56 protein-coding genes and 1 other RNA gene (2 of these 57 running past the window's edge) are annotated in these 57671 nt (G+C 52.2%); 31 read left to right on the top strand and 26 right to left on the bottom strand.

Translation table 11 applies throughout. The annotated features are described in order from the left end of the window. On the top strand, positions 1-213 hold the end of the coding sequence (locus Q8W24_RS01060; protein ID WP_305474109.1) for a DUF2971 domain-containing protein. The gene continues 573 nt to the left of window position 1, outside the view; only the last 213 of its 786 coding nucleotides appear in the window; its start codon lies off the left edge, out of view; its stop codon occupies positions 211-213. 100 nt (positions 214-313) lie between these two features. Here the strand turns inward: Q8W24_RS01060 and Q8W24_RS01055 are convergent, their stop codons facing one another. Both Q8W24_RS01055 and yiaY read right to left on the bottom strand, forming a co-directional pair. Then, positions 314-1780, bottom strand: a complete 1467-nt coding sequence (locus Q8W24_RS01055; RefSeq protein WP_305415003.1) for an anion permease — start codon at positions 1778-1780, stop codon at positions 314-316. A 254-nt stretch (positions 1781-2034) separates the two neighbouring features. After that, positions 2035-3186 carry an L-threonine dehydrogenase gene (gene yiaY / locus Q8W24_RS01050; RefSeq protein ID WP_305474107.1) on the bottom strand — a complete coding sequence of 384 codons (1152 nt, stop codon included), beginning with the start codon at positions 3184-3186 and terminating at the stop codon, positions 2035-2037. A 667-nt stretch (positions 3187-3853) separates the two neighbouring features. Between yiaY and Q8W24_RS01045 the strand changes: the two genes are divergently transcribed. The 3 genes from Q8W24_RS01045 to Q8W24_RS01035 all read left to right on the top strand — a co-directional run bounded on the left by Q8W24_RS01045 (position 3854) and on the right by Q8W24_RS01035 (position 7081). Beyond that, complete coding sequence (locus Q8W24_RS01045) at positions 3854-4513, top strand: YoaK family protein (RefSeq protein ID WP_303433003.1); 660 nt, start codon at positions 3854-3856, stop codon at positions 4511-4513. A gap of 53 nt (positions 4514-4566) precedes the next feature. Further along, a complete protein-coding gene (locus Q8W24_RS01040; protein ID WP_305474104.1) occupies positions 4567-5226 on the top strand; it encodes an NADPH-dependent FMN reductase in 660 nt (219 codons plus the stop codon). A gap of 577 nt (positions 5227-5803) precedes the next feature. After that, entirely contained in the window at positions 5804-7081 is a 1278-nt protein-coding gene (locus Q8W24_RS01035) for an NAD(P)/FAD-dependent oxidoreductase (protein WP_305474103.1), read from the top strand. An 87-nt stretch (positions 7082-7168) separates the two neighbouring features. Here Q8W24_RS01035 and Q8W24_RS01030 read toward each other — a convergent pair whose 3' ends face one another. From Q8W24_RS01030 to Q8W24_RS01020, 3 genes are all read right to left on the bottom strand, one after another. Next, a complete protein-coding gene (locus Q8W24_RS01030) occupies positions 7169-7753 on the bottom strand; it encodes a phosphoheptose isomerase (protein ID WP_303432999.1) in 585 nt (194 codons plus the stop codon). 94 nt (positions 7754-7847) lie between these two features. Beyond that, positions 7848-8210, bottom strand: coding sequence for a YraN family protein (locus tag Q8W24_RS01025; RefSeq protein ID WP_303432998.1), 363 nt, complete (start codon positions 8208-8210; stop codon positions 7848-7850). Between the two features lie 12 nt (positions 8211-8222). Beyond that, positions 8223-9989 carry a penicillin-binding protein activator gene (locus Q8W24_RS01020; RefSeq protein WP_305415006.1) on the bottom strand — a complete coding sequence of 589 codons (1767 nt, stop codon included), beginning with the start codon at positions 9987-9989 and terminating at the stop codon, positions 8223-8225. A gap of 31 nt (positions 9990-10020) precedes the next feature. On the opposite strand from Q8W24_RS01020, the gene rsmI reads away from it, so the two are divergent. Together rsmI and rnpB are read left to right on the top strand one after the other, a co-directional pair. Continuing rightward, a complete protein-coding gene (rsmI, locus tag Q8W24_RS01015) occupies positions 10021-10878 on the top strand; it encodes a 16S rRNA (cytidine(1402)-2'-O)-methyltransferase (RefSeq protein ID WP_303432994.1) in 858 nt (285 codons plus the stop codon). Between the two features lie 95 nt (positions 10879-10973). Beyond that, an RNA gene (gene rnpB / locus Q8W24_RS01010) (RNase P RNA component class A) lies at positions 10974-11348 on the top strand. Between the two features lie 39 nt (positions 11349-11387). On the opposite strand, the gene Q8W24_RS01005 is transcribed toward rnpB, so the two are convergent. Further along, positions 11388-12134 carry a proteasome-type protease gene (locus tag Q8W24_RS01005; RefSeq protein ID WP_303432992.1) on the bottom strand — a complete coding sequence of 249 codons (747 nt, stop codon included), beginning with the start codon at positions 12132-12134 and terminating at the stop codon, positions 11388-11390. Between the two features lie 544 nt (positions 12135-12678). Between Q8W24_RS01005 and Q8W24_RS01000 the strand changes: the two genes are divergently transcribed. The 10 genes from Q8W24_RS01000 to Q8W24_RS00960 all read left to right on the top strand — a co-directional run bounded on the left by Q8W24_RS01000 (position 12679) and on the right by Q8W24_RS00960 (position 20315). Then, the gene (locus tag Q8W24_RS01000; RefSeq protein WP_303432989.1) at positions 12679-12903 is read left to right on the top strand and encodes an addiction module protein; all 225 of its coding nucleotides are present in this window, start codon (positions 12679-12681) and stop codon (positions 12901-12903) included. Then, positions 12900-13193, top strand: coding sequence for a hypothetical protein (locus tag Q8W24_RS00995; RefSeq protein ID WP_305474100.1), 294 nt, complete (start codon positions 12900-12902; stop codon positions 13191-13193). Before Q8W24_RS01000 ends, Q8W24_RS00995 begins: the two co-directional genes overlap by 4 nt. Positions 13194-13309: 116 nt before the next feature. Beyond that, on the top strand, positions 13310-13915 hold the full coding sequence (locus Q8W24_RS00990) for a transposase (RefSeq protein WP_305474098.1): 606 nt from the start codon (positions 13310-13312) through the stop codon (positions 13913-13915). A gap of 32 nt (positions 13916-13947) precedes the next feature. After that, positions 13948-14157: a transposase gene (locus Q8W24_RS00985; RefSeq protein ID WP_305474096.1), complete on the top strand. Its 210-nt coding sequence runs from the start codon at positions 13948-13950 to the stop codon at positions 14155-14157. Positions 14158-14354: 197 nt separating this feature from the next. Next, the gene (locus Q8W24_RS16850) at positions 14355-14771 is read left to right on the top strand and encodes a nucleotidyltransferase domain-containing protein (protein WP_370693294.1); all 417 of its coding nucleotides are present in this window, start codon (positions 14355-14357) and stop codon (positions 14769-14771) included. 133 nt (positions 14772-14904) lie between these two features. Beyond that, the gene (locus Q8W24_RS00980; protein ID WP_305474094.1) at positions 14905-16815 is read left to right on the top strand and encodes an ATP-binding protein; all 1911 of its coding nucleotides are present in this window, start codon (positions 14905-14907) and stop codon (positions 16813-16815) included. 252 nt (positions 16816-17067) lie between these two features. Beyond that, positions 17068-17478: a transposase gene (locus Q8W24_RS00975; protein WP_305474092.1), complete on the top strand. Its 411-nt coding sequence runs from the start codon at positions 17068-17070 to the stop codon at positions 17476-17478. Between the two features lie 251 nt (positions 17479-17729). Beyond that, entirely contained in the window at positions 17730-18725 is a 996-nt protein-coding gene (hemH, locus tag Q8W24_RS00970) for a ferrochelatase (RefSeq protein ID WP_305474090.1), read from the top strand. A gap of 318 nt (positions 18726-19043) precedes the next feature. Further along, complete coding sequence (locus tag Q8W24_RS00965) at positions 19044-19325, top strand: RNA-binding protein (RefSeq protein ID WP_303432978.1); 282 nt, start codon at positions 19044-19046, stop codon at positions 19323-19325. A 123-nt stretch (positions 19326-19448) separates the two neighbouring features. Continuing rightward, positions 19449-20315 carry a crotonase/enoyl-CoA hydratase family protein gene (locus Q8W24_RS00960; RefSeq protein ID WP_305474088.1) on the top strand — a complete coding sequence of 289 codons (867 nt, stop codon included), beginning with the start codon at positions 19449-19451 and terminating at the stop codon, positions 20313-20315. Positions 20316-20373: 58 nt separating this feature from the next. Here the strand turns inward: Q8W24_RS00960 and Q8W24_RS00955 are convergent, their stop codons facing one another. Together Q8W24_RS00955 and Q8W24_RS00950 are read right to left on the bottom strand one after the other, a co-directional pair. Then, positions 20374-22218, bottom strand: coding sequence for an ABC transporter ATP-binding protein (locus Q8W24_RS00955; protein WP_303432976.1), 1845 nt, complete (start codon positions 22216-22218; stop codon positions 20374-20376). Between the two features lie 180 nt (positions 22219-22398). Next, positions 22399-23715 (bottom strand): acetyl-CoA hydrolase/transferase family protein, encoded by a 1317-nt coding sequence (locus Q8W24_RS00950; RefSeq protein WP_303432975.1) that lies wholly within the window; start codon positions 23713-23715, stop codon positions 22399-22401. Between the two features lie 258 nt (positions 23716-23973). Here Q8W24_RS00950 and Q8W24_RS00945 point away from each other — a divergent pair, with 258 nt between their 5' ends. Beyond that, positions 23974-25137, top strand: a complete 1164-nt coding sequence (locus tag Q8W24_RS00945; RefSeq protein ID WP_303432974.1) for a type III PLP-dependent enzyme — start codon at positions 23974-23976, stop codon at positions 25135-25137. Between the two features lie 145 nt (positions 25138-25282). Here Q8W24_RS00945 and Q8W24_RS00940 read toward each other — a convergent pair whose 3' ends face one another. From Q8W24_RS00940 to gcvT, 5 genes are all read right to left on the bottom strand, one after another. Next, positions 25283-25582 carry a type II toxin-antitoxin system death-on-curing family toxin gene (locus Q8W24_RS00940; protein WP_370693289.1) on the bottom strand — a complete coding sequence of 100 codons (300 nt, stop codon included), beginning with the start codon at positions 25580-25582 and terminating at the stop codon, positions 25283-25285. 106 nt (positions 25583-25688) lie between these two features. Further along, on the bottom strand, positions 25689-25859 hold the full coding sequence (locus Q8W24_RS00935) for an acetyltransferase (protein ID WP_305413859.1): 171 nt from the start codon (positions 25857-25859) through the stop codon (positions 25689-25691). Between the two features lie 200 nt (positions 25860-26059). Next, entirely contained in the window at positions 26060-29023 is a 2964-nt protein-coding gene (gene gcvP / locus Q8W24_RS00930; protein ID WP_305474086.1) for an aminomethyl-transferring glycine dehydrogenase, read from the bottom strand. A 300-nt stretch (positions 29024-29323) separates the two neighbouring features. Beyond that, positions 29324-29710: a glycine cleavage system protein GcvH gene (gene gcvH / locus Q8W24_RS00925; protein WP_303432970.1), complete on the bottom strand. Its 387-nt coding sequence runs from the start codon at positions 29708-29710 to the stop codon at positions 29324-29326. Positions 29711-29952: 242 nt separating this feature from the next. After that, on the bottom strand, positions 29953-31050 hold the full coding sequence (gene gcvT, locus Q8W24_RS00920) for a glycine cleavage system aminomethyltransferase GcvT (RefSeq protein WP_305413857.1): 1098 nt from the start codon (positions 31048-31050) through the stop codon (positions 29953-29955). A 385-nt stretch (positions 31051-31435) separates the two neighbouring features. On the opposite strand from gcvT, the gene dctP reads away from it, so the two are divergent. The 9 genes from dctP to Q8W24_RS00875 all read left to right on the top strand — a co-directional run bounded on the left by dctP (position 31436) and on the right by Q8W24_RS00875 (position 42455). Beyond that, complete coding sequence (gene dctP / locus Q8W24_RS00915; RefSeq protein WP_303432967.1) at positions 31436-32443, top strand: TRAP transporter substrate-binding protein DctP; 1008 nt, start codon at positions 31436-31438, stop codon at positions 32441-32443. Positions 32444-32512: 69 nt separating this feature from the next. Further along, positions 32513-33166 carry a TRAP transporter small permease subunit gene (locus Q8W24_RS00910; RefSeq protein ID WP_305474085.1) on the top strand — a complete coding sequence of 218 codons (654 nt, stop codon included), beginning with the start codon at positions 32513-32515 and terminating at the stop codon, positions 33164-33166. A 2-nt stretch (positions 33167-33168) separates the two neighbouring features. Beyond that, complete coding sequence (locus Q8W24_RS00905) at positions 33169-34575, top strand: TRAP transporter large permease (RefSeq protein WP_303432964.1); 1407 nt, start codon at positions 33169-33171, stop codon at positions 34573-34575. 66 nt (positions 34576-34641) lie between these two features. Next, positions 34642-36825: an ATP-binding protein gene (locus Q8W24_RS00900; protein WP_305474084.1), complete on the top strand. Its 2184-nt coding sequence runs from the start codon at positions 34642-34644 to the stop codon at positions 36823-36825. 21 nt (positions 36826-36846) lie between these two features. Next, complete coding sequence (locus Q8W24_RS00895; protein ID WP_305474083.1) at positions 36847-38229, top strand: sigma-54 dependent transcriptional regulator; 1383 nt, start codon at positions 36847-36849, stop codon at positions 38227-38229. Between the two features lie 213 nt (positions 38230-38442). After that, positions 38443-39045, top strand: a complete 603-nt coding sequence (locus tag Q8W24_RS00890; protein WP_303432961.1) for a peroxiredoxin — start codon at positions 38443-38445, stop codon at positions 39043-39045. Positions 39046-39532: 487 nt separating this feature from the next. Beyond that, positions 39533-40897, top strand: coding sequence for a sodium:alanine symporter family protein (locus Q8W24_RS00885; RefSeq protein WP_305413856.1), 1365 nt, complete (start codon positions 39533-39535; stop codon positions 40895-40897). Positions 40898-41220: 323 nt separating this feature from the next. Next, the gene (locus tag Q8W24_RS00880) at positions 41221-41598 is read left to right on the top strand and encodes a c-type cytochrome (RefSeq protein WP_303432958.1); all 378 of its coding nucleotides are present in this window, start codon (positions 41221-41223) and stop codon (positions 41596-41598) included. A gap of 266 nt (positions 41599-41864) precedes the next feature. Continuing rightward, complete coding sequence (locus tag Q8W24_RS00875) at positions 41865-42455, top strand: hypothetical protein (RefSeq protein WP_303432957.1); 591 nt, start codon at positions 41865-41867, stop codon at positions 42453-42455. Positions 42456-42569: 114 nt separating this feature from the next. Here the strand turns inward: Q8W24_RS00875 and gloA are convergent, their stop codons facing one another. Both gloA and Q8W24_RS00865 read right to left on the bottom strand, forming a co-directional pair. Then, positions 42570-42974 (bottom strand): lactoylglutathione lyase, encoded by a 405-nt coding sequence (gene gloA, locus Q8W24_RS00870; protein ID WP_303432956.1) that lies wholly within the window; start codon positions 42972-42974, stop codon positions 42570-42572. 171 nt (positions 42975-43145) lie between these two features. Then, the gene (locus tag Q8W24_RS00865) at positions 43146-44033 is read right to left on the bottom strand and encodes a LysR family transcriptional regulator (protein WP_303432955.1); all 888 of its coding nucleotides are present in this window, start codon (positions 44031-44033) and stop codon (positions 43146-43148) included. An 88-nt stretch (positions 44034-44121) separates the two neighbouring features. Here Q8W24_RS00865 and Q8W24_RS00860 point away from each other — a divergent pair, with 88 nt between their 5' ends. Beyond that, positions 44122-45303 (top strand): MFS transporter, encoded by a 1182-nt coding sequence (locus Q8W24_RS00860; protein ID WP_305474081.1) that lies wholly within the window; start codon positions 44122-44124, stop codon positions 45301-45303. A gap of 226 nt (positions 45304-45529) precedes the next feature. On the opposite strand, the gene nth is transcribed toward Q8W24_RS00860, so the two are convergent. Further along, complete coding sequence (gene nth / locus Q8W24_RS00855) at positions 45530-46165, bottom strand: endonuclease III (protein ID WP_305474079.1); 636 nt, start codon at positions 46163-46165, stop codon at positions 45530-45532. Positions 46166-46474: 309 nt separating this feature from the next. Here nth and Q8W24_RS00850 point away from each other — a divergent pair, with 309 nt between their 5' ends. Together Q8W24_RS00850 and Q8W24_RS00845 are read left to right on the top strand one after the other, a co-directional pair. Beyond that, positions 46475-46882, top strand: a complete 408-nt coding sequence (locus Q8W24_RS00850; protein WP_303432952.1) for an ester cyclase — start codon at positions 46475-46477, stop codon at positions 46880-46882. Positions 46883-47264: 382 nt separating this feature from the next. After that, positions 47265-47480: a VF530 family protein gene (locus tag Q8W24_RS00845; protein ID WP_303432951.1), complete on the top strand. Its 216-nt coding sequence runs from the start codon at positions 47265-47267 to the stop codon at positions 47478-47480. A 169-nt stretch (positions 47481-47649) separates the two neighbouring features. Here the strand turns inward: Q8W24_RS00845 and aroQ are convergent, their stop codons facing one another. Further along, positions 47650-48078, bottom strand: a complete 429-nt coding sequence (aroQ, locus tag Q8W24_RS00840) for a type II 3-dehydroquinate dehydratase (protein WP_303432950.1) — start codon at positions 48076-48078, stop codon at positions 47650-47652. Positions 48079-48578: 500 nt separating this feature from the next. On the opposite strand from aroQ, the gene Q8W24_RS00835 reads away from it, so the two are divergent. Continuing rightward, positions 48579-49718 carry an aminomethyltransferase family protein gene (locus tag Q8W24_RS00835; protein ID WP_303432949.1) on the top strand — a complete coding sequence of 380 codons (1140 nt, stop codon included), beginning with the start codon at positions 48579-48581 and terminating at the stop codon, positions 49716-49718. Between the two features lie 124 nt (positions 49719-49842). Here the strand turns inward: Q8W24_RS00835 and Q8W24_RS00830 are convergent, their stop codons facing one another. Beyond that, positions 49843-50787 (bottom strand): AEC family transporter, encoded by a 945-nt coding sequence (locus Q8W24_RS00830; protein ID WP_305474077.1) that lies wholly within the window; start codon positions 50785-50787, stop codon positions 49843-49845. Between the two features lie 261 nt (positions 50788-51048). On the opposite strand from Q8W24_RS00830, the gene Q8W24_RS00825 reads away from it, so the two are divergent. Beyond that, complete coding sequence (locus Q8W24_RS00825; protein WP_305413851.1) at positions 51049-51798, top strand: sulfite exporter TauE/SafE family protein; 750 nt, start codon at positions 51049-51051, stop codon at positions 51796-51798. A gap of 102 nt (positions 51799-51900) precedes the next feature. On the opposite strand, the gene Q8W24_RS00820 is transcribed toward Q8W24_RS00825, so the two are convergent. The 8 genes from Q8W24_RS00820 to sufD form a co-directional block, all read right to left on the bottom strand. Continuing rightward, on the bottom strand, positions 51901-52095 hold the full coding sequence (locus Q8W24_RS00820; protein WP_303432943.1) for a (2Fe-2S)-binding protein: 195 nt from the start codon (positions 52093-52095) through the stop codon (positions 51901-51903). Between the two features lie 204 nt (positions 52096-52299). Continuing rightward, positions 52300-53331, bottom strand: a complete 1032-nt coding sequence (gene dapD, locus Q8W24_RS00815) for a 2,3,4,5-tetrahydropyridine-2,6-dicarboxylate N-succinyltransferase (RefSeq protein ID WP_303432941.1) — start codon at positions 53329-53331, stop codon at positions 52300-52302. A gap of 81 nt (positions 53332-53412) precedes the next feature. Beyond that, complete coding sequence (locus tag Q8W24_RS00810) at positions 53413-53781, bottom strand: ArsC family reductase (protein ID WP_305474076.1); 369 nt, start codon at positions 53779-53781, stop codon at positions 53413-53415. A gap of 97 nt (positions 53782-53878) precedes the next feature. Next, positions 53879-54577: an alpha/beta hydrolase gene (locus tag Q8W24_RS00805; RefSeq protein WP_305474075.1), complete on the bottom strand. Its 699-nt coding sequence runs from the start codon at positions 54575-54577 to the stop codon at positions 53879-53881. 44 nt (positions 54578-54621) lie between these two features. Continuing rightward, positions 54622-55149, bottom strand: a complete 528-nt coding sequence (sufT, locus tag Q8W24_RS00800) for a putative Fe-S cluster assembly protein SufT (RefSeq protein ID WP_303432935.1) — start codon at positions 55147-55149, stop codon at positions 54622-54624. A gap of 123 nt (positions 55150-55272) precedes the next feature. Next, entirely contained in the window at positions 55273-55632 is a 360-nt protein-coding gene (locus tag Q8W24_RS00795) for an iron-sulfur cluster assembly accessory protein (protein WP_303432933.1), read from the bottom strand. 28 nt (positions 55633-55660) lie between these two features. Then, on the bottom strand, positions 55661-56905 hold the full coding sequence (locus Q8W24_RS00790; protein WP_305413845.1) for an aminotransferase class V-fold PLP-dependent enzyme: 1245 nt from the start codon (positions 56903-56905) through the stop codon (positions 55661-55663). Beyond that, positions 56902-57671, bottom strand: partial view of a Fe-S cluster assembly protein SufD gene (gene sufD, locus Q8W24_RS00785; RefSeq protein WP_305413844.1) — the 3' portion only. Its footprint extends 568 nt past the window's final position; only the last 770 of its 1338 coding nucleotides appear in the window; the start codon falls outside the window, past its right edge — the gene reads right to left on this strand; the stop codon is at positions 56902-56904. Before sufD ends, Q8W24_RS00790 begins: the two co-directional genes overlap by 4 nt.

The raw sequence follows: 57671 nt of genomic DNA, 5'->3' as shown, positions 1-57671 counted from the left end.
ATTTCTGGTAGGCCTCTATATTGTTTCGATATACTAGAAAACTCAATAAAAGAAATATATTTGGGGCACCATATTCGTAAGAATGTAACAAAGAAAAATTTATTGACTGGAGAAGAACTCAAGGGTTTATTAAATTCTTGGAGAGAAAAAGGTATCAAGGTCATGCGATGTAATCCTGATTTGCATTCATGGAATCTGATTGCTAAACCGTAATCCAGCTAAAAAGGGGAGCAACCCCCCCCTGTAATTATTAGGCTTCTAGCCGGGCACCAAATACATTCCGCCAATCTTTTAGTAACCGCTTACTTCGTGATCACCAGTACCCTAATATACTCCACCAAATCGCCCCGACCAACGTCCAGATAATCAGGTTTACCACGCTCATTACCAGGCCCATGATCCACCAGTCCTCCATGGAGACGTAGCCAGAGCCAAAGATAATTGGTGAGGTGCCGGTGGCGTAATGGGTGAGGGACATCATCAGGGAAGAGGCGCCAGCCATCAGCAAGGCAAGGAACATGGGTGGTGCTCCCAGCGCCAGCCCAGCAGCATAAAATGCGGCAAACATGGCGGTAATATGCGCGGTGGTGCTGGCAAAAAAGTAGTGGGCGTAAAAATACACCGCCACCAGAATCAGCACCGATAATTGCCAGTTAAAACCAAAGTCGGCGATATGGCTCTCAACCTGGTGGGAAAACCAGCCAACCAGCCCCAGTTTATTCAGGAAGGTTGCCATCATAACCAGTGCTGAGAACCAGACGACGGTGTCCCAGGCGGATTTTTCTTTCAGTATATCGTCCCACTTCAATACGCCAGACACCAGCAAGACTGATAACCCGAGAAAAGCCACGGCGGTGGTATTAACGGCAAAGGCATCGCCAAACAGGATGGCAGGCAACCCGGCCCACAAAATCAATAACAGGGCAAAAACACCAACCATGATTTTTTCGTCAAAATGCATGGGCCCCATATCATCCAGCTGCTGATGGGCAAAACGGCGGGCGTCGGGTGTTTGGGTAATTTCTGGTGGGTAAATCCAATAGATAATCAGCGGCATCAGCAGAATACATACCAGCCCGGGCAATAATGCGGCCAGCGCCCAGGTTGCCCAGCTGATACTGATCGCCATGCCGGTAGCATCGGCGACGAGTTTGACAACCAGCGGGTTCGGAGCCGTGGCGGTAATAAACATGGCAGAGGTAATAGGGTTGCTGTGGTAGTTCACCAGTGCCAGGTAATGGCCTATTTTCCGTTGTGTTCCTTGCTCCGGGCAAGAGCCAAAACTGCCGGCAATGGATTTCATAATGGGGTGAATAATGCCACCACCACGGGCGGTATTGCTGGGGGTGACGGGGGCCAGCACCAGTTCGGATAACGCCAGGGCATAACCGACTCCGAGGGTTTTACTGCCAAATAAAGCAATAAAATGATAGCCAATCCGATTGCCAAGACCGGTTTTAACCAAGCCTCGGGAAATCATGATGGCGATACCAATCAGCCAGATCAATGAGTTGGAAAAACCACTGAGAGCGTCTGCAATGGCTCCTTTGGGGCTGTCGTTGGTGACGCCGGTGATAGCAACCAGGGTGATGGCCAGCATGGCGATGGCACCAATGGGCATCACCTTACCGATAATGGCAGCAATGGTACCCACAAAAAGCGCCAATAAATGCCAGGCTGAAGGCGAAACGCCTTCAGGCACAGGAATAACAAACCAGATCAGTAAAATAATGATGAGGCTGACCGTGGCCGGAATGATTTTAATGCCTCCAGCTTGCATATTCAGATCCTTATTCAGTGGACAAAGGGGTGTGAGTTAATGCGTTATAAATAATGCTTCTGGATTGATGTTACCTATAATAACAGGCTGTGCTTCGATAATGTTTATAGCAGTTTATGCTTGCCTGCTATTGGTTGGTCTGAGTCATTATGGCTCAATGATGTTGTTATGGTCAGCCCGATTATTCACCCAGGTATCGATGAATAATCAGGCTGGGTAATCAGCCATTATTGAGCTGAATGATTACCTCTGTTTTACATGGCTTCTTTAAAGATTTGCGCCACTTCTTCAAATGTTGGCTGGATCGGGTTGGTGATACCACAGGCATCTTTCATGGCATTTTCAACCAGCGTCGGGATATCTTCTTCCTTGGCTCCCAACTGGGCAACACCCACTGGAATATTGACATCCGCAGACAGGGTGCGAATTGCGGCGATGCAGTCTTGGGCGGCATCTTCAGCGGATTTACCCAGCACATCACAGCCCATTGCGGCGGCTATATCAGCCAGTCGTGGTGACGCGACCTTGGCGTTAAAAGCCTGTACATGTGGCAACAGAATGGCATTACACACGCCATGAGGGAGGTCATAAAAACCGCCCAGTTGGTGAGCCATCGCGTGTACATAACCCAGAGAGGCGTTATTAAAAGCCATGCCTGCCAGAAACTCGGCGTAAGCCATTTGCTCGCGGGCTTCTGCGTTGCTGCCATCGGTGACAGCAGTGCGCAGGTTGTCGCTGATCAGGCGAATGGCCTGAAGGGCGCAGGCGTCGGTAATCGGAGTGGCTGCGGTTGATACATAGGCTTCGACGGCGTGAGTCAGTGCGTCCATACCGGTGGCGGCGGTCAGTGAGGGTGGCATACCCAGCATCAGATCGGAATCATTGACGGAAAGCAGCGGCGTAGTGTGCTTGTCGACGATGGCCATTTTTACATGGCGAGTATCGTCAGTAATGATACAGAAGCGGGTCATTTCACTGGCGGTGCCTGCGGTGGTGTTAATGGCAACCAGTGGCAACTGCGGCTTGGCGGACTGATCCAGACCTTCGTAGTCGGCAATATCACCACCATTGGTGGCTACCAGAGCGATACCTTTGGCGCAGTCATGAGGTGAACCGCCACCCAGGGAAATCACAAAATCACAGTTGTTTTCTTTCAGGATGGCCAAGCCGTGCTCGACATTGGTGACGTTGGGGTTTGGTTTGACTTCGTCGTAAACCACCGAGGTGACATTGTGCGAGGCCAATAACTCAGCAACCTGACCCACAACACCGAGTTTGACCAGCGGTGCATCGGTAACAATCAGTGCTTTTTTCCAGCCGTAGGATTCAATGGCTGTCGCTGCTTCTTTCAGGCAACCGCTGCCCATCAAGTTGACACTAGGAATATAAAAAGTAGTAGCAGGCATAATGCAATCCTCAAAGAATTTTAATGGCAAGTAAACTGTAGACCTCTATTTGTTAGAAGTACTTGATATAACGCAAGTATCGATTGATCCGCAGGGCATGAATATGATTTTCAGAATATTTGAAAACAGAACAGTATGTCGCTGAATTATTCATTATAAATCATTGAAAAAATATATATTATATTGCTGACTGTATAAGTGATAAACATTTTCATGTTGGGCTTGGAATAGCCTGCTGGCGTCGAAGAGAACAGCACGGGGCACGTCACTGAGCACGGCACAGCACAGTCACGGCAAAGTCACGAGAGTATGGCGAGCCCGGTGCTGGCTCGCAGCGGCTGTTTGAGTCATGACCCCATGCTTCGCCCTGGTTCACCGACAGAGCCAAAGGGAAGGCTGGCCGCTGTCATCCTGTCCCGGGTCGTGCTGTTACCCCTGCTGTGGTGTTCTACTATCGTCTGAAAATTGAGCAAATAATCATCAAATGAAAGCCTTACTCTGGCCAGAGATAACAAATCTCGCTAGAGTATGAGGCGTTGAATGAATATTTCTTTGTTTCTGCAAGGCTGGGAAATATCACATGGAATTGGATTTTGGTTTGTTGTTTTTATGACTAGGTATCGTTCACCTTGGTGGTGGACTCTAGCGGTATAGGAGTACCCTGGGATTGATTTCACAATTACCCAAATGGGTTGAAACCGGCGCTTTTGTATTGGCATTGATCGCCGGTGTTGTTAACGCAGTCGGTTTATTAGGATTTGAACATCAGTCAGTTTCTCATTTGTCGGGTATTGCTACATTGCTGGGTACCAGCCTGATTACAGATTCTTTAAGAAATGTTCTTCATATTTCCGGTCTTATGCTGGCCTTTTTGATGGGATCGGCAATATCCGGCTTCATGCTGCATGGTGTTGCCCTGAAACTGGGGCGACATTACGATACCCTGCTGATACTGGAAGCGGTTTTATTGACAATGGCTTTTTTGCTATTATCCAAAGAATTTTTTTATGGGCATTATCTGGCATCTGCTGCCTGTGGTTTACAAAATGCCATGGCTACTACCTATAGTGGAGCAATTATCCGAACAACACATGTTACCGGTATCTTTACCGATCTTGGAATCATGATCGGTGCGTTTCTTCGTGGCGAAGAACTCGATATCAGGAAATTAAAACTGTTTACTCTTATTATTGCCGGGTTTATATCCGGTGGTGTTATCGGTGTTTTACTCTATAGTGAATACTATTTTATGACCCTGCTGTTTCCGGCGGCTGTCTGTATGGTTATGGCGTTGATCTATCGAATTTACACCAGAACCCATAAATAACCGGTATGTGTTTGTTTGGGCAGCTGTATATAGTCAACTGATGGATGCTGTGTATGAAATTACTGATTTTTCTGGGCACTGTGCGCGACAGTACCCCGCCACGACCAGCTCGATTGGGTGAGCGGGTGGCAAAAGCCTGCCTGACATGTCTTGAACAGCGTTATAAAGAGCACGACATTGAATTGATTGATGCTTTGGATTATCCGCTCGAAACGGTTTTCAAACCGCATTTTGCGTATGCTGAAGGCCGGGCACCTGCCGCGCTGAATCGGTTGGCAGAGAAAATTGCCTCCGCCGATGGTTTTATTATGGTCAGCCCGGAATATAACCATTCGATGAGTCCTGCACTGGCCAATTTGCTGAATCATTTTGGCAGTTCACTATTTTCCTACAAGCCCAGCGCTATCGTGACTTATTCGGCAGGTCAGTGGGGTGGTATGCGAGCTGCGGTAGGAATGCGTACGTTTTTGGCGGAATTGGGCTGCTTGTCTGTGTCTGCCATGATTCATGTACCCAAGGCCCAGACTGTGTTTGCTGCTGATGGTTCGATGCAAGCCGGGGAAGAGCAGGGGGCCTGGTTTGGTTATTTTGATCGGGCTTTCAGTCAACTGGTCTGGTGGGCGCAAGCTACCGCTACTCACCGGAGTGAGGTGAATCCACACACCTTGCTGCAAGATTTCAAAACCGACCCGTCTGAGCGTAACGCACCTTAGCCGGTCACTCTCTGATCCAGAATTGATTGGGAAACAGACAACCCTTGCCAGCCGCTGGCAGGGGTTGTTTGGGTGATTTTTGTTGCCTGTCATTTTTGGCAGTCTACTGAAAATAATGGCAGCCAAATGGCCTGTTTCAACAAAATTTCCCGGCCACACTCCGTTGTTATGTTTATCGTGCGCCAGTTGTTGCTTGGGCTGGCTTGCCCAACACTTTGATTTTATTAGTGATTGCTTGTCATAATTTTTAAATATTCCTGTTGAGGAATATTGGCCTCTCTGTTGCTAATGTAATGGGGACATCTATTTAATCCTGCACGGCTCTGCGCGAGTGTTGCCGTTGTTCAGGGCAAGGCGACGAATGCAGCGAAATGACGAGTCCTTTTCAAATTCGTCAACACCGCACTGGACGACGGCAACCCGTGCCCTTCGGGGGCTGCCGGATGATCTCGACTCGGTGTCGCCGACTTTTGACTTGACCCGTCAGGCCTGCAAGTCGGCGGTGGCCCAGAGTGAGCACCGGATTAAATAGGTGTCCCCTAATGGTATCGACACACAAAAAAAAGAGAGGCTGAGCATGGCAAGAGTCATTGTATTGGGTGCAGGCACAGGCGGCATGGCCGGGGCATATGAAATCCGGGAGCTATTGGGCAAAGACCATCAGGTCACGGTAATTAATGAACGGGAAGACTTCCAGTTTGTGCCGTCTAACCCCTGGATTGCAGTACGCTGGCGTGAGCGACCGGAAATCAGCTTCCCGATTCGTCCCTACCTGGAAAAGAAAGGTATCGAATTTATTGCCTCTGCGGTAACGGCAATCGATCCGGACGAGAACTGCCTGACGCTACAAGATGGCTCTCTGCAACAGTACGATTATCTGGTTATTTGTACCGGCCCAAAACTGAATTTTGCCGCGGTGGAAGGAGCAGGCCCGCACGGTGGTTTTACCCAATCGGTGTGTACGCTGGATCATGCTGAAGCTTGCCGTGACGATGTGGATAACCTGATTGATGAGCCAGGGCCAGTGATTGTTGGCGCATTTCCGGGGGCTTCGTGTTTTGGCCCTGGATATGAATACGCCTTTATTCTGGAAACGGAACTGCGCAAGAAAAAAGTCCGGGACCAGGTTCCCATGACCTATATCACCAGCGAACCCTATATTGGCCATTTGGGCCTGGGTGGCGTAGGCGATTCAAAATCGATGATCGAAAGCGAGCTGCGTAACCGTCATATCAAATGGATTACCAATGCCAACGTGACGCGGGTAGAAGCAGGCATGATGTATGTGGACGAGATGAACGACGACGGTTCATTAAAACAGCAGCACGAAGTGCCATTTAGACATTCCATGATGTTGCCAGCCTTTGCCGGGGTCGAACCGGTAGCGGCGGTGGAAGGGCTGGTAAACCCGAAAGGTTTTGTGATTATTGATGAATTCCAGCGTAACCCGACCTGGAAAAATATCTATGCCGCTGGTGTGTGTGTGGCGATTCCGCCGGTAGAAGAGACGCCAGTGCCAACCGGAACACCCAAAACCGGCTATATGATTGAATCCATGATGACTGCCATTGCGCATAATCTGCAGGCCGATCTGGAAGGGGGTGTGGCGGATTCCAAAGGCACCTGGAGTGCGATCTGTTTGGCTGATATGGGAGATACCGGGGCAGCGTTTGTGGCGATTCCACAGATTCCACCGCGTAATGTCACCTGGTTCAAACAAGGCAAATGGGTGCATCTGGCCAAGGTGGGTTTTGAGAAGTACTTTATGCGCAAGATGAAAACCGGTTCCAGTGAACCGATATTTGAAAAGTACACCTTGAAGGCGTTAGGCATTCATCGCCTGAAAGATCATTGAAAGATCATTAAGGCAGCAAGGTAACAGGCAAGGCGAGCCAGTTGCTCGCCTTGCCCTGTCTTATTCCTCTTATTCCTCTTATTCCTCTTATTCCTCGCCGAACAGCGAACAGTCGATATAGTCGCAAAGACAATGGATCACCAGCAGGTGAACCTCTTGAATACGTGCAGTTACCGTCGAAGGCACGCGGATTTCCACATCGTCGGTGGTCAGCAGCGATGCCATGTCACCACCATCCTTACCCGACAGGGCAATCACGGTCATTTCCCGCTCATGGGCAGCCTGAATCGCTTGCACCACGTTGGCAGAGTTACCACTGGTGGAGATCGCCAGCAGAATATCCCCCTTGTTACCCAGTGCCCGAATCTGTTTGGAAAACACTTCATTGTAGCTGTAATCGTTGGCAATCGACGTCATGGTGGATGAGTCGGTGGTCAGGGCAAAAGCAGGCAGTCCTGGACGCTCGCGTTCAAAACGATTGAGCATTTCCGAGGAAAAATGCTGGGCATCGCCAGCCGAGCCACCGTTGCCACAACTGAGAATCTTGTTGCCACTGAGGATGGCGTTCACCATGGTTTGGCCGCCCCGTTCAATAAATGGCGGCAGCTGTTCGGCAGCGAGCGCCTTGGTTTCAATACTGTTGCCAAAATGGCTGATGATGCGATCTTGCACGGCGGTTCTCCGTCAACAGAAGCAGCCAATGGTAATGCATCGACCGGGCAAGACCAACATGCCAGAAGGAATTGCTTATCAAATACAGTAAGAGTCAGAAGGCATTTTGTATCCAGTCAAAGATAACCGGTTTACCACTGCCGGATAACACATCAAAACGGCAGTCTGGCAAGGCGTGAGGATAGCGGTGTTGCAGATAGTGCTCGGCCGCCAGACGCAGCTTTTGTTGTTTCGCGGGGGTGACGGATTCTGCACCAGAACCATGGGCGTTACGCTTGCGATAACGGACTTCGATAAACACCAGCACCGTGTTATGGCGGCAGACCAGATCTATTTCACCCCGACGGGTGTAATAGTTACGGGCTTCAAGTGTGAGTCCCTGAGCCAACAAGAACTGCTCTGCAGCGTCTTCTATCTGTTGGCCCTGGGCACGACGGGATAGCCGTTGCGAGGTCATCGAACCACCCGGTTATTCCTGACTCAGCAGTACCGGACGGCCATCACGGAATATGGCACAAACGCTCTGGCGATGAACGCGGCGTTCGGCATCCAGCTGTATGACACCGGTTTCACCTTCCAGACGGCTGTTCGGGAAAGCCTGCAGCTGTGGCAGACGCGGTAACAGGCGATAGGCATCGACGCCCAGCGCGTACAAGCGCAGGTAAGGGCCCTGGCCATTGTCGCTGTTTTGCTCGACCTGATCATACAGCGGGCCACCTTCCAGCACCCAGGGTAAGTCGCAAAAACGGATACCATCGAGATCACGGTCGTGATCGGTATCGTTATGGCCACTGTATACGTGGGATGTGGCATACACGGGTAAATCAACGGCAAAGTTAAAGGCCAGCGTTGGTTTGATCTGGCGCGCCTGTTGCGGTTGAGCTACCAGGAATACCCAGTCGATATCCTGGCGACGGCGAGGTTCAAACTCAGTGGTCTGGCGTAACAGCTGTCGCATTTTCCGGTTACGGTTGACGCTGTCGTCCACGTTCAACAGGGCTTTGATATCCGGGTTGTAATCGTTCTGCTGCGTATAGAAACGGGTTTCTCCCAGTACGCCGCCCAAGGCTTCCCAGTGATCGCGGAAAGCCGTAAAGATGCGCTCACCCCAAGAACCTTCGGGAATCATCACCAGCGCCCGGCGGTGGCCATCGGCCCAGGCCTGGTTTGCAGCCTGTATGGCATCATCTTCAGGGGCAAGGCCAAATTGGTACAGGTTGGCTGACGTGGTGGCTTCGTTGTCTGCGGCGGGATCACCGTAGTTCAGTGCCAGTGTCGGAATGGCCAAATCCTGGCGTTGCTCCAGCGCGACGACTTCCTGCTTGCTGACCGGCCCAACAACCCACTGGGCACCGCTCATTAATGCTTCCGCGTATCCCTGGCTGATGGAATCCACGCCCTGACTGTCGATCAGAGTGACTTCCGGGGTCGGCTGTTCCGTTGCAATGGCCTGATAATAGGCTGCCAGAAAACCATCCCGAATGGCTTCTCCGGAAGCGGCCAGCGGGCCGGATAACGGTAACATCAGAGCCACTCGCTCTGGCCGTTGGTTGGCCAATTGGGTCAGGTAGGCCAGGCTGCCGGGTAACTGCAGAGCAGCAGGGTGGGTGGGGTTTTGACGACGCCACAGCGCCAGCGAGGCAAGTTGCTCGTCGACACTGAGGCTGGAATGACGGCTTAGCAGAGCCAGCTCAATCCATTGCCCCAGAACCGAGCCGGTATTTTCTGCGCGCTTGTCGGCCAGTTCTTCTTCCGACATGGCCATTAACTGACCCCAGATGGCCTCATGGTTACTGTTGGCCAACGAACCTTGCAGCAGAGGCGCAATAAACACTCGCTCTTGTACCGCGGCATAGTGCTCACCACGTTGGCCGTAAAGTGTGGCGCGTAACAAACTGATACGGGAATCCTGGGACGGAGTAGCCTGGTCTCGAAGGGACTGTAACTGCTGCAGAGACTGTTCGGCATCGTCGGGCTGGCCGGACTTTAACGCCAGCACCGTGGCGACTAACCACTGCTCGATACGCTCGCTGTTCGTCAGGTTCCGTTGCTGCAGTTGTTGCAAATACTGTCTGGCGTTGCCAAACTCGCCCCTTTCAATCGCAGTACCAGCGCGTTGCAGCAGCTCGGCATTACTCACCTGTACAGGCTGAATGGCCTTTACCGGAGTCGTGTCTTGAGGTGTCGTAGTGCATCCAGCAAGACCCAACAGCATAGCCGCTGTTGCGGTCGCCAAGAATTTCCATCCCCCAGGTGTATTTCCCCGCATGAGCTCTCTTCCCGATTCTGTTAGCGCCACGCTGTACGTCGTGGCAACGCCTATTGGCAACCTGGCTGACCTGACTGAGCGGGCCCGCCAAGTGCTGAGTGCCGTGAATATCATTGCCTGCGAGGATACCAGACATACCCAGAGATTGCTCCAGCACCTCGGCCTGCGCAAGCCGATGTTATCGGTACACGATCACAACGAACGTGAGCGTATCCAGCAGGTGAAAGATCACCTGGACCAGGGCCATGATATGGCTCTGGTATCCGACGCTGGCACGCCGCTGATTTCTGATCCTGGTTATCCTCTGGTGCAGGCATTACGCCAGGCTGGCCACAAGGTGGTGCCGATTCCAGGGGCCAGCGCCATTATTACCGCTCTGTCGGCTGCCGGTTTACCCACCGACCGCTTTACCTTTGAAGGTTTTTTGCCCCACAAAAGCAGTGGCCGCAAAGAGCGCTTGCGAGCCGTGTCGCAAGATACCTGTACTCTGGTTTTCTACGAAGCCAAACACCGGATTTTATATACCCTTGCGGATATGGCCGAAGTGCTCGGTGATCAGCGTGAGGCTGTGGTTGCGCGGGAATTAACCAAAACCTTCGAGAGTTTTTATCGCGGTACATTGATGGATATCCATGCCCAGCTATCGAGCCATGAGGATCATCAAAAAGGCGAATTTGTGGTGATGGTCAGCGGTAATCAATCACCATCACCAGCGTCTGAAATCGATACAGAACGGCTGTTCAAACTATTGCTGGCCGAGCTGCCACCCAAAAAGGCAGCGGCGATCATTGCTGAACTGACCGGCGAGAATAAAAAAGAGCTGTATCAAAAAGCATTGGGTTGGAAAGACGCCTGAAAAGACGCCTGATCTGGCTGACAGCCAGCACCAGCACCGGTGCGCTGCGGTTCTGCCGGTGTGCTGTATGACATTTTTATGATAGTCTCCGCGCCGGAGTCGGCCAGACAGTCGTCGCTTGTATGTTTCGGCATGCAGGGGGAGGAAAGTCCGGGCTTCAAAGGGCAGGGTGCCAGGTAACGCCTGGGAGGCGTGAGCCTACGACCAGTGCAGCAGAGAGCAAACCGCCGATGGCCTCTTTTTCTTGTAAAAAGCAGGATCAGGTAAGGGTGAAAGGGTGCGGTAAGAGCGCACCGCGCGTCTGGTAACAGTTCGTGGCACGGTAAACTCCACCCGAAGCAAGACCAAATAGGTTCCCTACAGGCGCGGCCCGCGCTGGGAACGGGTAGGTCGCTTGAGCCAGTGAGCAATTGCTGGCCTAGATGAATGATTGTCCAAGACAGAACCCGGCTTATCGGCCGACTCCGGTTATTTGAAAACCCTCACTGGCTGTGCCAGTGAGGGTTTTTTTATGCCTCGTCTGCTATCGGCTGACAGACGTCACGGGTCAGCAGCGGCAAGCTGTCAAACAGTTCCTTGATGCCTTCCGACCAGGCCAGGCGCACCTGATGGAACATCTCATCGTTTTCCTGCAGCCGGATCAGACCCGGGTTTTTGACACTGCCCGCGTGATAACAGACCAGATCGAGCGGCATACCGACCGACAGATTACTGCGCAGGGTCGAATCCATCGAAATCAGGCTGCACAACATGGCGCGATCCAGCGGGGTGTTGAAGTCGATAATACGGTCCAGTATCGGCTTGCCGTATTTGCTTTCGCCAACCTGAAAGTATGGCGTGTCTTCCCCGGCTTCAATAAAGTTGCCTTGTGAGTACACATGGAACAGGCGGTGGGGTTCGCCCTTGATTTGCCCACTGATCAACATGCTGCAACTGAAATCCACACCTTGTGATTGCCCTTGGTCGCGCTTGATCACTTCGCGGATGGTTTTGCCCACCAGTTCGGCAACGTCAAACATGGTCGGGACATTCAGTACATGGCGCTCAGCGTTACGGATGGTAGTTTGCAGTAGCGTAATCACACTTTGCGTGGTGGCCAGATTACCGGCACTTTGCAGGAAGATAACGCGCTCTCCCGGTACTTCGAGAACATGTAATTTGCGGAAGCTGGCGATATGGTCAACACCGGCATTGGTGCGGGAGTCGGATGTTAAAACCAGTCCGTTCTCGACTTTCAGTGCGACGCAGTAGGTCATGATGCATGCTTCCTGTAAAAAGGCGATCTCTGCTGTACGCATACCCTTTGTGAACAGCGAGCGCCTGGTAAGATTGGCAGCCATTGTAGTCGGCGAATATGTCGGGTCAATCACACAAGTGAACAGATTTACGGAATGCTACTCACCGTCCTGAAACAGGTGAACTTCGACCCGATCCATATGACCTGCATCTGCCCGGCAGGGAACAAGATCAGTCATCGCAGTACACGAGACAACGGCCAAGGCCAGCCCATCGCCTATTTTGAAGGCAGGCTGCTGCAAGGCCGGAACTGCAACAAAAAGCACCGCTGCATGAAGAACCCATCCGCAGCCAATCACCGCAAAGGCCGGAAACATAGAACAAACAAACGATGACTGACAAAAACCGGCAATCGAAAATAAACAACAGAGAGCGAGCTGTTGGCGGGAAAAACGGGTTAGAAACAGGTTTTTCTACAGCCTCGTTAAAGCGTAAAAACGGAGTCGTGGCACCTGTTACCTATCCGTGTCAAAATCAAGCAATACGTGAACGAGAGGTTATTTTATGAATCTCCAGAAAATTGAAGACGAGGCGCTACACCTCCCTCAAGAAGAGCGAGCCCAGTTGATCCAGCGACTGGTGTTAAGCCTGGAGTCTCCGTCAGAAGACGAACTCAAATCCGATTGGTTGCTTGAGGCTCGACGCAGAGGCGAAGAGCTGGACACTGGTACAGTGCAGGCTGTGTCTGGTGAGGATGTTATGAGGAAGGCTAGAACACTGATCAAATGAACTATTCTTTTCACCCGGCAGCGGAAGCCGAGTTCTTGGAGACAGTTGGTTATTACGAATCAAAAGTTCCGGGATTGGGTGGTGCCGTCATAGAGGAATTTGAGGCCCTGGCCGCTTTAGTTGGCGAGTCACCAAAAGCTTGGCAAATTGAATCGCAGCCAGATATTCGTCGAGCGCCTCTTCACAGATTTCCCCTTTCTATCGTTTACCGAGAAAGGCCTGACGGCTTTCAGGTTCTGGCTGTTTCACATGTCCGGCGGCGTCCTCAGTATTGGCTGGGCAGGCTTTAACAATCGGCTGCAAACCGGTGCGTGAGCACGGCGTTCAGGCTGTAGAAAAACCTCCCGAACGATGGTCTGATCGGATTTTGAAACGCAGGAGGCGGTGATGGCTCGATTCAAGCACTATGATTACAACCAAACGTCGATGGTCATTAATTACCTGGATCAGTTACAGCCCGGTACTTTTGAGCACACTCTGCACTATCCCTGTTTTTTATGAGGCTGAAAAGCTGGATCTGTCCGTTTTTCATCAGCCCTACAAAAATGACCAAGAAGGCCGTCCGGCTTATGATCCAACCATTTTGCTAAAAATCATCCTGTTTGCTTATTCCAAAGGCATCACTTCCAGCTGTGAGATTCAGTGGTGCTGCGAAACCAATATCCTCTTTAAAGCCCTGTCCTGCGATACGGTGCCGCACTTCAACACCCTTGCTCATTTTGTTAGCAGCCAGCCCCAAGCCATTGAAGACTTGTTTGAACAGGTGCTGTTGATCTGTGATCAGCAGGGGCTTTTAGGCCATGAGCTCTTTGCCATTGATGGCTGTAAAATGCGCTCCAATGCGGCGAAGGAATGGTCCGGCACCTTTAAAGAGCTGGAACAGAAACGCCAGAAACTCAAACGCCTGATTCGTCATCACCTCAGTGAACATCGGGAAAAAGACAGCGGCATGAAGAACCCATCCGCAGCCAATCACCGCAAAGGTCAGGCCGCCAAGTCAGCTTCCCGTTAAATGACAAACGGCCACCGAGCTACACCGACTGGATGAAACATCGCGTCGACAGCCCCCACGGTAAACAAATCGATAGCCACCGGATGTCCGTTGTCGAACCGGTCTTCGGCAACATCGGCACCAATAAAAGGCTGAACCGCTTCAGCCTGAGAAGCAAAATCAAAGTACAGGGCCAATGGCAACTTTATTGTCTGGTACACAATGTAGAAAAACTGGCAAAATACGGACAGCTCGGCCAGTAAAACAAAGTCAATACAGCCTTAGAGCAGGCACTGAAAGCAGTATGGAATCGAGCTGACAGACGACCAAAGCCTGAAAAGGCCAGAAATACAGAATCAAGCAAGGGTTGCTGAAAAAAACCGGCAATCGAAAAAAACAACAGAAAACGAGCTGTTGGTGGGAAAATCTGGCTGAAAACAGGTTTTTCTACAGGCTCGTTATGCATAGGTCGAATATGGAATTTCCTCTAAAAGTGCAGGCTGTAATTAACCAACTCAAAGCGGAGTCATGCTCTGAGTCAGTCTGGTTTATTGGGTCACGCGCGAATGGCAAGTTTCGACCAGATTCTGACTGGGACTTTATATGCTTCCGAAACTCGGCTGTTGAGGAGCGGGAAGCCAGATCTAGACTCGCCGACATCGTTCAGGTAGGTATTGACGGGCAGTACCTATTAGAAGGACAGCATTGCAACTTAACTGGTCAATTCGAACACTGGCAATGGCATGAAATCGATTCGCAGCGCGCCGAGTACAAGAATAGGGTTACCCCAAAAATTGAGGCGGGAGCTGCATTTGATCTTAGTGACGCAAAGGTTGTTACGAACAATGCCTATAAAGTCTGGGGCCGGGATGCATAACAATTGTAGTCAAGCGACAAATATTGCGTCGCTCCGTTTGTGTAAGGGCTTCGCCCATTTTACACAAGCTCCACAACACAATATTTGCGCCTGCTACAGGCGTTATGCATTCACGATTAAGGAGAAAATGTAAATGGAACAACCATGCCTGTTCGGCCCAAACTTCTTGGAAAAACTAGTAGGAAAATCCATATTACATGACCCAAAAGTTGCGATTGTTGAATTAGTAGCAAATGCATGGGATGCGGGGGCAAGTGAAGTTGTTATTACTTGGCCAACAAAAGAAAATGAACAGTTATTTTCCATAGAAGATAACGGTAGTGGCTTAACGGAAAAAGAATTTACTTCTAGGTGGAGAACGCTTGCATACGACCGAATCGGTGCTCAAGGAAATGTAGTTGTCGTAAACGATAAAAATCGAACAGTGTTTGGAAAAAATGGCGTCGGTCGATTTGCTGGGTTCTGCTTTGGCGATTCCTATTTTGTCGCTTCTAATAAAGAAAATGAGCATATTGAATACCAAATAATGCCCGGAAGTGGAGAATCGCCGTTTTCTCTAGTTAAGCAGGATCCGGTTACCTATGTTCGGGTAAAAGGAACAAAGATTTTCGCAAGAGATAAGTCATCATTACGGATAGACGAAGATACGGTTAGATCTGAGATCGGAATGAGGTTTTTAACTGACCCGTCATTTACATGCATTGTAAATGGATTGACAGTAAACTTTTCGCACATACCAGAAGAGAATATAGCGCGACATAGTTTAAATCTATCGTCCGGCGATGTGATAAATATAGTCATAATCGATACGAGCGATGCAGATAAAACCACAAAACAGCATGGTATTGCATGGCATGTAAATGGGCGACTGGTTGGAGAAGCGGACTGGAAAAGCTACGGGTTTGATGAAATTATTGATGGAAGATCATCAGAGGCCAAGCGGCACACATTTATAATAGACGTTAATTTTTTGGCTAGTACAGACTCGGTTAAGAAAGACTGGACAGGTTTTAATATGACGCCGGAGTTTGAGCTAGCAAGGAATGAAGTGTTTGATTTTGTTAAAGCGCATATATTTGGCCAGACAAAACAAAAGAGAGACCAAGTATTCTCTAACGTTAAAAAAGCGCATGGAGGGGAGTTAGAGAAATTAACTCCTCTTCGTGTAGAGCGCTGGGAAGAGTTTGTAACTGAAATACAACGTGAATGTACAAATTTGAATGAGAAGGATCTATTTAAGCTCTCTGGCGTGTTAATAAAAATGGAGCAGTCAGACACTAAATACTCGCTTATTAGCAAGTTGCACGAGCTTGATCCTAGCCAGATTGATAATCTACATAATATCTTAGCTGATTGGAGTTTGGATCTTGCTAAGGAAGTATTGGATGAGCTTCAAATAAGATTAAGGCTACTAGATGAGCTGCGAGATAGAGTTTTAGATGTCAATACAAAAGAAGTCCAAGATTTGCAACCGTTATTTCATCAAGGATTATGGATATTTGGTCCAGAATTTGAAACGATCGAATTTACGTCTAATGAGGGAATGACCAAAGTTATTCAAAACCTTTTTAAATTAGATAAAAAGGGTAGTCGGAATAGGCCTGATTTTGCAATATTACCTGAGAGTACAGTAGGTAGTTACTCGTATCATAAGTATGACGACGATGGCGGTGAGATTGGAATTGACAGGCTTGTTGTTGTAGAGCTTAAAAAACCTGGAATACCCATTAGTACAGATGAGAAGAGTCAGTGTTGGCGGTATGTGAGCGAGCTTCTTAAGAAGGGGTTAATTAGCAGGGATACTCGAGTAACGTGCTTTGTATTGGGTAGTGAAATTGATCCCTTCGAACGGGATGCTAGGAAAGAAAATAATGACAGATGCACTATTCAGCCTCTAGATTACCAAGTTGTGATTTCTCGGGCTAAAAGCCGTTTACTGAAATTGTATGACCGTGTTAAAGGCGCACCATTTTTGGAAGAGCAGCGTAAAGAGCTTGAAGCTAAGGATAGACAGAATGTTATTGAGTTTGAGAAAAAAGAATAACAAACGGCTCCACGCAGACGCCCAAACCTACGCTCTTTTTGTGGTTTTCGCTGCGCTCACTTTACCACAAAAAGCTCTCCGGTTTGGGCGCTGGTGAGCCGGGCGTTCAGGCTGTAGAAAAACCTCCCGAACGATGGTCTGATCGGGCGTTTGAAACGCAGGAGGCGGTGATGGCTCGATTCAATCACTATGATTACAACCAAACGTCGATGGTGGTGATTAATTATCAGGATCAGTTACAGGCGGGGGCATTTGAGCACGCTCTGCATTACCCCTGTTTTTTATAAAGAGGCTGAAAAGCTGGATCTTTCCGCGTTTCACCAGCTCTACAAAAATGGCCAAGAAGGCCGCCCAGCTTACGATTCAGCCATTTTGCTAAAAATCAGCCTGTTTGCTTATTCCAAAGGCATCACTTCCAGCTGTGAGATTCCGTGGTGCTGTGAAACCAATATCCTCTTTAAAGCCCTGTCCTGCGATACGGTGCCGCACTTCACGACCCTTGCTTATTTTGTTAGCAGCCAGCCGAAAGCCATTGAAGACCTGTTTGAACAGGTGTTGTTGATCTGTGATCAGCAGGGATTTTCAGGCCATGAGCTGTTTGCCATTGATGGCTGTAAAATGCGCGGTAGTTTTCAACCCAGTTGCCCACATAGCTGCGTTTAAGCAGTCTGTTTATTGAACTCAATCTCCTGCAGTTTTCCAGGATTGAGCGAGACGGATCCGACGGCTTCCCAGTTTCGAATATCGCCAGATCAGTACTTGGGGTTCAGACTCTTTGTTCGTTTATAAACCGCTTCATGTTTGGCTAACAGCTCTGTATCGAAAGTGAGCGATTGTCAGACTTTTAATGACCTTTAAAAGGGAGCTGGGTAAACTTACGCAAAACTTATACAAGCGGCTGCTAAGGAGCGTTCATGTCATCCAATCAACCACCGTTCGGGGTGCTGTTGGTCAATCTTGGGACACCAGAGGCCCCAACCGCTGGGGCGGTGCGCAAGTATCTGGCGGAATTTCTGTGGGACCCCCGGGTGGTGGATGTTGCGCGGCCATTGTGGTGGCTGATTTTACATGGCGTGATTTTGCGTATTCGTCCTGCCCGGGTAGCCAGGGCCTATGCTTCGGTCTGGCGTGAAGACGGTTCACCACTGATGCACTTTTCCCTGTTACAGCAGCAGGCATTAAAAGAAGCACTGAGCCAGCACTATGGCTGCGATATTCCGGTTGCCCTCGCCATGACCTATGGCCAGCCGGATATGGAACAGGCTGGCAGAAGCCTGCGTCAGGATGGTGTCAGCAATATGCTGGTGCTGCCGCTTTATCCACAATATTCCTCATCCACAACGGCGGCGGTTTTTGATCGGTTGGCCAAAGGGTTAAAACGCTGCCCGCATCTGCCTGGCATGCGCTGGATCAATAGTTACTACAATCATCCTTTGTATATCCAGGCGCTGGCCCAGTCGGTGCGGGATTATTGGCAGGAACATGGGCGGGGCGACCGCTTGATGATGTCGTTTCACGGTATTCCGCAGCGTTATGAAGATAAGGGAGATCCTTATCCGGCACAGTGTCGGGAAACGGCTCACTTGCTGGCAGACGCATTAAAGCTGTCGCCAGAGCAATGGATCTGTTCTTTTCAGTCGCGCTTTGGTCGGGAAGAGTGGGTCAAGCCTTACACTGACCATACGCTCAAGGCGTGGGGCGCAGAAAAGGCCGGGCGGGTGGATATTATCAGTCCAGCCTTTGCCGTTGATTGTCTGGAAACCCTGGAAGAACTGGATGTTGAAAACCGTGAGTTGTATCTGGCGTCGGGTGGCAGCGATTTCCATTACATCCCTTGCCTGAACGATCGTGACGATCATATTCAGATGATGGTGGAGCTGGTCAGCAGTAACACCCAGGGCTGGCGCTGATTCCGGGGAACCGGGCTATAAACGGCTGGTTGACAGGGGGGCGGGCGTTGATGTCGGGCCGGAGGATAGACAAGCAAAATCCATCCCGAGCGGGGTTGTGTGGTGGTGTTGACGGGTGCCAATTATGCCCATGATTGCCTCTTCGCATGGGTTGATCAATTGTCATAAAAACATCTTTGACTTTGCTATAACGGCTTAATAATCTGCCTGACTACAGAGACGAAGCAGGCTGGTATATCACCTGCAAATGATGATGTGGGCCGTGCCGTGAAACGATGCGGAATAAACCATGGACAACCCTGTTGACTGGAATGACGTATGAATATCTATGTTGGCAACTTGCCTTACTCCACAACCCAGGATGAACTGCACGAGCTGTTTTCCCGCTTTGGCGAGGTAGAGCGGGCAACGGTAGTCATCGACCGTGAAACCAATCGCTCCAAAGGATTCGGTTTTGTCGAAATGGCCAGCAGCAGTGACGCCAGCAGCGCTATTGAAGCCTTGAATAACACCGATTTGAATGGTCGGGTTTTACGGGTGAACGAAGCCAAGCCCAGAGAGAATCGACCTCGTACACCACGGGCACCGCGGCCGAGCTGAGTCTCTGGCCAGCAGTGGGCTGCTGGTATCTCCATAACGAGACATTGCTTCCGGTTTTGTACGATAGAGGACGGTTTTTGTCCTCTCTGGTCATAGCCGCCGTTACCCTCTTGTGGAAGCATGATGGCACTCTTTCTGCCGGAACTGCATGCCATGACTTCTTCCTCCCCATCGACTAGCTCACCCTCTGCGCCGCGTGTGACCTGGGAGGTGAGTCAGCACATCGCCGTGGTGTATCTGAACCGGCCGGATAAACTGAACGGGCTGGATCGGCCCATGTTCCAACAGTTGATTCAGTGTGCCCGTGATATTCGTCGGGATCGTTCGATCCGGGTGGTGATATTGGCCGCCAGGGGCGATTCGTTTTGCGCCGGGCTGGATTTTGCGGCGGCCAGCAAGGACCGTTGGATGATTCCCAATCTGCTGCTGAAATGGCCCTGGAGCAAAACCAATCTGGCCCAGCAAATTGCCATGTGTTGGCGAGACTTGCCGGTGCCCGTGATTGCGGTGGTGCACGGCAACTGTTTTGGTGGTGGCTTGCAGATGGCGTTGGCGGCTGACTTTCGTTTTGCCGATGTGCAAACCCGTTTTTCCATTATGGAAATGAAATGGGGGTTGATACCGGATATGAGTATTCTGACCAGCCTGACCAATCTCACACGTCAGGATATTGCCAAAGAACTGACCATGACTGGACGGGTGTTCGATGCTGCGGAAGCACAGTCATATGGACTGGTAACGCAAGTGAGTGAGACGCCGATGGATGCCGCCATGGCTCTGGCCCAGAAGTTGGCCCAGCAGTCGCCGGACGCGATTGTGGCGACCAAGCGGCTGTTTAATCAAGGCTGGAAGCGAGGCGAATGGTCGGCGTTACGACTGGAGCGTTGGCTGCAATACGGTTTGCTGGGGCGTAAAAACCAGCAAATAGCGATGAAGAATGGCCTGAATAAAGGTTCGAAAGAGCCACGACCCTTTGAGCCGCGGCGCTAAGATCAGTAGGACTGTGCTGCTTGATTACCTGTATGGCATGGCAGAGAGGTAAGAGGTATCAGTCTTCGCCAATAAATCCACCGGTCTGATGAGCCCAGAGCTGGGCGTAAATTCCGCCCTGAGCCAGCAGTTGCTGATGAGACCCTTGTTCGACAATACGGCCTTGATCCATTACCAGCAGGCGATCCATGGCGGCAATGGTCGACAGCCGGTGGGCAATGGCGATCACTGTCTTGTTTTCCATCAGTTTGTAGAGGCTGGCCTGAATCGCCGCTTCGACTTCAGAATCCAGTGCCGAAGTTGCTTCGTCCATCATCAGGATCGGCGCATCTTTCAACAACACCCGGGCGATGGCGATCCGCTGGCGCTGGCCTCCCGACAGTTTGACACCACGTTCACCGACCTGGGCATCAAACCCCTTGTTGCCATAAGGGTCGTGCAGGCCGTGAATAAAGTCGAGGGCTTCGGCTTTGCGAGCCGCTTCTATCATATCTGCTTCGCTGGCATCCGGGCGACCATACAGAATATTGTCACGCACGCTGCGGTGTAACAACGAGGTATCCTGAGTGATCATGCCGATATTGGCGCGCAGGCTGTCCTGGGTAACGTCGGCAATGTTCTGGCCGTCGATACGAATGGTGCCACTGTCGATATCGTAAAACCGTAACAACAGGTTGATCAGGGTGGACTTGCCTGCCCCTGAGCGGCCGACCAGACCAATTTTTTCACCTGGCTGGATGTGAATGTCCAGATCACTGAAAATCTGCCGGTGGGTGTCGGAGTCGATGCCCTGATACCGGAAGTTGACCTTGTCCAGCGTGATTTCTCCACGTTGGACGGTCAGTGCCTGGGCGTCCGGTTTGTCCAGCACACTCAATGGTGTCGACAAGGTATTGATGCCATCGGAAACGGTGCCCAGGTTTTCAAACAGGGTGCCGACTTCCCACATAATCCACTGCGACATGCCGTTGATACGCAAGGCCAGGCTGACTGCAATGGCAATGGCGCCGACACTGATGGCGTGCTCCATCCAGAGCCAGATCGACAGGGCTGCTATGGTAAATACCAGCAAGTAGTTGATGGATTGCACGGCGACATTCAGACCGGTGCCGAGTCGCATTTGCTGGTGTACCGAGTCCATAAATCCAGTCATTGATTCACGGGCGTAGGCGGTTTCACGCTGGCTGTGGGAAAACAGTTTGACGGTCTGGATATTGGTGTAGCTGTCGACGATGCGGCCGGTCATTTGTGAGCGGGCATCGGCTTGTGCCGCCGAAACCCGTTTGAGTCGTGGTACAAAATAGATCTGGATCAGCACATAGGCCAGCAGCCAACCCAGCATCGGCAGTATCAGCCGCCAGTCGGCTGCCGCGACCATCACAATAATGGCGGTGAAATACACCAGGATATAGACCAGTACATCCAGCAGTTTCATGACGGTTTCGCGCACGGCGAGGGCCGATTGCATCACCTTGGTGGCGACACGTCCGGCAAAGTCATCCTGATAAAAAGCCAGACTCTGGCGCAACAGATAACGGTGTGCCAGCCAGCGAATTTTCATCGGGTAGTTGCCCATCAGGGTCTGGTGCACCAGCGCCGAATGCAGAAAGCTGGTTAATGGCATCAGCACCAGAATCACCAGCGCCATGCCGATCAGGCTGGCGTATTCTTCCTGCAAAAAGGTATCGGGATTTTTTTCCGATAACCAGTCAACCAGATTACCCATAAAGCCAAACAGGGATACCTCCAGAATCGCTGCCAGCGCCGTCAGCAATGACATGCAGACCAGTGGAATCTCAACTCCATGACTGTAATGGCGACAAAAGGCATACAGGCCTTTGGGGGGCTGTTCCGGTTGCTCTGGTGGGAAAGGGTTAACCAATCGTTCGAAAAAATTCAGCATAGGATAAAAGCTCGGACACTCGTCAGGCAGAGTGAATCAGAAAGGCGGGTTTGGCCCAATGGCCTGATTCACGAAAGCCGCTACCTTAAACCAGAGACGTGACCTTGATAAGTCTGTTCGATGGATTGCCCTGTTCGAACAGACTGGCCGTGCGTGTGGGTGCCGCACGGCGGACTGGGGTCAGTGACAGTATCCCAGCTGGATGGCTTGCTGTGTCAGCTCCTCTCGGAACTTGGGATGGGCGATACCAATCAACGCTTTTACCCGTTGCGGGATCGACATGCCTTTCAGGCAGACATTGCCGTATTCGGTGACGATATAATGGGCATCCATCCGGGTATCGGTCACAGTGCCGCCGGTCAACTGCGGCACAATCCGGCTCAGGTTGTCGTGCTTGGCGGTGGAGTGCAGGGCGACAAACGAACGGCCACCTTTGGAACCGTAAGCCCCACGAACAAAGTCCAGCTGGCCGCCGGTGCCCGAGAACGGATGGCCAAGAATCTGCTCGGCGTTGATCTGGCCAGTGATATCCACCTCAATGGCGGAGTTGACCGAGACAATATTGGGGTTTTCCCGGATCACGCTGGGATTGTTTACCCAGGAAGCCGGGAAGCCCACGATCGACGGGTTATCGTCCATAAAATCAAACATCGCCCGATCGCCCAGTGCCAGAGTAAAGACGTGTTTGTGCTGCATGACACGCTTGAGGCGTCCATTCAGGGCACCACACTTGATCAGCTTGACCATGGCCGGAGAAAACAACTCCGAATGCAACCCCAGGTTCTGGTGGTGCTCCAGCATGGACAAGACCGCATTGGGTACACCACCAACGCCCATTTGCAGCGTGTCGCCGTTATCAATCCGCTCCGCGACCTGACGGGCAATGGCCCAGTCGACATCGGATGCGGCTGCGTCTGGCAGCTCGGTGAGTGGCACATCGGCTTCGATCAGCGCTTCAACTTCTGAAATATGCACCGAACATTCACCAAAGGTACGCGGCATATGGTGATTGACTTCGACAATCACCTTGCGGGCTTTGCGGATCACCGTGGCGCTGTAATCGGCGTTGGTGCCGAGGCTGAAATAGCCGTGTTTATCCATCGGCGACACCGTCACCATCAGACAATCCGGGCTGATGTTTTCGGTCAACATCCGGCCTACCTGGTGAAACGACGAAGGGACAAACTCGATCCAGGGGTGGTCGGCATTGTTCTTGACAGCCAGACGGTCATAACTGCTCAGAAACAGGCAACGAGGTGTAAATTTACCCCGCATGGCAGGGGTCAGCAGTTGTTCTTGCAACGTTGCGGAGCCGTGCATGTAATAAATGTTAAGTGCAGGCAGGGCATCGTTTTTATAGGCATCCGCAATCGCCGTAATCAGCGCTGGTGGCATGGCGACTCCCATACCGAGAATCAGGTTGTGGCAATCACTCAGTCGCTCCGCAGCCTGTGATGGCGTCAGGCGTTTTTCCATATACAAATCATTCCAGCTCATAAGGCGTCCTTTGGGTTAAGCGGGTCAGGAGGAAATAGTAATCGATGGGTTTTATAGCATCATCTGCCACTGATACGGCAGTATTGAGACGATCTGGATCAAGGTTTGGGTGATTGCTTGCGGCTGCCGATGTTGATCATATTCTGTGATCGTAAAGAGAAAAAAATAGCGCTTTTACTTCTCGTAAATAACCCTATCTTTGCGCCTCCCAATCAGCACCCATGCTGACGGATCTTATTCGAGGAGACAACGAGCCAGATGCTCACTCAACCAGAAGATTACTACGACGCCGATACCTTTGCGCGCATCAAAGCCTTTGCCGATCAACAGGAAACCCCTTGCCTGGTGATTGATACACAGCTGTTTGCCCGGCAACTGGATTCCTTGCTGGACTGTTTTCCGTACGCCAAAACCTACTATGCCGTGAAAGCCAACCCGGCCCCGGAATTGCTGGCGATATTGCAGCAACGTGGTTGTAATTTTGATGTGGCATCACGGTATGAGCTGGACAAGGTGTTGGCATTGGGTGTGTCTGGTGATCGGGTGAGTTTTGGTAATACCATCAAAAAAGCGGCTGATATCCGCTACTTTTTTGACAAGGGTGTCACTCTGTTTGCTTCCGACAGCGAAGCCGATCTGCGTAATATTGCCCGTGCGGCTCCCGGTGCCCGGGTATTTATTCGTATTCTGACCGAGGGTGCCCAAACCGCCGATTGGCCGTTGTCGCGCAAATTTGGCTGTCAGACCGATATGGCGCTGGATCTGTGTATTCTGGCGCGTGATCTGGGGTTGGTGCCGTATGGTATTTCCTTCCATGTGGGGTCCCAGCAGCGTGAAATAGGTGTTTGGGACTCCGCCATCGCGAAAGTGAAATGGATCTTCGAACGACTGCAAGAAGAAGATGGCATCAAGCTGCAAATGATCAACCTGGGGGGCGGTTTTCCGGCCAACTATATTAGCCGCACCAACGATCTGGAAACCTACGCCGAAGAAATTACCCGCTATCTGCGAGAAGATTTTGGTGATGACTTCCCGGAAGTGATCCTGGAGCCGGGTCGTTCGCTGGCAGCCAATGCGGGGGTGTTGGTCAGTGAAGTGGTGCTGATCAGCCGCAAGACCCGATTTGGGTTACACCGATGGGTGTACACCGACATTGGTAAATTTGGTGGGTTTATTGAAACCATGGATGAAGCGATCAAGTACCCCCTGTATGTTGAGAAAAAAGGCGAAGCAGAAGAGTGCGTGATTGCCGGGCCAACCTGCGATAGCGCTGATATCTTGTATGAAGATTACAAATATCAACTGCCGCTGAATCTGGCGATGGGGGATCGTATGTACTGGTTTTCTACCGGGGCTTACACCACCACCTACAGCGCGGTGGAATTTAACGGCTTCCCGCCGTTACAGGCGTATTGCATCTGAATCTGACGGACAGCCACGGAGGGCGTCTCTATATTCGTGGCAATCCAGGAATAATGATTTTGTAATTTGATTGATGTCACGTCGGGACGGACCGGTTTTGTCCATGTCCATGAGGGCTCGTCCGTGTTTGTTGATGACTTATCTTTCAGTGACGTTCTTGCTCAGAATCATATTGAGAATAAAGCAAATCGGCGATGTCCTTGGCTGAAAGCTCTCCAAGTACCAAGTCTCTGATTGCGTCGGCCAGTAGATCGTTGTCCTGGTTGATTTCGAAATCATGTAACGATAAATATTCCAGAGCAATGGCCAGAGAAGTGCGTTTGTTCGCATCTGGCAAGGCATGGGAATTTGCGATGACTTCAGCATACAGGCCAGCAATTTCAAAGACGTCATCGAGACCGTTGTAGTGAATGGCTGTCTCTATTCTGCCTAATGCCCCCTGCAATTTTCCTGTATCTACCGGACCTTTGTTTTGTGCCCCGGTTCAGTTTGTAAAATACAGGTATTGACTTCTATCACCCGTTCGAATGGGATCAGAATAATCCCCATGGTTACATGTCAGCCAGTTTGGCGAAGGTTTTGGCGTGTTTTTTGAGTACTGAACGGGTTTCAGCTTGGATGATTTTCTTGCCTTCTTCACCACTCAGGTCGAGCTGGCGGTCGGCTTTGATTTTGGGGCGTTGAACTGGTTTCACACCGTAACGAGCAATTTTTTCGTTCATCACAATTACCTCATTAAGAACAATGAGTATGGAGCGGCAGTAAAAATGTGTCCAGAAATAACAAAGCTTGCATTGGCGTATTCAGAATGACGTAACGGTAGGGAGCGGCGCTGTCCATGTCCATGAGGGCTCCGTTTGTTACCGCAGAATATAAGGACAGCCACGGAAGACGTCCCTATATCCGTGGCTGTTGCTTTGTATCAGTCTTCGTAGTTTTCAATCGCCGGACAAGAACAAATCAGGTTGCGATCACCATACACATCATCTATCCGGCCAACAGACGGCCAGAATTTATGCGCGCCGAGCTGGTGGGTTGGGTACACCGCCTGTTCACGGCTGTAGGGGCGATCCCAGTCTCCAATCGTGACGATTTCGGCGGTGTGCGGGGCGTTTTTCAGCGGGTTGTTGTCGGCGTCGAGTTCGCCCCGTTGAATGGCGTCGATTTCAGCTTTAATGGCGATCATGGCATCGGCGAAGCGGTCGATTTCGGCCTTGGACTCGGATTCCGTCGGTTCGATCATAAAGGTACCAGCCACCGGGAATGACATGGTGGGGGCGTGGAAGCCGTAGTCCATCAGGCGTTTGGCGATATCGACTTCGGTGATGCCGCTGGCGGCCTTGATCGGGCGCAGGTCAACGATGCATTCATGGGCGACGCGGCCGTTCTGGCCGGAGTACAGAATCGGGTAGTGGTCACTCAGGCGCTGGGCGAGGTAGTTGGCTTTCAGCAGGGCGTTCTGGGTCGCCAGACGCAGGCCGTCACCGCCCATCAGGGTGATATACATCCAGCTGATAGGCAGGATGCTGGAGGAGCCATAAGGAGCGGAAGAAACCGCGCCATTACCTTGAGCAGCGTTGTCTATCGGCCGTACGGTATGGTTGGCCACAAAGGGTGCCAGTGCCGCGGTCACGCCAATCGGGCCCATGCCGGGGCCACCGCCACCGTGTGGAATGGCGAAGGTTTTATGCAGGTTCATATGGGTGACGTCAGCGCCGATAAAGGCGGGCTGGGTGATGCCGACCTGGGCGTTGAGGTTGGCGCCGTCCATGTAGACCATGCCGCCGTTGGCGTGGATCAGTGCGCAAATTTCCTTGACGCCCTGCTCGTAAATTCCGTGGGTCGATGGATAGGTCAGCATCAGACAGGAGAGCTGGTCTTTTAGCTCTTCGGCTTTGGCTTTGAGATCGTCGAAGTCAACGTTGCCCTGGTCGTCGCAGTTGGTCACAACCACACGCATACCCGCCATTTGGGCGGAGGCGGGGTTGGTGCCGTGGGCAGAGCGTGGAATCAGGCAAACGTTACGATGCCCGTCGCCGCGGCTTTCGTGGTATTTGCGGATGGCCAGCAAGCCGGTGTATTCACCTTGGGCACCGGAGTTGGGCTGCATGCAGATGGCATCAAAGCCGGTAATGGCTTTGAGGTAGTCGTCCAGTTCGCCAATCATGGCTTCATAGCCCTGGGTTTGGGAAGCTGGCGCGAAGGGGTGGATATTGGCGAATTCTGGCCAGGTCACCGGGATCATTTCGGTGGTGGCGTTGAGCTTCATGGTGCAGGAGCCGAGGGTGATCATGCTGTGGTTCATGGCCAGATCCTTGGACTCCAGCCGCTTCAGGTAGCGCAGCATGTCGTGTTCGCTGTGGTACTGGTTGAAGGTCGGATGCGTCAGGAAGTCGCTGGTCCGGGTCAGCTCGGCCGGAATGGATGAGCGGCCTTGAGCGGCGCTGGTGACAATGTCGGCATCGAGGGCGTATACATCCAGGCCGTGATTTTGGTTGCCGAGAATAACGTCGAACAGCTGTTCGATGTCGGCAGCGCTGGTTTTTTCGCTGATGGTGACGCCCAGTGTATCGGCTGGCTGACCGGCATGGGTTAATCCCAGTGCGGCGTCGTCACGGAGGTTGAGTTGTGCGGCTTCGGCGCGGGCCAGTACGGCGGCGCGGTCGTTGACACGCAGGGTCAGAGTGTCGAACCAGCTGCTGCTGGCAAGTGTGACCCCAGCGGTTTGAGCGGCGTCTGAAGTCAGTCCGGCGGCAAGGATATCGGTTAGCCGGTGGATACGGGCGGCGATGGTTTTCAGGCCTTTGGGACCGTGATAAACCGCGTAGAACGACGACAGGTTAGCCAGTAAGACCTGGGCGGTACAGATGTTGGAGTTGGCTTTTTCGCGGCGAATATGTTGCTCGCGGGTTTGCAAGGCCATACGTAATGCCGGTTTGCCCTGGGCATCAATAGAGACGCCAATAATCCGGCCAGGAATGGAGCGCTTGAAGGCATCACGGGTGGCAAAAAATGCTGCGTGTGGGCCACCAAAACCCATGGGTACACCAAAGTGCTGGGCGTTACCGAGAACAATGTCGGCTCCCATTTCACCGGGAGCTTTCAGCGCTACCAATGCCATCAGGTCGGTGGCCACGGTGGCCATGGCGTGATTGGCATGCAGAGCATCGATGATGGTGGTGAAGTCACGCACGTCACCCTGCTTGCCGGGGTATTGGAACAGGGCACCAAAAACGTCGGCGCTGGCGGCATCGTCGGCGGGGCCAACCAGAATATCCCAGCCAAAGGCGGCGGCGCGGGTTTTGACTACGTCGATGGTCTGTGGCAGGCAGTTTTCATCAATAAAGAAGGTGTTGGATTTGTTTTTCTTGACCGAGCGTTTGGACATGGCCATGGCTTCGGCGGCGGCGGTGCCTTCATCCAGCAGGGAGGCGTTGGCCAGTTCCATGCCGGTCATATCGATGATCATTTGCTGGAAGTTCAGCAGCGCTTCGAGGCGACCCTGGGCTATTTCGGGCTGATAGGGGGTGTAGGCGGTGTACCAGCCTGGGTTTTCCAGCACGTTGCGCAGAATCACTGGCGGCATCAGGGTGTCGTGATAGCCCAGCCCGATGTAGCTTTTGAAGACCTTGTTCTGGGTGGCGAGACGGCGCAGGTAGTTCAGCGCTTCAAACTCTGTCTTGCTGGGAGCGATGTCCAGAAAGGGGGGGCGCAGAATGTCGGCCGGGACAATTTCAGCCGTAAGTGCATCGATGGAGTCGGCGTTTACAGCGGCGAGCATGGCGGCGGCTTCTGATTGATCCGGGCCGGTGCCGTTGGAGGCGATATGGCGACCGACAAAAGCGTCGTGTTGTTCCAGCTGTTGCAGTGACAGAGTTTGTGTCATTGAGAAGTTACCCTCAGTAAAAGCAAAGAACCCCTGAAGGGTCAGAGGTTCGTCTGGCGTGTCAGCCGGGTGTATAAGTCACGCTATGTGCTAATACATCCGATGCATACCTTGTATTTATGTGTCGATTGGCAGAGGCCGCAGGCGACCGATCGGTATGGATACAGCGAAACAGACTGTATCGATCGATCGTCATCCGGCGGTCTGAATCGGTATCCCGCAAGAGATGTTAATGGTGCAGCAGGGTCGCAAGCCCGCGTTACCCTGTTGCACCGGTTAATGCACTATCACAGCCACAGCTCAGCTTTCGCATGCGGCGGTGTAGGCCGCGGCGTCCATCAGGCCATCGAGGTCAGCGGCGTTGGCCAGTTCCATTTTGAAGAACCAGGCTTCACCGTATGGGTCTTCGTTGGCTTTTTCCGGCGCATCGACCAGGTCTTCGTTAACGGCGATGATTTTACCGGCCAGTGGTGCATAGATATCGGAGGCGGCCTTGACAGACTCGACCACTGCGCATTCGGCATCGGCATCGAATTCGGCATCCACTTCGGGTAATTCAACAAATACCACGTCACCCAGTGCTTCCTGGGCAAAGTCGGTAATGCCGATGGTCACCGTGCCGTCGGCTTCGATGCGCACCCATTCGTGAGAAGCGACGTATTTCAGATCTGAGGGTACATTGGCCATTGGTTTTCTCCAGGCTTCGGCATTGCCAGTGTGGCGCTAAAACGTGAGAGCCGATAACGGTTACTGGTGTAAACCGTGTCCGACTCGCCGTTTTACCCGTCCATAAAAGGATAACGCGGGCGGTTGACCGTACTGTTGCAACACCAGTGAGTGAGTTGTTAAAAAATCATCAGGTAGATAGTTTACTGCGTATTGTCGTCGGGAGAATTGCCTGGGGCAATGCTCCCGTCAGACGTTAGTCTTTATTCGCAGACTTTTTTGCCGTTACGTACAAAGGGCAGCTTAACGACTTTGGCGGGGACCTGCTTGCCTCGAATGTCTACCAGGCAATGATCGCCGGTGGCTTTCGGCACCCGGGCCATGGCGATGGAGCATTCCAGCGTTGGTGAGAAGGTACCGGAGGTGATTTCGCCTTCGCCCTGACCGTCTGTGCCAAGGTCGACAATCACTTTCTGGTGCGAACGCATAATGCCGCGACCTTCCAGAATCAGGCCAACCAGCTTGGTGGGTACGCCTGCGGCTTTTTCAGCTTCCAGCGCTGCCCGGCCAATAAAGTCGCGGCTGGCCGGTTCCCAGGCAACCGTCCAGGCCATATTGGCTTGCAGCGGGCTAACGGTTTCGCTCATGTCGTTGCCGTACAGGTTCATGCCGGCTTCCAGGCGCAGGGTGTCACGGGCGCCCAGTCCACAAGGTTGGACATCGGCTTCCAGCAGCGATTGCCAGAAGGCGGCAATTTCGGCGTCGGGCACCATGATTTCGAGACCGTCTTCACCGGTATAACCGGTGCGGGCGTAAAACCATTCGGCCTGTCCCCGGCCCTGGAAGACTTTCAGGCCATCAATGGCGGTGGCTGCTTCCGGTTTGACCAGCTTGACCTTGGCGATGGCTTGCGGCCCCTGGATGGCAAGCATGGCCAGTTCCGGGCGTTCGGTAAGGCAGATATTGGAAAAACCATGCAGGTTTTTTTCCATCCACTCCAGATCCTTGGCGCGAGTAGCGGAGTTGACCACCAGGCGATAACCGCTGTCGGCTTTATAGACGATCAGGTCGTCGATCACGCCGCCATCCTGATTCAACATGCCACTGTAGAGTGCCTTGCCTTTTTCCTGCAGGCGCGAGACATCGTTGGCCAGCAGTTTTTGCAGGTAATCGGTGGCGTCGGAGCCAGACAGATCAACAATAGTCATATGCGATACATCAAACATACCAGCGTGTTCGCGAACGGCCTTGTGTTCGACGATCTGGGAACCATAGTGAATCGGCATTTCCCACCCGGCGAAGTCTACCATCTTGGCATTGGCTTCCAGGTGTTTTGCATACAATGCAGTACGTTTGGCCATGGAGCGTCCTGTTGTCACATGTTGTGGGATTTACCCGCCAGTTACAGGTAATAAAGTACTGATCTGGTCGGTAAAAAATGGCCGGACAGTATACAGCCTTGCCACTGTACGCGCAGCAGTTGCACGGAGAATGTTGAGCGCCTGAAATCCGGTCGGGCAACAGAATTGGCTGGCGATTGGGGAAATACAGCTGCAGGAGCTGACTGAAAAAATCGAACAATGAGAAAAAAAATTCCTTTTTATGCAGAAAAGGCAGGAGTTTTTTGACCTATTCGAATATCGGTTTATTAAAAATATTATAAAAATCAATAACTTATATTTTGGCCCGAATACTGCTTTGTCGGAGGATACAAATACAATAATGCCCGACATCGGAGAATACCGAATGAACACCTTCAAAAAGCTCACGCTTGTTTCCGCCCTGTCCCTGTCTTTTATTGCTCCTGAAGTAATGGCCGACACCACCTGGAATGTATCACTGTGGGGTAAACGACGCGCCTTTACTGAAAACGTAGAGAAACTGGCCGAACTGGTTGAGCAAAAAACCAATGGCGAGTTCAAAATGAATATTTCCTATGGCGGCTTGAGCAAGGCCAAGGAAAACCTTGATGGTATTTCATTCGGTGCATTCGAGATGGCGCAGTTCTGTGCGTTTTATCATGCCGGTAAAAACCCGACCATCACGGTGAACGAATTGCCGTTCTCGCAGGATGTCTCGCTGGCCCGCGTGGCTGAAATCTACACCAAGGTGTATCAACATCCCATCGTCAAGAAAGACATGGCCCGCTGGAACGCTACCTTGCTGATGCCAACACCGCTGCCGCAGTACAACCTGGTGGCGAAAGGCGATGTGCTGACCAAGCTGGAAGATTTTGACGGTCAACGGACCCGTGGTCCGGGTGGCGTACTGGAAGTATTGACGCAATTTGGCGCGATCAAAACCGGTGTGCCGTTCAGTGAAGTGCGTCAGTCGATGGATTCCGGTGTGATTGATGCTGCTGCCTTTGCTCCCCACGCACATCTGGCGACCAATACCACCAATATCGGTACCTGGGCGACCACCAACCTGAACCTGGGTTCTGGTGATTGTCCGGTGGTTATGAATACCGAAGCCTTTGAAGACCTGAAACCTGCTTACCGCAAAGTCTTGCTGGAATCCGTGCCAGAAGCGATGGCGTATTACGTGGAAAACTACAACACCAATGCGGTTGCCGGTTACGAAAAAGCCTTGCAAGAGCACGAGGTAACCAAGGTGACCTTTACGCCAGCGCAAACGGCCATGCTGGATAAAGTCGCTGAGCTGGTACGTAAGGATTGGGTGCTGAAATACGAAAAACAATTCGATTCCCAAGCCTTGCTGGCATACACCACCGGTTTGTTCAAAGGCGAATAAGTACCTTTTGAAAGGGCCGGGTTCCCGGCTCTTTTCCCCTGATGATTTTTTTGCAAAGAGAGTCTGACCATGTCTGCAAGCGCGACCGTTCTGGTCGATCAATCTGTATTAAGCCGGGCTGACCAGCTTTATTATCGGCTGGAGTCTCTGCTGTCGTTATTGGGCGGCTGCGTCATTTTGATGCTGGTGTTTATGGCGGTGGCCAATATTCTGGGGCGCTGGTTTTTTGACCTGCCTGTGAGTGGTTACATCGACTGGGTAGAGCAGGGAATGGCCTTTATGGCGTTTCTGGGGCTGTCGTATACCCAGCGTGATGGTGGTCATATCCGAATGGATATTCTGATTGGTCAATTGAAGGGTCGCTGGTTGTGGGCGGTGGAATTGTTCACCGTGCTGGTGATGCTGGTGTTAAGTGTATTGCTGATGTACGGCTCGTATAAACACTTTAACCGTGCATTTGTGAATGGTGATACCTCGTTTGATATTGGCCTGGTGACCTGGCCTTCCAAGCTGGTGGTGCCGATTGCTTTGGGGCTGTTGTGTTTGCGTCTGATTCTGCAAGCCTGGGGGTATAGCCGTGCGCTGATTTCCGGCTCTCCGAATCCGGTGGCCGTGCCTCTGGTTGAAAGCGCGGCGGTGGTTGCGGCTCGTGAAGCGGCAACGGTGGCTACGGCTTCATTCGATATTGATGAAAATACAAACCCTGAACAAGGGAAGGACTGAGTATGAGTTTATGGGAAACCATGTCTGCCATGGACCCGATCTCGATCGGTCTTTGGGTAACTGGCGTTATGCTGTTGTGTGTCATCCTGGGGTTGCGGGTGGCATTTGCTGCTGCACTGGCTGGATTTCTGGGCTTGTTGTGGATTTTTTCAGCCCGTCTGGGGTTTGAAAAAGGTTTTGAAGTGGCCATTAAAATGGCCGGTACCATTCCGCATTCAAAGGTATCGTCACTGGCGCTGTCGTTGATTCCCACTTTTATTCTGATTGGTTTTCTGGCCTATCACGCAGGACTGACCCGGGCGCTGTTTGATGCCGCGAAAAAATGGCTGGGCTGGTTGCCCGGCGGTATGGGGGTTGCCACGGTATTTTCGACCGCCGGTTTTGCGGCAGTGTCGGGTGCATCGGTAGCCACGTCGGCGGTATTTGCCCGTATTGCGGTACCGGAAATGCTCAAGCTGGGCTACGACAAACGCTTTGCGGCGGGTGTGGTTGCGGCGGGTGGAACGTTGGCATCGTTGATTCCACCGTCTTCTATCCTGGTGATTTACGCCATTATTGTGGAGCAGGATGTTGGTGCCTTGCTGATGGCCGGTTTTATTCCGGGCATGGTATCGGCGTTTATTTACGGCGGTCTGGTTATCTTGCTGGCGTTGACCAATAAAAAGCTGGGGCCACCGGTGACCGGCTTTACCTGGAAAGATCGTTTCGCCACGCTGCCGGGCGCATCACCGATTCTGTTTGTTGTCGGTATCATTGGTATCTGTGTTTACGGCGGTGTTGGTACACCGACTGAAGCCGGTGCTCTGGGTGCGTTTGTGATCTTGCTGATGGCCTTGCACAAGGGCATGAAGCTGAGCCAACTGAAAGATGCGCTGCTGGAATCTGCCAAGCTGACAGTCATGATTTTCACCATAATCTGGGGTGTCTTGCTGTACGTGCGCTTCCTCGGCTTTGCCGATTTGCCGTCGGCGTTCTCCGATTGGCTGGTCGGTCTTGACCAGAGCCCGATGCTGACCCTGGTGTTTATCCTGTGTGCTTATGCGGTGCTGGGGATGTTTATGGATGCTATCGGCATGCTGCTGCTGACCCTGCCGGTCGTGTACCCTGCGGTGATGGCGTTGAACGGTGGCCCTGATGTTGCGGCGGTGGATTCGGCCTTTGGTGTGTCCGGGGTAGGCTGCGCCATCTGGTTCGGTATCATTGTGGTGAAAATGGCGGAGCTGTGTCTGATTACGCCGCCGATTGGTCTTAACTGCTTTGTGGTGGCGGGGGTTCGTCCTGAGTGTTCGGTTCAGGATGTCTTCCGCGGCTGTACACCTTTCTTTGTGGCGGATGTCTTCACGATTATCGTGTTGATCGCTGCCCCCGGAATTGTGTTGTGGTTGCCGGGACTGATGGGCTACGCGTAAGCTGGCGGGCCTGCACTCCGGCAGCGGCAGCTGCCGGAGTTTGCTATCAACCGAGTACTGGCTACTGTGAACGTTTCTTCTGCTGCGGCTGCTGAAAACCCATTAACCTCTTCTGTTGTTGCACCGGTTGGACGGCGCTGGTTATGGATGGTGCTGGCGCTGATTACGCTGGTGACTCTGGTTTTCTATTTCCTGAAAATCGCTTCTGTTTCGGCCGACAATCGCCGTTCGGCCGCCGTCTTTGAGCAATCATTACGGGCCTCGATCGATCAGTTTGAATACCTGCCTGCCTTGCTGGCGCGCAATGAGAAAATAATTGCTCATTTGCGTTCAGCCTATTCCGAGTCCACGTTGGACGACCTTACGACCAACAATGAGCTGGCCTTTTCGGCCCGTCGTTCCGGTGCCGATATTGTGTATGTGTTGCGCCCGGATGGACGGGTGACAGCGGCCAGCAACTATCAGGATAAAATCGGTAGTTTTGTGGGCCATAATTATGGTTTTCGGCCGTATTTCGCCCGTGTCATGGCGACGGGAGAGCGGCAGTTTTATTTCGCCAAAGGCATGACCACCGGGATACCGGGCTTTTTTATATCCTCACCGGTACGGGTTGATGATCGTATTATCGGTGTGGTGGTGGTCAAGCTGGAATTGGCCAGCTTGCTCGACAGTTGGGAGAGCAGTCATGACCGGGTGCTGGTGAGTGATGCCAATGGTGTCATTATCCTGGCGTCGGATAGCCAGTGGCTCTATCGACTGTTAGCACCGTTGCCAATTCGAAAATTGAATCAGGTGTATCGCGAGCGCCAGTTTCCGGAAGAAAATCATGAACTGCTGTTTCAGCCTGACCCCTTCTTGTCGATGTTGCCAACGGGAGGAGCGGACTACTGGAAAGTGGATGGTAAAACCTGGCTGGTGGATCATTTCCCTGTGAATGGTACCGACTGGACGCTGCATCATGTGGTCAGTCACCGGCAAATACTGTTACCGACGCTGGCGTGTTTTTTTATTGTCAGTTTGCTGGGCTGTTTCTGGTATTTGCTGATGCGGGAGCGGCAGAAAAAGGCCGTTTACAGCGCCAAAGTACGCCAGACAGAAATTCGTCGCCGTGAAGACTTGCAGCGCTTGATCGATCATATTCACATCGGCGTGCTGGTATTCGACGGCGAAGGCTGCATTACCTCGATGAACGACTATGCCGAAAACCTGTTGCTGGCCGGTGCTTCCTTTAATGAAAACGGCGTTGCCAATGTGGTGGATTTACTGCGCTTGAAATCCCTCGATGGGCTCGACTCGTACCTGGTCGATTTGCAGCGCACGCCGCAGTATTTTGAAACCTGGACACGTATTGGTGAATCGCCGGTGCCGGTAATGTTTGCATTGGCCCGGGTGGATTACGATAACAGCGAGCATTACCTGATGACGCTGATCAATATTGTGCGGCGCAAGCGGGCCGAAGAACAGCTGGTCAAGCTGAATGCGTCGCTGGCATCCACTGTTGACGAACGGACACGTGAACTCAAGGTGGCACAACAAGAGTTGTTGCAAAAGAGCAAGGCGGCAGCGCTGGGGAATATGGCGGCCACCATTGTGCACGAGCTGAGCCAGCCACTGGCGGCAATCAACAGTTCCGTGGCTGCCATTGAAGGCAAGGTCAAGCGTGAAAACTGGTCCGGGGCGATGGAATCCGCCGCCCGGTTAAAACCTCTGGGCAGCAAGATGCGGGATGTGATCCAGTTACTGAAGAGCTTCAGTTACGATGACAGCAATCATATTGGCTTGCTGGATGTGGCGACCCTGATTCAGCAAATGCTCGACTTGCATCACGATCAATGGCAAGAGCGCGGGATCCAGATTGAATTGATCGATCGGCTGGTGGCTCCGGCCAACCGGGTAAACATGAGCGCCATCAAGTTTGATCTGGCGGTTTCCAATCTGCTTAAAAATGCCATGGAGGCCTTGGAAAAAACCGCATCGCCCCGGATTCGGGTTGAGTTAAGTGCAACAGCCAGTCATATTCAGTTGGTGGTGGAAGATAATGGCGGTGGTTTGGATGATGCGGTTATGGAGCATCTGTTCAGCCCCTGGTTCACCACCAAGGAAGTGGGTAAAGGCGTTGGTCTCGGGTTGTCGATTGTGTATGAGATTGTGCAACAGCAACACGGGGATATTCATGCTGAGAACATCAGTCATGATGGGGCTGAAACCGGTGCCCGCTTTACCCTGCAATTGCCTTTGGCTGTTCCCTGACAATAACAAAGAAGCTGTTCAATGACCGATACTGAAGCGTCGCCACTGAGTGCGGCCGATATTGAAATTGTGATCATCGACGACGACGAAGATGTGCGGATCAATACGTCCGACCTGTTATCGGTCGAGTATCAACTTATCAGTACCTATGCCTCGCCGGCCGCTTTGCTGAAACGGCTGACGGTGAATCAGCCAATGGTCATTCTGACCGATTTGCGTATGCCCGATGCCGACGGCTTTGAGTTTGCCTGTCAGGCACTCAAAATTGACCCGGATTTGCCGGTTATTCTGATGACTGGGTATGGTGATATCTCCATTGCCGTCGATGCCATGAAGCAGGGCATTACGGATTTTGTCGAAAAACCCTTTGATACCGATTATCTGCTGGCAGCGGTACAAAAAGCCGTGGATAAGCGTCTTCATGCCCTTAACTTATTACAAGCCCATCAGTCATTGGAAAATGGTGCCGCCATCGAACAGGTGATCGTCGGGCAATGTCAGGCCATTCATCGCTTGCGCAGCGATGTCCTGCAGTTTGCGCCGATGGATATTCCCGTGATGATTTATGGGGATACCGGGGTTGGTAAAGAGCTGGTTGCGCGCTCGTTACACCGCTTCAGTCGTCGCTCAAGCGGACGGTTTGTTGCTCTCAACTGCGCCGCCATTCCCGAGCAACTGGCAGAGGCCGAATTGTTTGGCCATGCCAAGGGCGCGTTTACCGACGCCGGCAGTGCCCGTACCGGCAAACTGCAACACGCCAATGGCGGCACCTTGTTTCTGGATGAAATCGAAAGTCTGCCATTGACGACTCAGGCAAAGTTGCTGCGGGCGTTATCCGATCAGTTGATTACCCCGCTTGGTTCCAATCAGGAAATTGCCATCGATTGCCGGGTGATCTCGGCGACCAAGGACGAGCTGCGTAATAACCCCGCTTTTCGTCAGGATCTGTTTTTTCGGCTGCAAGTGGCGGAGTTGCGTATTCCTGCATTAAAAGACCGGGAAGGGGATATCCAGCGGCTGTTTGAGTATTACGCGCATCAACAGTGCGACAATTTTGGTACCGATTATCGGCTGGCTGATTCTCACACCCGTCAGGTACTGCTGCAATATTCCTGGCCGGGTAACGTTCGGGAGCTGATCAACGTTGCTACCCGTTATGCCATCCGGGGTTGTCGACATATCGAAAACGCCATCGAACTGGATACCAACAATACCTTTGATGTAGGCGCAGGGGAGTCGTTAAAAGATATGGTGCAAGCCTACGAAGAAAAGCTGATACGTTCCAAGCTGGCGGAACATAACGGCAAGGTAGCGGCGGTGCTGGAAGACCTGTGTATTGAGCGCCGTACCTTCAACCAGAAACTCAACCGTTACGGCATTAACACCCAGGATTATCGCGATTGAGAGAGGCTGTCATGGGCGGCTCCAGATCGGGCTGACAGCCACCAAAACAGCCGGGATAGTCTGCTGCTATCAAAGGCATGGGAAAAAGTAATCGTTCGATCTTTTCATTCAAACACCGGTTTGACCGTGTCTTGGCGTGGCGTATGATCCCAGCATCATTTTGATACACGGCCGATCACGGCTGAGATGTTCAATACAAATGGAGTGAGAAATATGAGCGTACTGGTAGGTAAGCAAGCCCCTGATTTTACAGTTCCAGCCGTACTGGGTGATGGAACCATCGTTGATGAATACAACTTCGCCGAAGCCACCAAGGGCAAATACGCCCTGGTGTTCTTCTACCCGCTGGACTTCACCTTTGTATGCCCATCCGAGCTGATCGCTCTGGACAAGCGTATGGCAACGTTCAGCGATCTGGGTGTTGAAGTGATTTCCGTATCCATCGATTCTCACTTCACTCACAACGCATGGCGTAACACAGCCATCGATAACGGTGGTATTGGCGAAGTCAAATACACCATGGCGGCTGACGTAAGCCACGCCATCTGTAAAGCATACGACGTTGAAACCGCTGGTGGTGTGGCGCTGCGTGGTGCTTTCCTGATCGACAAGGAAGGTATGGTACGTGCGGCTAACATCAATGATCTGCCACTGGGTCGTAACATTGATGAGCTGGTACGTCTGGTTGAAGCGCTGCAATTCCACGAAGAGCACGGCGAAGTTTGCCCAGCTGGCTGGAGCAAAGGCGATAAAGGCATGACGGCTTCTCCGGAAGGTGTTGCCAAGTATCTGTCTGAGTCTGCTGACGGTTTGTAATCTTGCGTTAAGCTGGACTACACCTGATTGAAAGTGCCGGGTTGCCGTGAGGTTACCCGGCATTTTTATGGGCGCTGGTTAAGCGGAATAACGGTGATTTTGCAGCTTTGAATTTCCTGGGGCCGGCTCCGTCTGCGTCCGTTGTGCCAAATCCGTCTGTGTCCGTTGAACCGGTTTTGCCGTATTACCGATGTATCCCCACGCCACTGCCAGCTGGCTCCAATAACGGACGAAGATTGTCATAATTGTTGATTCTATTGGCTGGCAGGTATTTTTTGGGCTTATCTTTTTTATCGGTCGTATTTTGCAGTTGATTAAACTGAAAAAATAGCGAATTCGAAGCCATTTACCAAACCAATTCTTTTACTTTACTGCGCATCAATTGACGCTCAAATATCCACTGAAGGCTATTGATTTTTGACTGCTGGACAGTGAGGCAAGGGGCGTTGTTTGAATTTTAATAATGTAATCAAGGCGGAGCATAAGTATGGATGTATTAACCAGTTGGGTCGGTGCTATCAACGGTGTGGTCTGGGGGCCAATGATGTTGGTGCTGATTCTGGGAGTGGGGCTGTTTTTGCAAATAGGCTTGAAACTGGCACCCATTTTTAAAATTGGAGCCGGGTTCAGCTTGCTGTGGCAGGGGCGTCAGGCCAACGAAGAAGATAGTCAAGAAGGCGATATCTCTCCTTTCCAATCCTTGATGACGGCGATGTCCGCAACGGTTGGTACCGGGAATATTGCCGGCGTTGCCACGGCTGTTTTTCTGGGCGGGCCTGGTGCCTTGTTCTGGATGTGGTGTACCGCGCTGGTCGGGATGGCGACCAAGTTTTCCGAAGCGGTACTGGCAGTGAAGTATCGCGAAGTGGATGAACAGGGCAATCATGTTGGTGGCCCCATGTATTACATCAAGAACGGACTGGGTGCCAAATGGGCCTGGATGGGCACCGCTTTTGCGGTTTTTGGTATGGCCGCCGGTTTTGGTATTGGTAATACGGTGCAGTCCAACTCGGTCGCAGCGGTACTGGAGAGCAACTTTGCTCTGCCGAGCTGGATAACCGGCTTGATTCTGATGGTGCTGACAGGCGCTGTACTGTTGGGTGGCATCAAGCGTATTGGCTCGGTTGCCGGTGCTTTGGTGCCATTAATGGCGATCGGTTATTTGTGTGCAGGGTTGGCGGTATTGATCGTGAATGTCGAAGCCATTCCCGCCGCGCTGGGCCTGATTATGCAGTATGCCTTTACCGAATCGGCTGCTGAAGGGGGCTTTGCCGGTGCGGCGGTTTGGGCTGCGATCCAGTTTGGTGTGGCGCGAGGGGTGTTCTCTAACGAAGCGGGTCTGGGCTCTGCGCCGATTGCCCATGCAGCCTCACAAACGACCGACCCGGTTCGTCAGGGCCTGATTGCGATGCTGGGAACATTTCTGGATACCATTATTATTTGTTCGATTACCGGTTTGGCGATTGTGACCTCTGGCTTGTGGACTTCCGGTGAGTCCGGTGCGGCGTTGACATCGGCAGCCTTTGCTCAAGCATTACCTGGTGTTGGTAATTATCTGGTGGCGATTGCGCTGGCGGTGTTTGCCTTTACCACAATTCTGGGCTGGAGCCTGTACGGCGAACGCTGTGCAGAATATTTGTTTGGGGTGAAAGCGATTATGCCATTCCGGATTGTCTGGATTCTCAGTGTGCCGGTTGGTGCCCTGATCAGCATGGATTTTGTCTGGTTGCTGGCGGACACTCTCAATGCCTTGATGGCGATTCCAAACCTGGTGGCTTTGGCATTGCTGAGCCCGGTGGTCTTCCGTCTGGCCCGTGAGTACTTTAACAGCACAAACAGCACAGCAAAGTAACCTGACTTGCTGGCTGGCCGTTGCCAGCCAGCTGCTGTGCTTGACCGGTTGATATAAGCGATGCCTGACTGGTGTCTGGTTCAATCTGATGGCGTGAGTCAGGTTGATGCTCTGGTTTATTTGGGTGCCAGGGTTGAGCCTCTGCCGCATTGGGTAACGCCCGTTTCCCGCGGGTGTAAATCCTGAATAAACCAAAATACGTATTTTATTGATCTGTCTCACAGGAGCCCCGGGAACAGTACCGAAGTACAGGATGGCAAGCAAACACGACTGCATACACTGGATGGATTCCATCGTTTCCCGTCTCTATCAGGAGTGTTGTTATGAAAAAGTCATTGGGTTCTGTGCTGTTGTGTGCCGCTACTCTGGCTGCGTCGCTGGCGAATGCCGGGGATGATATGCGTGCCGCTCAAGGCCAGGTAGTCTTCGCGCAAAACTGCCATGCGTGTCATTCAGAAGATTCCAGCAAAAATACCTTTGGTCCAAGCCTGACTGGCGTTGTTGGACGTCAGGCTGGCTCCTTGCCGCGCTTTGCGTATTCGGATGCGCTGCGGGCTGCGGGGTTTAGCTGGACAGAAGAGAAGTTACGGCTCTGGGTGCAGGATAACGAAGCCTTGGTACCCGGTACCCGTATGCGTCATGTCGCGATTACCGACAAGGCCGAGCAGGATTACCTGATTGCTTATTTGAAAACGCTGTAAGGTTGTCTGAGCAAAATGCGCATCCCTGCCCCAGGTGGGAATGCGCTGTATCCGTGGGGCTGAGCTGGTGTATCCATCTGCTCTGGTTACTGTTTGTTTTGCCGGGGTCTCTCCGCCCTGATGTTTCACTCTGCCTTATCCCAAACTGAATTTATGGGAACCTCTGCCGAACCGGGGTATCGCATTCTATGTGTCATGAGTGCCGGTACTGACCTGTGTGAGGCCCGGATTATTTTTATTCTGAGTATTGTCGAGGTGGTTTTACCATGCTGTTAGGTACCCGCTTGTTTGAGTATAAAACTGCGGTCGCCCTGTTGTTTTCGGGCATTTTTCATTTGATCGCATTGCTGCTGGTGTTTCTTGCGGTCAGTGATTTTTTCTCGGGAGTCGGGAATCCGGAAATTGAGTTGATTACTCATGTTATCAAGTCGATCAATAACCTGGTGATTGCCCTCGCCATGTATGAACTCGGTGTTGGGGTCGGCAAGGAATACACTGCGGATGAGCAAGGGGAAAGTGTTTTTGTCAGTGTGCGCCGTACGATTTCGCGTTTTGTTGGTACCGTGTGTATTGCTCTGGTGCTGGAAGCGCTGATTATGATCATCAAATACAGCCAGCTGGAATTGGCCGGTAATCTGTATTACCCGGTTGCGATTCTGGTGGCCTGTTCCTTGTTGCTGGCATCGTTGGGGGCTTTTCTGGCCCTGACGCGGCGGGTATGTGAAGAAGACCAGTCAAGCTGCGACCAACAGCATGCCCTGGCCAATAAAAAAGCCGCGGCCAATGTGACAGCCAGTGCCACAGCCGATACTGCGGCTGTGGGCAACACCACGACTGGCGTTGCCCAGCCTGTCTGAGCCGGTGTGAGTAATCACTGGGTTTTAGCATAACGCCGCGGCCACACCGCAAGCGACCGGTCAATCGGACGATCGCTTGCCGCCTGCCTTGGGAAGGCAAGGCACAAGGTTTATTTACAGCTCGATCGGGAAATCCGGTGTTTTTTCGATCAGTTCGATCTTGTAGCCATCCGGATCTTCAACAAAGGCAATCACGGTTTTGCCTCCGGCAACCGGGCCGGCTTCGCGGACAATATTGCCACCACTGGCGCGGATTTTTTCACAGGCCTCTGCCGCGTCATCCACTTCCAGTGCAATATGGCCGTAGGCGGTGCCGAGATCGTATTCACTTTGGCCCCAGTTATAGGTCAGTTCCAGTACCGTGCCTTCACTCTCGGGTTGATAACCCACAAAGGCGAGGGTGTACTGATATTCCTGGTTATCGTTCTGACGCAGCAAGTCCATGCCCATCACTTGGGTATAAAAATCGATGGAACGTTGCAGATTTCCTACTCGCAACATGGTGTGCAGCATTCTCATGGGGGCCTCTCTGTATTCGGTTGGGTCGGTATGGTGATGATGCGTCGCTTCTGCGGGACGCTGGGTAAGTTATCGTGGCGTAATCACCTCGGCAAGCATGAACCACTGCGTGGTGTGTAGGCAACCCGGGTGTCGCAGCGGCAGCAGATTACTGCGGCTGCCGTATTAATTTTACAGACTCAGTCGAGTTGCTAAAAAATCAATAAAAACTGAAATACGCTTCGACAGGGTGGTGTTGCGGTAAAACACAGCATGTACTTCCTGGCGTGGGCTGTGCCGATTGATGACTCCTGGCAGTACTTCAACCAGTGCGCCGTTCTTCAATGCCGCCGCTACCATAAAGTTAGAAATCAGCGCGATTCCCTGGTTGGCCAAGCAGAGTTGCAACAGCGTTTCTCCGCTGCTGGCGGCAATGGATGGGCGTATTTCAAACGAATCTGACAGTGGCCAATGATTCAGTGTACTGCCCCGAGTAAAACCGATAAGTCGGTGGTGATGCAGGTCTTGTATAGATTGGGGTGTGCCATGAACCTTGAGGTAATTGGGACTGGCGACCAGTCGCAGAGGGCTGCGGCCAAGCTTGATGGCATGCAGGTTAGAGTCGTCAAGCTGGCCAATCCGGATCGCGACATCGGTGCGTTTTTCGATCAGGTCGATAACACTCTCGTTAGAGACCAATTCCAGGGTAATCAGCGGATAGCGCTGCTGGAACTCAGTCACCAGAGGGACGATTTGATGCAGTATAAACGGACTGGCGGCATCCACCCGTAACCAGCCCGATGGTGCCTGTTTGCGTAATTGCAGCGTTTCTTCTGCGTGTTCCAGATACTCCAGACCTTTGCGCACTTGTTGCACAAAGTCTATACATTCTTCGGTCGGTTCGACTTTGCGTGTGGTGCGGTTGAACAGGTTGGTGTCGAGCCGTTGCTCCAGTCGTTGAATGGCACGGGTGACTTTGGCAACAGGGTGGTCAAGGCTGTTGGCTGCTGCCGAGAAGCCGCCGAGATCGAAAACTGCCAGTAGAATGACGAGATCATCCGTCTTGGATATATTTGTCATAAGTGCAAAGGTTTTTTGTTTATTGTGATGTTTTTTGCAATATTATCTTTGCCCATACTCCTCTGCAAATTAATTCAGGAGTTATTTCATGCCTCTCGCTTTGTGGGCACTCACGTTGAGTGCATTTGCTATTGGTACTACCGAGTTTGTGATTGTCGGATTGATTCCCACCATCGCTCAAGACCTGGGCGTATCGTTGCCATCATCGGGCTTGCTGATCAGCCTTTATGCGGTTGGGGTGGCTATCGGCGCCCCGGTGTTGACGGCCTTGACCGGGCGCTGGTCTCGTAAAAGCGTGTTATTGAGTTTGATGGGGTTGTTTGTGGTGGGTAACCTGGCTGCCTGGCAAGCGCCGGGTTACGAAAGCCTGATTACAGCGCGAATTCTTACCGGTTTGGCACACGGTGTTTTCTTTGCCATTGGCTCAACCATTGCCACCAGTCTGGTGAGCAAGGACAAGGAGGCCAGCGCTATTGCGATTATGTTTACCGGTCTGACGATAGCGTTGGTCACTGGCGTACCCCTGGGTACCTTGATTGGTCAGCATTTTGGTTGGCGTGCTACGTTTTTGACTGTCTCGTTATTGGGTGTTATTGCGTTGATAGGAAGTGCCGTTCTGGTACCAAAGAATCTTGTGCAATCTGCACCAGCAACGTTGCGTGAACAATTTCAGGTGTTGATGGAGCCTCGGTTATTACTGGTCTACCTCATTACGGCACTGGGGTATGGTGGTGCTTTTACGGCGTTTACTTATCTTGCGCCGATTCTGGAGCAGGTGAGCGGCTTTGGACCCAATGCGATTGCGTTGGTGCTGCTGGTGTATGGTGTGTCGGTTGCCGTCGGTAATATCTGGGGTGGCAAGCTGGCGGATTCTCATGGACCCATCAAGGCTCTGAGTATTATTTTTTGTGCTCTGACGCTGGTACTGCTGATTTTTACCTTTACCGCGAATACCCCGGCACTGGCGGTGTTGACGGTATTGTTCTGGGGCGCTTTTGCCTTTGGTAACGTACCTGTCTTGCAGGTGTACGTGGTGCAATTGGCGGAGCGTTATACACCGAATGCAGTGGATGTGGCATCGGGGCTGAATATTGCCGCATTTAATCTTGGAGTGGCAGCAGGTTCTATGTTGGGTGGTGTGATAGTCGAAGATTTGTCGTTAATGGATACTCCCTGGATTGGGGCTTTGATTGTGGCGCTGGCCATTATTCTGACGCGTATTTCGGGAGTATTAGACTCTCATTCATTAGCGAAACTGGCAACGGATTAAACTCACTTTGTGAGGCCGGCTCCAAGGTCTGTTATGAAGCCTTCAAGATTGGAGACTACCTGCTATCACAGGCTCTCCGACATTGAAACGGCTAAATGCAGGGCCGGATAATGAGAGCGGGAGGAGTACTTATATGCACCATCTCGTACTCCGACCCGCGAAGCCGGGCCGGGAGATGCAGCAAAACACAGACCGAACAGACCGATATGATGTGATGGCATGTCTGTCAGTCGGACGTTTTTTGTTTGTACTCACATAAATCTTCAATCAAGCATGAACCACAGCGGGGTTTACGGGCAACACAGGTATAACGCCCGTGCAAAATCAGCCAGTGGTGAGCATCCAGTTGAAATTCCCTGGGCACCAGCCGTATGAGCCGTTGTTCTACTTCGTTGACGTCTTTGCCGGGGGCAATACGGGTACGGTTGGATACTCGGAAAATATGGGTATCGACGGCAATCGTCGGCTGGCCGAAGGCGGTATTAAGCACGACGTTGGCTGTTTTTCTGCCAACGCCTGGCAGAGCTTCAAGGGCTTCTCGGGTTTCCGGTACCTGGCTCTGGTGTTTATTGATCAGAATGTCGCAGAGTTTGATGACGTTTTTGGCTTTGCTGTTAAACAGGCCAATGGTCTTGATGTATTGTTTTAGTCTCTCTTCACCCAGTGCCAGCAGTGTTTCTGGCGTATTGGCAACCGGATAGAGTTTACGGGTCGCCTTATTGACCGAGACATCCGTTGCCTGGGCCGATAGTAATACGGCAATCAACAATTCAAAAGGAGTGCGGTATTCCAGCTCGGTTTTGGGGTGTGGGTTGGCCGCCTGCAGACGACTGAAAATTTCGGTGCGTTTCGCTTTGTTCATGGTTCTGTTGTCGGGCTAGTATCAGGGAGCGGTTACTGTGCCATGAGCCTTGTGGACAGCCTAGCGGTAAATGTTACCGGCAGGTGTATCACGTGATATTTGTGTGAGTTGGCCGGTGTGTTAAGTAAGAGAATGAAAGGGTTGGAAACCGGTTAGTCGTGTATGGACTACCGTTACAGAGGGAAACAGTACCGTTAGGTGAACTCCAGCGGAACCATGTCACGCTTTCTTGGCTATGGAGTGGTTACACTTCGATACAAAATCTACACTGCCCGCTGTCACAGAAAGTAACAACCCACGGAAAAGGCAATGACCACCGATAATAAAATGCTCGTTGAGCAATTTATACATAATGCCTGGGGAAAAGGTCGATTCAATCTTGTGAAGCAAATGGTAAGTCGGGACTTTCTTTACCATGCCTCACAGTCTCTCGAAACCAATGATATTGATGGTTTTATCAAGGAGATCGACACCCTGCATAATGCGATCACTGATTTTGATCTGGCGATTGAAGACATTATGACCGATGGCGACCGTGCTATCAGTGTAATGACCATCTGCGGAAGCTTTGTCAAACCGGTATTCGGCTTTCAGCCCAATCAGAAACTGGTTGGTATTACCTGTGCAATTACCTGGACGTTGCAGCGCGGTAAGGTACGTAATATCAGTCTGATGATCGATATTGCTCACTTGCAACAGCAGCTCGCCGTTGCTTGACTGATGAAATAGTCGGCATTCAGTTTTGCCATTGGCTAAATAGCATCCGTCCTTTTATTACTTTTCCTGTCTGATTCCAGGCAGGTTCCTGTCCGTTGTTTTTATCAAGGTTTCTGCTTTAGGGGACATTTATTTAATCCGGTGCTCACTCTGGGCTATCTGGGCTACCGGATGGTTTCGAAGGGCGCGGGTTGCCGCCGTCCAGTGCGGTGTTGACGAATTTGAAAAGGACTCGTCATTTCGCTGCATTCGTCGCCTTGCCCTGAACAACGGCAACACTCGCGCAGAGTCGTGCAGGATTAAATAGATGTCCCCTTTACCTTTGATCTCTTTGGACTAACACTTCGCTCTGTTTTTTATTGGCTTCTGCGAGGTAACACCCATGGCACACGAACAACCCAATAACCCCCTGCATGGACTGACGCTGGAAAACATACTCAAGCGTCTGGTTGAGCATTATGGCTGGAGTGGATTGGCGCAGGAGATCAATATCAATTGTTTCAAAAGTGATCCGTCGATCAAGTCATCGCTAAAATTCTTGCGTAAAACCGAATGGGCCAGAAGTAAGGTCGAAGCACTGTATCTGTCTACTTTCTGATGTATTTGGACAGCGTGGTGAGGGTTTGGTGTTGGCGCTTGAAACCGCGCTCAGATAACAGCCGCTACGGTGCCCACCGGCAGGTATTGGTAGGTGTAGGTATTGTCGGTTTGTTTCCCCGGATTAATACAAGCCTGCCAGTACAGGCCGACACTGCAACTCGCAGGGGTTACTGGGCAAAGTATTCGAGAGCAACCTGATAACCCAGCGTTCCCATACCCGCAATCACAGCGTCGGCCCGCAAGGAGACGTAGGAGTGATGACGGAAGGCTTCACGCTTATGGACGTTGGAGATATGCACTTCGACCACTGCCGCTTCAAAGGTGTTCAGCGCATCGAGGATAGCAACCGAGGTATGGGTATAGGCCGCTGGGTTGATAATAATCCCCTGAGCCTGATCGCGCGCTTCATGGATGCGATCGATGATCTCACCTTCGTGATTGCTCTGGAAAAACTTGATGGTCAGGCCCAACCCAGCACCCCGCTGACGCATCTTGTTTTCAACATCTTGCAGGGTTTCGTTGCCATAGATCTCTGGTTCACGCTTGCCCAGCAGGTTCAGGTTTGGGCCGTTTAATACGTAAATAGTTTTGTTCATTGGTTGATTCCATCGTAGGCCACGGGCCGTTGTTGCTGATTGGTGGAGGTGGAGTTTAGCGGATATCCGGGCGGCGGCGCAGCCTGGTTGTGCCAGATACCTGCATCGGGTTGTTTTTCAAACTGCTGCCATAACACCGGGAACCGGCGATACCGGACAGTCGATGTGTAATAAACGGGAGCCGTGTTGCACAGGTTTTATGGTTTGTCGTTTATTTATAGCGTGTGCATCTTGTTGCTCACTCTATATTTACTGCATTGACCGCTTGATTTATTGCACCAATATGATGCTATTTGGTACTTGGTTGACCTAAAAGAAGGCGGCTATTGGGTGCGGTGAGCGGTAATCCGGTCGTTTTTGGGGTGAAATCCGAGTAGAAATATTTTTTTCCTCATAGGAATCATCAGTTTGGCAATCCATGGCCCGGAACTTGCCTTTCCTCTCAGGAATAATAATTCCCTTGCAGGGATTAAGTACTGTCTACACGAACGGAGAAACAAATGGCTAATTCATGGCGTATCGCCGCACTGGCGGAAAAACACCGAGCCCTGGGATCAAACCTGGAAGACTGGAACGGTCTGCCTACAGCATGGACCTACAGTAACAGCGGTTACACTCTGGCCGACGAGCACGAAGCAATCCGTACCAAAGCGGGCTTGATGGATGTATCGGGTCTGAAGAAAGTGCACTATGTTGGTCCACATGCGGAAAGCCTGCTGGAGTGGGCGACCACTCGTGACATCTCCAAACTCTATCCTGGTAAAGCGGTTTACGCTTGTATGCTGAACGAAGCAGGCAAGTTTATCGATGACTGCGTTATTTATCGTATGGGCCCCAACTCCTTTATGGTGGTGCATGGTACTGGTACCGGTTACGAACGCCTGACCCAGGCTGCGCTCGGCAAACAGGTCGCAGTGTTGTTCGATGACGATATGCACGATTTGTCCTTGCAGGGCCCTGCTGCGGTGGATTTCCTCGCCGAGCATGTTCCTGGCATCCGTGATCTGCCTTATTTCCACCATACTCACGCCCGCCTGTTTGGTTGCCCGGTAACGATTTCACGTACTGGCTATACTGGTGAACGTGGTTACGAGATCTTCTGCAAAGCTGCTGACGCTGCCACGATCTGGGACAACGTGCTGGAACAGGGTAAGGAATTTGGCATTATCCCTTGCTCCTTTACCGCCCTCGACTGGCTGCGTACCGAAAGCTATCTGCTGTTTTTTCCGTTTGATAACTCCGAGATGTACCCGTTCGAAAACGAACCTGCGGGCGACACTCTGTGGGAACTGGGTCTGGACTTCACCGTATCCAAGGACAAAACTGCATTCTGTGGTGCCTACGAACACTTCCGCCTGAAGGGCAAAGAGCGTTTCAGCATCTTTGGCGTATTGCTGGAAGGCAAGGAAGCTGCTGCTGAAGGCGACGAACTTTGGGCTGACGGCAAAAAAGTCGGAGTTATCACCTGTGCCATGTACTCGCGCCTGACTGACCGCTCCATGGCCATTGCTCGTCTTGAAGTGCCTTACGCCAAACAGGGCGCACCGCTCCAGGTCAAAGGCAGCCTTGACGTATCGGCCATTGCCCATACTCTGCCGTTTGATGATCCAGAGAAGAAAAAGCGTGTAGCGAAGGGCTGATCAAGCCTTCCGGGCTGAAGCTATGACAGACGTGTGATCGACACCTGAAGAAAAGGGCTTGTTTCCTGGAAACAAGCCCTTTTTTATTGGTGTTATTGTGTTGCTGCGGTTTGTGGCAGCCGCCCTAGAGCAGCAATAACAGCGCCGTTGTAAGGGTGAAAAATGACGCCACCGTTGCCACCAACAAGCCACTGGAACAGAAGTTGCGCATACCGTAATGACTGCCAACCATCGGAAACAGCGCCGCCATGGGCAAGGCAGCATAAACAATGGTGAGGGTTTGCAATGTCGGGTCAAAGTCGGGCCACAGTATCAATACCAACATCACCGCCAGTGGATGAACCAGCAGCTTGATGGTGCTGAGCAAGCTGATATCACGGAGGTTGCCGCGCAAGGTATTGCCAACCAGTGAGCCACCAATCACCAGCAGGGCAATGGCGGCAGCGGCGTTACCTAACAGGGTCAAGGTGCGCAGGGCCGGATTCGGGAGAGACCAGCCTGCCACAGAAACCAGCAAACCCGCGGCGATGGCGATAATAATCGGATTTTTGATCAGCCGTTGAATAATACCCGCCAGTACCGTGATGATCGACAACGCCTGTTGCTGGTCTTCCTTGCTTCTGCCCAGCTCCACCATAATCAGTACCGCCGGCAGAATAACGATGTTTTCGACCATCACAGCGAAAGCAAAGGTATGGCCCCATTCCTCTCCAAAGGCCTGTACGACCACCGGGTAGCCGATAAAGATGCTGTTGGGCATGGAACAGCCCAGTGCCTTGATTGCGCTGGTGGACAGGTTGTTTCCGAGCATGCCGCGAAATACGATCAGTGCAACGATCTGGGCCAGCAAGGCCCCTGCTGCATACACACCGAGGAAATCCCAGGCCTGAATCTGGCTGAAGTCCAATTGCGATACGGTGGCAAAGGTCAACGCCGGAATCAGGCAATACAGTACCAGCCTGGATAATACCGGCAGCATGTCCTTGGGGATAAAACGACTGTGTACCAGGTAAAAGCCCAAGCCAATAACAGCAAAAATAGGAATAATAATCGAGACAGTAGACAACATGGGAAAGGCGTCCTGGGTAAGGGGCTGCGTAGTAGCGCTCGGCACTCAGATCAGATGACCGATGTTGTGGGTCAATGATCAACCGGGTAATAAGATTACCGGGCAAAACGCTATCACGTCAGGGCAGCAGGGTGATAATTCAATCTTGTGTGTGGTGATTCAATGATTGGTAAGGGCGTTGACTGCGACAAGGGCGGTCTGGTCACGATAGTATCTTGTCTCGCTCACTGACTGAGAGCTTATCAAAGTAAGGAATATCGCATGTGGATGGGTTTTGAGCCTGGCTTTTGGCTGCTGGCGGTCATTGCAGTGTTGATTACCGGGATTTCCAAGTCCGGTTTTGCCGGTGGGGTTGGCGTGGTCGCCGTCCCCCTGATGACCATTTATATCGACCCCCGTCAGGCCGCGGCCATTATGTTGCCGCTGTTGTTACTGATGGATTTTTTCAGTGTGCGTTTCTGGTGGGGTAAACAGAACCTGCAGGAACTGCGGCGTTTGCTGGTACCGGCGGCCCTGGGGTTGGTCGTGGGGTATCTGCTGTTTGATTGGCTGAATGCCGACATGATCAAGATGATGCTGGGGATATTGTCATTGGCGTTTGCACTGTGGGGGTTGGGTAAAAAGCAGGCGTTGGGTGAGCCGCGGCAGGGCCATCCGTGGGTTGCCCGTGTGTGTGGCCTGATGACCGGTTTTACCAGTTTTGTTGCCCATGCCGGTGGGCCACCGCTGAATTTGTATCTGTTGCCGTTGCGGTTACCACGGCCTGAATATCTGGCCACCATGGTTGTGACCATTGCCTGCCTGAATGTGGTCAAGCTGATTCCTTATGGCCTGCTGGGGCAGCTCAGTTCTGCCAACCTGATGACCGCACTGATTCTGATGCCTTTTGCCTGGATGGGTGCTCGTTACGGTGTGAAATTACAGGCACTGATAGACGACAAAACCTTTTACCGGATTATTTATCTGGCGTTAGGCTTGATCGGTTTACGGCTGTTGTGGGATGCGATTTGAGTGTTCTGGAGGAGCGACGAGTAGCAACCCAACTGGCTGCGAATGACTGTCGGCTGTTGTTCGTCAGGCTGTCATAGCGTGTCGTGTACTGCTGCGCTGTTATCAGCCAACATTGGCAAACTCACAAGCGGGCAGGGTGCTGACATGCTCGCGGATCAGTTGCTTGGCAGCGCGTCCACAGCAACCACAGTCGGTAGCCAGACCGAGCGACCGGCGCATTTCACCATAACTTTGACCTTGATCAACCGCATCTTTGACTTGTTGATTGGTAACGGCTTTACACAGACACACATACATATTGCTGATCTCCGCAATCGAGAATGACTATCAGTGGTAGACATTGTATCTAAATGATAAGAGTTTGCAATACTTTTAGTGACTGTAATTCCGGTTGGTTACCGGGGCAGGAAAGCGGCTAGCAAACAGGGTGCAGGCAAGAGCCATCGCAGGCCGTAAAACGGTACTGCGATGGCTGACTGATCAATGCTGGAAACGCCTGGATCAGTTGTGTGCGTGCAGCTCTTCGTTCAGCTGAATGGCACTCTTGTTGGTCACGCACTGTACTGCGCCACTGATGGAGTCACGACGGAACAGCAGATCGGATTTACCCGCCAGGTCACGGCCCTTGACGGTTTCAACCACATTTTTCTGGTCGTCCAGTACCAGAATCTTGGTACCGGCGGTGACGTATAAACCGGCTTCAACGGTACAGCGATCACCCAGTGGGATACCAATACCGGCGTTAGCGCCCAGCAGGCAGTTTTCGCCCACCGAAATAATAATGTTACCACCACCGGACAGGGTGCCCATGGTCGAACAACCGCCACCCAGGTCAGAACCGTTGCCGACCACAACACCTGCTGAGATACGGCCTTCAACCATAGAGACGCCTTCCGTACCGGCGTTAAAGTTGACAAACCCTTCGTGCATGATGGTCGTGCCTTCACCCACGTAAGCGCCCAGACGGACACGGGAAGTATCGGCAATGCGTACGCCTGCAGGTACCACGTAATCGGTCATGCGAGGGAATTTATCAACGCTGTTGACGCTCAGCAATGTACCGTTCAGGCGCGCATCCAGTTGGGCCGCCGGCAGTTCTGCCAGATCGATGGCACCCTGGTTGGTCCAGGCGACATTCGGCAGCAAGCCAAACATACCAGCCAGATTAACACCGTGTGGCTTGACCAGGCGATGGGACAGCAAATGCAGCTTGAGATATACCTCGGGCGTGCTGCTGGACTGGGCATCGGTTGCCAGTACTGTGATTACCACCGGCTGTTCGCTTTCAATGCAGGCACGGGCAAGGCCGGATTGAGTGGCATCCAGTTCTGCCAGCGCATCCGCAAATGCACTCAGGTCGCCACCGTCGGCTTCAATCGCCTGGTTGCCACCTTCGTAGCCCAGGGCGCTTTTGGCCGCTTCAATCAGGCTGTCGGCGGGGTTGAGCAAGGGCTTGGAGTAAAAGACTTCCAGCCATTCTCCTTTGCTGTTTTTGGTGCCGACACCGATGGCCAGTGCAAATGCATTACTCATGTCATATTCCTCAATTCAATTCCGCTGCGCCAGACAGGTACGGGCAGCCAGTCAGTCTGTGGATTGTTTAATCGGGTTTGATTAATCGGTTTGGGTTGCTGGTGGTTGGTTAAACAGGGCGGCGTAAGTATCTGGCTTGAAACCCAGTAACTTCTGGCTGCCGGTATCCAGCAAGGGTCGTTTGATGATCGACGGGTTCTCGAGCATGGCCTGGCGCGCACTGGCGTTATCCATCCGGGTTTTGAGGTCATCCGGCAGGGCGCGCCAGGTCGTGCCGCGTTTGTTGATCAAGGCTTCCCAGCCCAGCTCGTACAGCCACTGGTCAACCAGCGCCGGGTCCAGCCCGTCTTTTTTGTAATCGTGAAAGGTAAACTCAATCGCTGCCTGATCGAGCCAGCTGCGGGCCTTTTTGATGGTGTCGCAGTTTTTGATGCCGTACATGGTGATCATGATGAAATCCGCTGCCGAAAATCGAAAGGCGCAAGGATACCAAAGCCAGCGGCGGAGTTCAGCGTGTGGTGGTGATTCATGGCTGGATATACAAAGATCAGGAAGCCCGGGTATGACTGAGGCAGCTGCTGAGAAAACGGCAGACATCGGCAATTTCAGGATGCGACACCTCGTGTTGCATCGGATAGCTGAACCACAGTGGTTGCAGGCCATGCTGACGCAGCTGTTCCAGCGCCGTTGTTGCCAGCGAGATAGGAACCACCGGGTCGACTGTGCCATGGGCAATCATGACTTGCAGCTGGCAGTTGGCCGGATGCAGTTTGAACGGATTTACCCGGCTGCCATCGGGCACGTAGGTGCTCAGGGCAATCAGGCCACCGAGTGTCTGGCCAAAGCTGGAGGCGGTCTGATACGCGACAGCCCCTCCCTGGGAGAAACCGGCAATAAAAATGTTCCAGGATGGAATACCGCTGTCGATCTGCTGCTGGATCAGGCGATACATACGATTGACGGAATCGGCCAGCTGGTCGGGATCAATCGTGCGTTTGGGAGTCATGGCCAGAATATCGTACCAGGAGCGCATCGAGGTACCATTGGCCATGGTCACCGGGCGTTTGGGGGCATGGGGGAAAATACAGCGCAACTGAGAGGTGTCCATCAGGCTGCCCATATGCTGCACCACCGGGACAAAGTCGTAGCCATCGGCCCCCAGGCCATGTAACCAGATCAGGCAGGCACTGGCCTTGCCGCTGGACGGTTCGAGCACCACCTGCTCCGGGGTTTCGGTCATATTCATAGGCTGTATTTGTCTCCAGATGGGGCAGGGATCATGTCCCCCGGTCAGAAAAACAGACCGGCTTCGAGCTGCGCTTCTTCCGTCATCATGTCACGATGCCACTGGGGTTCAAACACCAGTTCAACGTTGACAGCACTGACATTGGGTACCTTGGCGACCCGGTATTTGACGTCAGAGATAAGCACTGGCCCCATACCGCAGGTGGGGGCGGTCAGGGTCATGCGAATATTGACCTGGGTGCCATCGATATCGATGCCATAAATCAGACCGAGATCAAGCAGGTTGATCGGGATTTCCGGATCAAAAATCGTCCGCAAGGCCTGCTCGACCTGATCTTTTCGAACAATGCCGTCATCGTGTGCGGCAAATTCGATTTGTTCTGCTTCCAGCCCCAGTGCGGCAGCATCCGTGCCGTCCACGCGCATCATATTGCCGTTCACGGTAACGGTGTAGTTGCCACCCAGCGCCTGGTTGATGGTGACAAACACACCTGGCGGAATGGTGGCAGGAATACCGGAAGGTACCTGTCGCGCTGGACATTCGGCCAGCGAAACAACCATACGTTTTTCCATAAAAGAATTACCTGTAGCGAAGGTTTTGCTCCGCGATGACGGTATGGCGACCGGTATCGCGGAGTGGCAGTGCTGGTGTGCCAAACATCAGTTGCCAGACAAGACGGGCAAGCTTACACCGACTCAGACCGAAAAGGATTCACCACAGCCACACAAATCACGGGCATTGGGGTTATTGAACTTGATGATGCTGTTCAAGCCTTCTTTGGTGAAGTCGATTTCGGTGCCACGGACATAGGACCTGGCATCGGCAGCAACATACAGGGTGACATCGCTGGCGACCTGTACAATCTGGTCGCCGTCACTGGGAGCGTCGACAAAATCGATATCATACTTGAAGCCGGAGCAGCCGCTCTTTTTGACCGCCAGGCGGACGCCGGTCTTGTCACTGTTTTTGGCCAGCATGTTGCGGATGTGCTGGATCGCTGCAGCAGTCATGCTGACATCGGCAGCGGCATTCGGGTCGTAGGTTTCAATACTCATCGGTGTGTCCTCAATCGGTCACGAATCATTACAGCAAAAACATCTTGGCTTTTTCCAACCCTTTGAACAAGGCATCAACCTCGTCCAGAGTATTGTAAAACGCCATCGAAGCCCGCACGGTGCCGGGAACACCCAGACGTTCCATCAAGGGCATGGCACAGTGGTGGCCGGTGCGTACGGCAATGCCTTGCTGGTCGAGCAGGGTACCAACATCCGCCGGGTGCACTCCCTCCAGCAAGAAGCTGAAGACCGAGGCTTTTTTGGCGGCTTCACCAATAATACGGATACCGCCCAGCTCCAGCGCCATGGCATGGGCTTTTTTGATCAGTGCTTCTTCCTGGGCCGCCAGTATCTTGCGGTCAAGCCCGTTGAGATAGTTGATCGCGGCGGCAAGGCCAATCGCCCCGGCAATGTTTGGCGTTCCGGCTTCAAACTTGTAAGGCAGCTGGTTGTAGGTTGTGCCAGCAAAGGAGCAGCGTTCGATCATTTCACCGCCACCCTGATAGGGCGGCATGTCATTGAGCAACTCTTCCTTGCCGTACAGCACGCCCATACCGGTCGGGCCGAATAATTTATGGCTGGAGAAAGCGTAGAAATCGACATCCAGTTGCAATACGTCGATATCGAAGTGGGATACGCCCTGGGCGCCATCCACCATGACGACGGATTCGTTGATGCGGGCCATACGGACAATGTCCGGAATGGGGTTCACGGTGCCGAGTGAGTTGGACACGTGGGCCACCGAAATCAGTTTGACACGGGGTTCCATCAATTCGGCCATGGCGTTGAGGTCGAGTTCGCCATTGTCTTTCACCGGAATCGGAATCAGCTCAGCACCAACCTGCTCACACAGCATTTGCCAGGGCACGATATTGGAGTGGTGCTCCATCTCGCTGACCAGAATACGATCACCCTTGCCAATGTGCTTGCGGCCCCAGGTGGCGGCAACCAGGTTTATGCCTTCGGTGGTGCCACGGGTCCAGACAATTTCTTCCGGTTTCAGAGCACCAATAAATTGCTGCACGGTGCGGCGGGCACCTTCAAACTGTTCGGTCGCCACGTCACTGAGATAGTGGGCACCACGGTGGACGTTGGAATTGACCGTACGGTAGAAGTTGGCTTCGGCTTCAATGACTGCATTGGGTTTGTGCGTTGTCGCGCCGTTGTCGAGATAGACCAGTGGCTTGCCATGGACCTGCTGTTGCAGTGCCGGGAAGTCCTGACGGATCTGTTCGATGTAGCGGCGGGTCTCGGTGGCATAGGCGTCGATCATGACAAGGCCTCCACTTGTTCGGTGGTAAACGCCGGGGCGCGGCCAAAACGTTGCGCCAGCAGCGGGCGTAACCAGTCCCCGATGGCAGGGTGCGGCAGGGCATCCAGCAGTTCGTTGATAAAACCAAAGCTCAGCATCACTTGGGCATCCTGTTCACTGATGCCGCGGCTTTGCAGATAAAAACGGGCCTTGTCATCAAGCTGGGCGACGGTTGCACCGTGGGCGCATTTCACATCGTCGGCGTAGATTTCCAGTTCTGGCTTGGTGTCGATTTCAGCCTTGTTGGTCAGCAACAGGTTTTTGTTGCTCAGCTCGGCCAGGGTTTTTTGCGCATCCTTGTGAATATGAATGCGGCCGTTAAAGACGGCTTTGGCCTGGTCGTTGATAATGCCGCGGAATACTTCGTTGCTGGTGCAATGGGCGGCAGCGTGTTCGATACAGGTATGAAAGTCGACCAGCTGCGATCCTTGCGGCACATATACACCAGAAATCTCTGAGTGCGAACCACCTATATTGTGGTTAACCACCAGATCGTTGCGCGTCAGTGCTGACCCCAACCCTAAATGAAACGCCTGATAGTGAGCATCACGCTGCAAGTCGATGCGGCTGCTGCCGATAAAGGCGCTGGCGGACTGCATCCGGTTCAGGCGGTAATGGGTCAGGCGGGCATTGTCGCCGATCTGGATATCGGTCTGATTGTTGGTAAAGCTGTTATCGTCGTGTGCAGAGACGGAAGCAAATTGTTCAATCAGTGTCAGTTCCGCAT

It is taken from the genome of Oceanobacter sp. 4_MG-2023 (genome assembly GCF_030689165.1).
In the GTDB taxonomy this organism is placed as follows: domain Bacteria; phylum Pseudomonadota; class Gammaproteobacteria; order Pseudomonadales; family Oceanobacteraceae; genus Oceanobacter.
This window is presented reverse-complemented; position numbering and strand designations above follow the sequence as displayed.

Bases quoted from the DNA above. Each gene is read 5' to 3' on its own strand.
- Q8W24_RS01055 (WP_305415003.1), bottom strand. From the start codon at position 1,780: ATGCAAGCTGGAGGCATTAAAATCATTCCGGCCACGGTCAGCCTCATC.
- yiaY (WP_305474107.1), bottom strand. From the start codon at position 3,186: ATGCCTGCTACTACTTTTTATATTCCTAGTGTCAACTTGATGGGCAGC.
- Q8W24_RS01040 (WP_305474104.1), top strand. From the start codon at position 4,567: ATGAAATTACTGATTTTTCTGGGCACTGTGCGCGACAGTACCCCGCCA.
- Q8W24_RS01035 (WP_305474103.1), top strand. From the start codon at position 5,804: ATGGCAAGAGTCATTGTATTGGGTGCAGGCACAGGCGGCATGGCCGGG.
- Q8W24_RS01025 (WP_303432998.1), bottom strand. From the start codon at position 8,210: ATGACCTCGCAACGGCTATCCCGTCGTGCCCAGGGCCAACAGATAGAA.
- rsmI (WP_303432994.1), top strand. From the start codon at position 10,021: ATGAGCTCTCTTCCCGATTCTGTTAGCGCCACGCTGTACGTCGTGGCA.
- Q8W24_RS01005 (WP_303432992.1), bottom strand. From the start codon at position 12,134: ATGACCTACTGCGTCGCACTGAAAGTCGAGAACGGACTGGTTTTAACA.
- Q8W24_RS01000 (WP_303432989.1), top strand. From the start codon at position 12,679: ATGAATCTCCAGAAAATTGAAGACGAGGCGCTACACCTCCCTCAAGAA.
- Q8W24_RS00995 (WP_305474100.1), top strand. From the start codon at position 12,900: ATGAACTATTCTTTTCACCCGGCAGCGGAAGCCGAGTTCTTGGAGACA.
- Q8W24_RS00990 (WP_305474098.1), top strand. From the start codon at position 13,310: ATGATTACAACCAAACGTCGATGGTCATTAATTACCTGGATCAGTTAC.
- Q8W24_RS00985 (WP_305474096.1), top strand. From the start codon at position 13,948: ATGAAACATCGCGTCGACAGCCCCCACGGTAAACAAATCGATAGCCAC.
- Q8W24_RS16850 (WP_370693294.1), top strand. From the start codon at position 14,355: ATGCATAGGTCGAATATGGAATTTCCTCTAAAAGTGCAGGCTGTAATT.
- Q8W24_RS00980 (WP_305474094.1), top strand. From the start codon at position 14,905: ATGGAACAACCATGCCTGTTCGGCCCAAACTTCTTGGAAAAACTAGTA.
- hemH (WP_305474090.1), top strand. From the start codon at position 17,730: ATGTCATCCAATCAACCACCGTTCGGGGTGCTGTTGGTCAATCTTGGG.
- Q8W24_RS00965 (WP_303432978.1), top strand. From the start codon at position 19,044: ATGAATATCTATGTTGGCAACTTGCCTTACTCCACAACCCAGGATGAA.
- Q8W24_RS00960 (WP_305474088.1), top strand. From the start codon at position 19,449: ATGGCACTCTTTCTGCCGGAACTGCATGCCATGACTTCTTCCTCCCCA.
- Q8W24_RS00955 (WP_303432976.1), bottom strand. From the start codon at position 22,218: ATGCTGAATTTTTTCGAACGATTGGTTAACCCTTTCCCACCAGAGCAA.
- Q8W24_RS00950 (WP_303432975.1), bottom strand. From the start codon at position 23,715: ATGAGCTGGAATGATTTGTATATGGAAAAACGCCTGACGCCATCACAG.
- Q8W24_RS00945 (WP_303432974.1), top strand. From the start codon at position 23,974: ATGCTCACTCAACCAGAAGATTACTACGACGCCGATACCTTTGCGCGC.
- Q8W24_RS00935 (WP_305413859.1), bottom strand. From the start codon at position 25,859: ATGAACGAAAAAATTGCTCGTTACGGTGTGAAACCAGTTCAACGCCCC.
- gcvP (WP_305474086.1), bottom strand. From the start codon at position 29,023: ATGACACAAACTCTGTCACTGCAACAGCTGGAACAACACGACGCTTTT.
- gcvH (WP_303432970.1), bottom strand. From the start codon at position 29,710: ATGGCCAATGTACCCTCAGATCTGAAATACGTCGCTTCTCACGAATGG.
- gcvT (WP_305413857.1), bottom strand. From the start codon at position 31,050: ATGGCCAAACGTACTGCATTGTATGCAAAACACCTGGAAGCCAATGCC.
- dctP (WP_303432967.1), top strand. From the start codon at position 31,436: ATGAACACCTTCAAAAAGCTCACGCTTGTTTCCGCCCTGTCCCTGTCT.
- Q8W24_RS00910 (WP_305474085.1), top strand. From the start codon at position 32,513: ATGTCTGCAAGCGCGACCGTTCTGGTCGATCAATCTGTATTAAGCCGG.
- Q8W24_RS00905 (WP_303432964.1), top strand. From the start codon at position 33,169: ATGAGTTTATGGGAAACCATGTCTGCCATGGACCCGATCTCGATCGGT.
- Q8W24_RS00895 (WP_305474083.1), top strand. From the start codon at position 36,847: ATGACCGATACTGAAGCGTCGCCACTGAGTGCGGCCGATATTGAAATT.
- Q8W24_RS00890 (WP_303432961.1), top strand. From the start codon at position 38,443: ATGAGCGTACTGGTAGGTAAGCAAGCCCCTGATTTTACAGTTCCAGCC.
- Q8W24_RS00885 (WP_305413856.1), top strand. From the start codon at position 39,533: ATGGATGTATTAACCAGTTGGGTCGGTGCTATCAACGGTGTGGTCTGG.
- Q8W24_RS00880 (WP_303432958.1), top strand. From the start codon at position 41,221: ATGAAAAAGTCATTGGGTTCTGTGCTGTTGTGTGCCGCTACTCTGGCT.
- Q8W24_RS00875 (WP_303432957.1), top strand. From the start codon at position 41,865: ATGCTGTTAGGTACCCGCTTGTTTGAGTATAAAACTGCGGTCGCCCTG.
- gloA (WP_303432956.1), bottom strand. From the start codon at position 42,974: ATGAGAATGCTGCACACCATGTTGCGAGTAGGAAATCTGCAACGTTCC.
- Q8W24_RS00865 (WP_303432955.1), bottom strand. From the start codon at position 44,033: ATGACAAATATATCCAAGACGGATGATCTCGTCATTCTACTGGCAGTT.
- Q8W24_RS00860 (WP_305474081.1), top strand. From the start codon at position 44,122: ATGCCTCTCGCTTTGTGGGCACTCACGTTGAGTGCATTTGCTATTGGT.
- nth (WP_305474079.1), bottom strand. From the start codon at position 46,165: ATGAACAAAGCGAAACGCACCGAAATTTTCAGTCGTCTGCAGGCGGCC.
- Q8W24_RS00850 (WP_303432952.1), top strand. From the start codon at position 46,475: ATGACCACCGATAATAAAATGCTCGTTGAGCAATTTATACATAATGCC.
- Q8W24_RS00845 (WP_303432951.1), top strand. From the start codon at position 47,265: ATGGCACACGAACAACCCAATAACCCCCTGCATGGACTGACGCTGGAA.
- aroQ (WP_303432950.1), bottom strand. From the start codon at position 48,078: ATGAACAAAACTATTTACGTATTAAACGGCCCAAACCTGAACCTGCTG.
- Q8W24_RS00835 (WP_303432949.1), top strand. From the start codon at position 48,579: ATGGCTAATTCATGGCGTATCGCCGCACTGGCGGAAAAACACCGAGCC.
- Q8W24_RS00830 (WP_305474077.1), bottom strand. From the start codon at position 50,787: ATGTTGTCTACTGTCTCGATTATTATTCCTATTTTTGCTGTTATTGGC.
- Q8W24_RS00825 (WP_305413851.1), top strand. From the start codon at position 51,049: ATGTGGATGGGTTTTGAGCCTGGCTTTTGGCTGCTGGCGGTCATTGCA.
- Q8W24_RS00820 (WP_303432943.1), bottom strand. From the start codon at position 52,095: ATGTATGTGTGTCTGTGTAAAGCCGTTACCAATCAACAAGTCAAAGAT.
- dapD (WP_303432941.1), bottom strand. From the start codon at position 53,331: ATGAGTAATGCATTTGCACTGGCCATCGGTGTCGGCACCAAAAACAGC.
- Q8W24_RS00810 (WP_305474076.1), bottom strand. From the start codon at position 53,781: ATGATCACCATGTACGGCATCAAAAACTGCGACACCATCAAAAAGGCC.
- Q8W24_RS00805 (WP_305474075.1), bottom strand. From the start codon at position 54,577: ATGAATATGACCGAAACCCCGGAGCAGGTGGTGCTCGAACCGTCCAGC.
- sufT (WP_303432935.1), bottom strand. From the start codon at position 55,149: ATGGAAAAACGTATGGTTGTTTCGCTGGCCGAATGTCCAGCGCGACAG.
- Q8W24_RS00795 (WP_303432933.1), bottom strand. From the start codon at position 55,632: ATGAGTATTGAAACCTACGACCCGAATGCCGCTGCCGATGTCAGCATG.
- Q8W24_RS00790 (WP_305413845.1), bottom strand. From the start codon at position 56,905: ATGATCGACGCCTATGCCACCGAGACCCGCCGCTACATCGAACAGATC.